This window comes from Nostoc sp. ChiVER01 (assembly GCF_034531155.1).
GTDB lineage: Bacteria > Cyanobacteriota > Cyanobacteriia > Cyanobacteriales > Nostocaceae > Nostoc.
This window is the reverse complement of sequence record NZ_JAVRBS010000002.1, coordinates 1-57,671: the sequence shown is the minus strand read 5'-3', so window position 1 is coordinate 57,671 and position 57,671 is coordinate 1. Positions and strand designations below refer to the sequence as shown.

General features: G+C 41.2%; 46 protein-coding genes and 1 tRNA gene (1 of these 47 running past the window's edge). 31 read left to right on the top strand and 16 right to left on the bottom strand.

Going from position 1 to position 57,671, the window contains the following annotated elements:
• From RMY00_RS02540 to RMY00_RS02505, 8 genes are all read right to left on the bottom strand, one after another.
• Positions 1 to 167 carry the 5' portion of a beta strand repeat-containing protein gene (locus tag RMY00_RS02540; RefSeq protein WP_322646071.1) on the bottom strand. 2,623 nt of this gene lie to the left of the window's left edge, so the window shows 167 of its 2,790 coding nt (coding positions 1-167); it begins with the start codon at positions 165 to 167; its stop codon lies beyond the left edge, outside the window.
• A gap of 99 nt (positions 168 to 266) precedes the next feature.
• Positions 267 to 2,402 carry a hypothetical protein gene (locus RMY00_RS02535; RefSeq protein ID WP_322646070.1) on the bottom strand — a complete coding sequence of 712 codons (2,136 nt, stop codon included), beginning with the start codon at positions 2,400 to 2,402 and terminating at the stop codon, positions 267 to 269.
• A 117-nt stretch (positions 2,403 to 2,519) separates the two neighbouring features.
• Positions 2,520 to 4,922 (bottom strand): hypothetical protein, encoded by a 2,403-nt coding sequence (locus tag RMY00_RS02530; protein WP_322646069.1) that lies wholly within the window; start codon positions 4,920 to 4,922, stop codon positions 2,520 to 2,522.
• A gap of 24 nt (positions 4,923 to 4,946) precedes the next feature.
• A complete protein-coding gene (locus RMY00_RS02525) occupies positions 4,947 to 5,093 on the bottom strand; it encodes a hypothetical protein (RefSeq protein ID WP_322646068.1) in 147 nt (48 codons plus the stop codon).
• Positions 5,094 to 5,183: 90 nt separating this feature from the next.
• On the bottom strand, positions 5,184 to 9,053 hold the full coding sequence (locus RMY00_RS02520; RefSeq protein WP_322646067.1) for a TonB-dependent receptor: 3,870 nt from the start codon (positions 9,051 to 9,053) through the stop codon (positions 5,184 to 5,186).
• Positions 9,050 to 10,600, bottom strand: coding sequence for a hypothetical protein (locus RMY00_RS02515; protein WP_322646066.1), 1,551 nt, complete (start codon positions 10,598 to 10,600; stop codon positions 9,050 to 9,052). Before RMY00_RS02515 ends, RMY00_RS02520 begins: the two co-directional genes overlap by 4 nt.
• A 156-nt stretch (positions 10,601 to 10,756) precedes the next feature.
• Positions 10,757 to 11,320: a hypothetical protein gene (locus RMY00_RS02510; protein ID WP_322646065.1), complete on the bottom strand. Its 564-nt coding sequence runs from the start codon at positions 11,318 to 11,320 to the stop codon at positions 10,757 to 10,759.
• A 171-nt stretch (positions 11,321 to 11,491) separates the two neighbouring features.
• The gene (locus RMY00_RS02505; RefSeq protein ID WP_322646064.1) at positions 11,492 to 14,029 is read right to left on the bottom strand and encodes a hypothetical protein; all 2,538 of its coding nucleotides are present in this window, start codon (positions 14,027 to 14,029) and stop codon (positions 11,492 to 11,494) included.
• 847 nt (positions 14,030 to 14,876) lie between these two features.
• Between RMY00_RS02505 and thrC (RMY00_RS02500) the strand changes: the two genes are divergently transcribed.
• Together thrC (RMY00_RS02500) and RMY00_RS02495 are read left to right on the top strand one after the other, a co-directional pair.
• Positions 14,877 to 16,187, top strand: a complete 1,311-nt coding sequence (thrC, locus tag RMY00_RS02500) for a threonine synthase (protein WP_322646063.1) — start codon at positions 14,877 to 14,879, stop codon at positions 16,185 to 16,187.
• A gap of 77 nt (positions 16,188 to 16,264) precedes the next feature.
• The gene (locus RMY00_RS02495; protein WP_109007243.1) at positions 16,265 to 16,540 is read left to right on the top strand and encodes a ubiquitin-like small modifier protein 1; all 276 of its coding nucleotides are present in this window, start codon (positions 16,265 to 16,267) and stop codon (positions 16,538 to 16,540) included.
• 453 nt (positions 16,541 to 16,993) lie between these two features.
• Here RMY00_RS02495 and RMY00_RS02490 read toward each other — a convergent pair whose 3' ends face one another.
• Entirely contained in the window at positions 16,994 to 18,643 is a 1,650-nt protein-coding gene (locus RMY00_RS02490) for an iron uptake porin (RefSeq protein ID WP_322646409.1), read from the bottom strand.
• Between the two features lie 248 nt (positions 18,644 to 18,891).
• Here RMY00_RS02490 and RMY00_RS02485 point away from each other — a divergent pair, with 248 nt between their 5' ends.
• Complete coding sequence (locus RMY00_RS02485; protein ID WP_322646062.1) at positions 18,892 to 21,312, top strand: hypothetical protein; 2,421 nt, start codon at positions 18,892 to 18,894, stop codon at positions 21,310 to 21,312.
• A 100-nt stretch (positions 21,313 to 21,412) separates the two neighbouring features.
• Here RMY00_RS02485 and RMY00_RS02480 read toward each other — a convergent pair whose 3' ends face one another.
• Positions 21,413 to 21,604 (bottom strand): hypothetical protein, encoded by a 192-nt coding sequence (locus tag RMY00_RS02480; RefSeq protein WP_322646061.1) that lies wholly within the window; start codon positions 21,602 to 21,604, stop codon positions 21,413 to 21,415.
• A gap of 859 nt (positions 21,605 to 22,463) precedes the next feature.
• On the opposite strand from RMY00_RS02480, the gene thrC (RMY00_RS02475) reads away from it, so the two are divergent.
• From thrC (RMY00_RS02475) to RMY00_RS02435, 9 genes are all read left to right on the top strand, one after another.
• Positions 22,464 to 23,555 carry a threonine synthase gene (gene thrC / locus RMY00_RS02475; protein WP_322646060.1) on the top strand — a complete coding sequence of 364 codons (1,092 nt, stop codon included), beginning with the start codon at positions 22,464 to 22,466 and terminating at the stop codon, positions 23,553 to 23,555.
• Positions 23,556 to 23,792: 237 nt separating this feature from the next.
• Positions 23,793 to 24,383 carry a chromophore lyase CpcT/CpeT gene (locus RMY00_RS02470; RefSeq protein WP_322646059.1) on the top strand — a complete coding sequence of 197 codons (591 nt, stop codon included), beginning with the start codon at positions 23,793 to 23,795 and terminating at the stop codon, positions 24,381 to 24,383.
• A gap of 301 nt (positions 24,384 to 24,684) precedes the next feature.
• Positions 24,685 to 24,755, top strand: a tRNA-Cys gene (locus tag RMY00_RS02465).
• 201 nt (positions 24,756 to 24,956) lie between these two features.
• The gene (locus RMY00_RS02460; protein WP_322646058.1) at positions 24,957 to 25,187 is read left to right on the top strand and encodes a hypothetical protein; all 231 of its coding nucleotides are present in this window, start codon (positions 24,957 to 24,959) and stop codon (positions 25,185 to 25,187) included.
• Between the two features lie 12 nt (positions 25,188 to 25,199).
• Positions 25,200 to 25,886, top strand: coding sequence for a hypothetical protein (locus RMY00_RS02455; RefSeq protein ID WP_322646057.1), 687 nt, complete (start codon positions 25,200 to 25,202; stop codon positions 25,884 to 25,886).
• Between the two features lie 228 nt (positions 25,887 to 26,114).
• Positions 26,115 to 26,348, top strand: a complete 234-nt coding sequence (locus RMY00_RS02450; RefSeq protein ID WP_322646056.1) for a hypothetical protein — start codon at positions 26,115 to 26,117, stop codon at positions 26,346 to 26,348.
• Positions 26,348 to 26,530 carry a plasmid mobilization protein gene (locus RMY00_RS02445; RefSeq protein WP_322646055.1) on the top strand — a complete coding sequence of 61 codons (183 nt, stop codon included), beginning with the start codon at positions 26,348 to 26,350 and terminating at the stop codon, positions 26,528 to 26,530. The genes RMY00_RS02450 and RMY00_RS02445 overlap by 1 nt, the downstream gene beginning before the upstream one ends.
• Positions 26,531 to 26,625: 95 nt before the next feature.
• Positions 26,626 to 26,775, top strand: coding sequence for a ribbon-helix-helix protein, CopG family (locus RMY00_RS02440; RefSeq protein WP_322646054.1), 150 nt, complete (start codon positions 26,626 to 26,628; stop codon positions 26,773 to 26,775).
• Positions 26,776 to 26,804: 29 nt separating this feature from the next.
• A complete protein-coding gene (locus RMY00_RS02435; protein WP_322646053.1) occupies positions 26,805 to 27,071 on the top strand; it encodes a hypothetical protein in 267 nt (88 codons plus the stop codon).
• Between the two features lie 451 nt (positions 27,072 to 27,522).
• Here RMY00_RS02435 and RMY00_RS02430 read toward each other — a convergent pair whose 3' ends face one another.
• A complete protein-coding gene (locus tag RMY00_RS02430; protein ID WP_322646052.1) occupies positions 27,523 to 27,723 on the bottom strand; it encodes a hypothetical protein in 201 nt (66 codons plus the stop codon).
• A gap of 374 nt (positions 27,724 to 28,097) precedes the next feature.
• Between RMY00_RS02430 and RMY00_RS02425 the strand changes: the two genes are divergently transcribed.
• The 4 genes from RMY00_RS02425 to RMY00_RS02410 all read left to right on the top strand — a co-directional run bounded on the left by RMY00_RS02425 (position 28,098) and on the right by RMY00_RS02410 (position 30,886).
• A complete protein-coding gene (locus RMY00_RS02425; RefSeq protein WP_322646051.1) occupies positions 28,098 to 28,976 on the top strand; it encodes a hypothetical protein in 879 nt (292 codons plus the stop codon).
• Positions 28,977 to 29,105: 129 nt separating this feature from the next.
• Positions 29,106 to 29,336 carry a hypothetical protein gene (locus tag RMY00_RS02420; protein ID WP_322646050.1) on the top strand — a complete coding sequence of 77 codons (231 nt, stop codon included), beginning with the start codon at positions 29,106 to 29,108 and terminating at the stop codon, positions 29,334 to 29,336.
• 234 nt (positions 29,337 to 29,570) lie between these two features.
• Positions 29,571 to 30,083 (top strand): hypothetical protein, encoded by a 513-nt coding sequence (locus RMY00_RS02415; RefSeq protein WP_322646049.1) that lies wholly within the window; start codon positions 29,571 to 29,573, stop codon positions 30,081 to 30,083.
• 230 nt (positions 30,084 to 30,313) lie between these two features.
• Positions 30,314 to 30,886: a hypothetical protein gene (locus RMY00_RS02410; RefSeq protein WP_322646048.1), complete on the top strand. Its 573-nt coding sequence runs from the start codon at positions 30,314 to 30,316 to the stop codon at positions 30,884 to 30,886.
• 55 nt (positions 30,887 to 30,941) lie between these two features.
• Here the strand turns inward: RMY00_RS02410 and RMY00_RS02405 are convergent, their stop codons facing one another.
• Complete coding sequence (locus tag RMY00_RS02405) at positions 30,942 to 32,144, bottom strand: site-specific integrase (RefSeq protein WP_322646047.1); 1,203 nt, start codon at positions 32,142 to 32,144, stop codon at positions 30,942 to 30,944.
• A gap of 393 nt (positions 32,145 to 32,537) precedes the next feature.
• Here RMY00_RS02405 and RMY00_RS02400 point away from each other — a divergent pair, with 393 nt between their 5' ends.
• The 12 genes from RMY00_RS02400 to RMY00_RS02345 all read left to right on the top strand — a co-directional run bounded on the left by RMY00_RS02400 (position 32,538) and on the right by RMY00_RS02345 (position 52,401).
• On the top strand, positions 32,538 to 32,786 hold the full coding sequence (locus RMY00_RS02400) for a hypothetical protein (RefSeq protein WP_322646046.1): 249 nt from the start codon (positions 32,538 to 32,540) through the stop codon (positions 32,784 to 32,786).
• A gap of 1,278 nt (positions 32,787 to 34,064) precedes the next feature.
• Positions 34,065 to 35,000 (top strand): LicD family protein, encoded by a 936-nt coding sequence (locus RMY00_RS02395; protein ID WP_322646045.1) that lies wholly within the window; start codon positions 34,065 to 34,067, stop codon positions 34,998 to 35,000.
• Positions 35,001 to 35,175: 175 nt separating this feature from the next.
• Positions 35,176 to 36,993 carry an aminotransferase class I/II-fold pyridoxal phosphate-dependent enzyme gene (locus RMY00_RS02390; RefSeq protein ID WP_322646044.1) on the top strand — a complete coding sequence of 606 codons (1,818 nt, stop codon included), beginning with the start codon at positions 35,176 to 35,178 and terminating at the stop codon, positions 36,991 to 36,993.
• A gap of 37 nt (positions 36,994 to 37,030) precedes the next feature.
• Positions 37,031 to 37,729, top strand: coding sequence for a class I SAM-dependent methyltransferase (locus RMY00_RS02385; RefSeq protein WP_322646043.1), 699 nt, complete (start codon positions 37,031 to 37,033; stop codon positions 37,727 to 37,729).
• Between the two features lie 642 nt (positions 37,730 to 38,371).
• Positions 38,372 to 38,536, top strand: coding sequence for a hypothetical protein (locus tag RMY00_RS02380; protein ID WP_322646042.1), 165 nt, complete (start codon positions 38,372 to 38,374; stop codon positions 38,534 to 38,536).
• A 939-nt stretch (positions 38,537 to 39,475) separates the two neighbouring features.
• A complete protein-coding gene (locus RMY00_RS02375) occupies positions 39,476 to 40,633 on the top strand; it encodes a glycosyltransferase (protein ID WP_322646041.1) in 1,158 nt (385 codons plus the stop codon).
• Between the two features lie 35 nt (positions 40,634 to 40,668).
• Positions 40,669 to 41,568, top strand: coding sequence for a glycosyltransferase family 2 protein (locus RMY00_RS02370; RefSeq protein ID WP_322646040.1), 900 nt, complete (start codon positions 40,669 to 40,671; stop codon positions 41,566 to 41,568).
• Between the two features lie 189 nt (positions 41,569 to 41,757).
• Complete coding sequence (locus RMY00_RS02365; RefSeq protein ID WP_322646039.1) at positions 41,758 to 42,615, top strand: hypothetical protein; 858 nt, start codon at positions 41,758 to 41,760, stop codon at positions 42,613 to 42,615.
• 84 nt (positions 42,616 to 42,699) lie between these two features.
• Entirely contained in the window at positions 42,700 to 44,022 is a 1,323-nt protein-coding gene (locus RMY00_RS02360) for a glycosyltransferase (RefSeq protein WP_322646038.1), read from the top strand.
• Between the two features lie 120 nt (positions 44,023 to 44,142).
• Complete coding sequence (locus RMY00_RS02355) at positions 44,143 to 45,924, top strand: glycosyltransferase (protein ID WP_322646037.1); 1,782 nt, start codon at positions 44,143 to 44,145, stop codon at positions 45,922 to 45,924.
• Positions 45,925 to 46,010: 86 nt separating this feature from the next.
• Positions 46,011 to 50,609, top strand: coding sequence for an NHLP family bacteriocin export ABC transporter peptidase/permease/ATPase subunit (locus RMY00_RS02350; protein ID WP_322646408.1), 4,599 nt, complete (start codon positions 46,011 to 46,013; stop codon positions 50,607 to 50,609).
• A 484-nt stretch (positions 50,610 to 51,093) separates the two neighbouring features.
• Positions 51,094 to 52,401 (top strand): NF041680 family putative transposase, encoded by a 1,308-nt coding sequence (locus tag RMY00_RS02345; protein WP_322646036.1) that lies wholly within the window; start codon positions 51,094 to 51,096, stop codon positions 52,399 to 52,401.
• Between the two features lie 114 nt (positions 52,402 to 52,515).
• Here RMY00_RS02345 and RMY00_RS02340 read toward each other — a convergent pair whose 3' ends face one another.
• Entirely contained in the window at positions 52,516 to 53,955 is a 1,440-nt protein-coding gene (locus tag RMY00_RS02340) for an NHLP bacteriocin system secretion protein (RefSeq protein WP_322646035.1), read from the bottom strand.
• A 331-nt stretch (positions 53,956 to 54,286) separates the two neighbouring features.
• Positions 54,287 to 54,454 carry a hypothetical protein gene (locus RMY00_RS02335; protein WP_322646034.1) on the bottom strand — a complete coding sequence of 56 codons (168 nt, stop codon included), beginning with the start codon at positions 54,452 to 54,454 and terminating at the stop codon, positions 54,287 to 54,289.
• Positions 54,455 to 54,582: 128 nt separating this feature from the next.
• Here RMY00_RS02335 and RMY00_RS02330 point away from each other — a divergent pair, with 128 nt between their 5' ends.
• Positions 54,583 to 54,738, top strand: a complete 156-nt coding sequence (locus tag RMY00_RS02330; protein WP_322646033.1) for a transposase — start codon at positions 54,583 to 54,585, stop codon at positions 54,736 to 54,738.
• Between the two features lie 63 nt (positions 54,739 to 54,801).
• Here the strand turns inward: RMY00_RS02330 and RMY00_RS02325 are convergent, their stop codons facing one another.
• Positions 54,802 to 56,196, bottom strand: coding sequence for a TldD/PmbA family protein (locus RMY00_RS02325; RefSeq protein ID WP_322646032.1), 1,395 nt, complete (start codon positions 56,194 to 56,196; stop codon positions 54,802 to 54,804).
• Positions 56,197 to 56,514: 318 nt separating this feature from the next.
• Here RMY00_RS02325 and RMY00_RS02320 point away from each other — a divergent pair, with 318 nt between their 5' ends.
• Entirely contained in the window at positions 56,515 to 56,832 is a 318-nt protein-coding gene (locus tag RMY00_RS02320; protein ID WP_322646031.1) for an RNA-binding protein, read from the top strand.
• A gap of 119 nt (positions 56,833 to 56,951) precedes the next feature.
• Complete coding sequence (rpsU, locus tag RMY00_RS02315) at positions 56,952 to 57,143, top strand: 30S ribosomal protein S21 (protein ID WP_322646030.1); 192 nt, start codon at positions 56,952 to 56,954, stop codon at positions 57,141 to 57,143.
• A gap of 130 nt (positions 57,144 to 57,273) precedes the next feature.
• Here rpsU and RMY00_RS02310 read toward each other — a convergent pair whose 3' ends face one another.
• The gene (locus RMY00_RS02310) at positions 57,274 to 57,420 is read right to left on the bottom strand and encodes a hypothetical protein (RefSeq protein ID WP_322646029.1); all 147 of its coding nucleotides are present in this window, start codon (positions 57,418 to 57,420) and stop codon (positions 57,274 to 57,276) included.
• Positions 57,421 to 57,671: the final 251 nt, after the last annotated feature.

Here is a 57,671-nt window from a genome sequence, read left to right as displayed (position 1 = left end):
ATTACAGTACCAGGTGTGGGACTAGCAGCCAATGTTGGTAAGACTTGTAGTAAAGTACCGCTTAAAAATAAATATAACAGTATAATTACGCAGAAGTAGGATTTACCCTTTCGGTCTTTTTGGCATTGATAATTAGACTTTTTCTGGATGAATTGATGTCTTAACATAAGTAGTTTTGCTTTTTCAATATTGAAAAATTTAAATTCTTCCCTAGATTGTAAAGACGTAGCACTGCTACGTCTCTACAATGTGAGGGTTAGTTAAAGTTAAGGCTTCACCTTCGTGACAAAGCGCAAGAAACCATAGGAATCATTAGGTGAACCCTGCGCTGTTGACCCTGGCATAGTAGTTAAAGCCGGTACTCCAGTATTACCAGTCACATCAATAACTAAAGTGCCGTTATTATTAGCTGCCTTGAGATAACAATTAGTGGGAACAGTACCACCAGCGCTTATCAATTGAGCGCGATCGCTTGTATCGTTAGCACTGGTTAAATCAAGTACTGTACTCGTTCCTAGCTGCAATTGCACATCTTTGCTAGTACCATAAGCATCGACTTTAAAATCTTGGTTGTCACTAATGCGATCGCACAGTCTTACAGTATTGGCATTACTACTACCCGCATTCAGGAAATAGACTGTATATTCAATCTCGTCCCCTGGCTTAACTTTGCCAGCATCAATTGCCCCCAGGAGATAACCAGACTTCCAGTTAGCATTGTTATCATCGGCTTGACGAGTCGAGGTGGTATCGTCAACGAAGGTATTTAACGCTGTGTTGTCATTGGGGTTTTTGGTGCGATCGCCATTAATTGCCGTAATCCGTTTGACTAATAAAACATTGGCAGGAGTGACAAAGGGTATCGTCGCTGTCGCAGGAGTCGCATCTTCTTTGCTTGCAGCATCAATCGCCGCATAGGTGAAACTAACGGTAATCGCTCCATCTTGAGGGTCAAGCTTCAATAACGTTGGGTTATAGCTACTAATTACCTGCCCCGCAGTCACGGCTACGTTATTATAAGTTAGCGTGCCATTGGTTGGTAAGGTGACAATTTTGAATTTACTACCACTGCCCAATGCGCCATCTTCGGGATCAGTTCCCGCTAAGGTTGGCACTTGGACTGTCGCTGTGCCACCCGGATTGGTTTGAGGCGCTGGATTTAAGTTGGTCGTATCCGGGAGTTGCTCAATCCCAAAATCTTGATTAGTGATGTTGGCCTTCGCCGTAGTGATGGCAATATCACCGGGCGTAATGGTTTCAGTAGTACCATTTTTGTTCTCACCAGTATTCACCCAGTTACTCGGCAAGCTAGGCGTTGTGGGAGCAGTTGCCCCAATTGCCACAGTGGAGTTGTTAGACAGCCGTAGCGTCACATTGGAACTTACTGGAACATTCGTCAGACTGTAAGTTCCATTAGCTGCGACTGTGGCTTTATCGACTACATTACCAGCAGTATTGATCGCATAAATAGTCAGGTTAGTTGATCCGGCATTGGTTCCCGCATCGCTGCCATCGATAGTAATGTTACCATTGGCATCCCTAAACACAGTTCCAGTCACTGTGACAACAGTATTGACTACTGTCACCGTCTGACTCGCACTGGCCTCTTGGCGATGATTTGTCGTATCGCCATTTATCGGTACCCCTGCTGATTCACCGGAAATGTTATCAGCGTTATCAACAGTATATAAATCCTTGCTTCCAGTTCCATTCGCACCCAAAATATATGGAGTGTTGCTATTGCTAGGCTGTCCAGTCGTATTACCTAGTGTCACACTCACAGTCTGGCTATCTGCTGCTGTCACGGTCACTGGAACCCGTACCACAATCGACGCACCGGCGGGAATCGAACCGTTGTTAGCAGAAGCGATCGCACCTAACAATGTCCCCGTATTTTGACCCCCACTCGGCACAGTAATGTTGTTGGAGGTCAAGTCAACTGGTGCTGCTGGGCCAGTACCGTCTGGGTCATAAGCAACAATTCTCACTGTCCCTGCTGTACCCCCACTAATCGCCGATGGGGTGTCGGGAATAAAGAACTGGGTTGGGTCATTACCGACGTTGCTTACTGTAAAGTCAAAGTTGCTAGTACCACCCGTTGAAGCGCTAGGTGTATTAGCGGATGTTATCGTAATACCTGCAACTTCTGCCACAGTTACTTTAACTGTATTAGATTCAATCTGCTTTTCAGTATTATCCGTAGAATCAATAAAACTACCAGTTGCTTGGTTATCAATTACAGTACCAGGTGTCGGACTAGCCGCTAATGCTGGTAAGACTTGTAGTAAAGTACTGTTTAAAAATAGATATAGCAGTATAATTACAGGGGAGTAAGATTTACCTTTTTGGTCTTTTTGGCGTTGATTATTAGACTTTTTCTGGATGAATTGATGTTTTAACATAAGTGGTTTTAGTTTTGTAATAGTGGAAAAATTGAAATTCTTTCCTGGATTGGAGAGATGCGAAGGCGTTGCGAGGCAAAGCCCAGTCCCATTTCGCGTCTTAGGGATTAGTAAAAGTTAGGGCTTCACCTTCGTGATAAAGCGCAAGAAACCATAGGAATTATTAGGTGAACCCTGCGCTGTTGACCCTGGCATAGTAGTTAAAGTCGGTACTCCAGTATTACCAGTCACATCAATAACTAAAGTGCCGTTATTATTAGCTGCCTTGAGATAACAATTAGTGGGAACAGTACCACCAGCGCTTATCAATTGAGCGCGATCGCTTGTATCGTTAGCACTGGTTAAATCAAGTACTGTACTCGTTCCTAGCTGCAATTGGATATCTTTGCTAATACCATAAGCACTCCCCTTAAAACTTTGGTTAGCACTAATGCGATCGCACACTCTCACAGTGTTGGCATTACTACTACCCGCATTCAGGAAATAGATTGTATATTCAATCTCGTCCCCTGGCTTGACTTTACCGCCATCAATTGCCCCCAGGAGATAACCAGACTTCCAGTTAGCATTGTTATCGTCGGCTTGACGAGTCGAGGTGGTATCGTCAACGAAGGCATTTAGCGGTGTGTTGTCATTAGGGTTTTTGGTGCGATCACCATTAATTGCTGTAATCCGTTTGACTAATAAAACATTGGCAGGAGTGACAAAGGGCATCGTCACTGTGGCAGGAGTCGGATCTTCTTTGCTTGCAGCATCGATCGCCGCATAGGTAAAACTAACGGTAATCGCTCCATCTTGAGGGTCAAGCTTTAATAACGTTGGGTTATAGCTACTAATGATCTGCCCCGCAGTCACGGCTACATTGTTGTAAGTCAATGTGCCATTGGTTGGTAAGGTGACAATCTTGAATTTCTTACCACTGCCTAATGCACCATCTTCGGGGTCAGTTCCCGCCAAAGTTGTTACTTGGACTGTCGCTGTGCCACCCGGATTCGTTTGAGATGCAGGATTTAAATCGGTTGTATTGGGGAGTTGCTCAATTCCAAAGTCTTTACTAGAGATGTTTGTGCCAGTATTAAAAGCAGCTGTTGTTAGTGGACTAGTGTTGATCCAGTTAGAAGGGAGCGATGCTGTAGGGGCAGTATTACCTACTGTGCCAGCAGTTGTACTTAAAAGAATTTGAACGTTGTTTTGATTCAGAGGAACATCAAGAAAAGTATAAGTACCATTTGCTGCAACAGTTGTTGTTTTTAATACTTTATTGTTAGAATCCACAAGAATAGCATTTAACAACCCACCTGCATTAGTGCCAGTTTCTGAACCAGTATTAATATTAGTAAAAGTCCCGTTAGCACTATTGTCGGCATCATTCCAAACCCTGCCACTGAGGAAATCATCATCATATATGGTATAGCTGGAAGCGTTTATAGGGGAAGCACCACAAGTTGTTGTTGAACTAGCGAAAAAACTAGTTGAAGTTTGTATGGTAAATACGATTGTCCTCACACCTTGAGGAACGTTATTATTGATGACAGTAAAAGGAATAGTAAAGACACTAGTAGCATCACTACCATCGTAGTTATTCGCAGGGATAGTGATATTAAAGGTGGATGTGTGTGATGTTGTATCGTAGTCTGTACCTAAAACTGCTGTACCACTCACGGAGATAGGAACGCTTATCCCTCCAGTTGGCACTAAACCAACGATTCTGAGTTTAGGTGGGTTACTTGTAGGGGTAGTTTCCGATTCTGCTGCACCACCTGAACTTGTTGTGAATTCCACCACCGGTTTACCAGCAAATTGCACCTCATCAAGGAAGTTGCCTACAGTATTGTTCCCACCTGCCGTGGAAACAGCCGCAAATCCTACAGGTTGATTCCCACTAGTACCAGTGTAAGGAACAGTGCCAGTGTATCGTACCCAGCCATTTCCTGCATTATTGTTAGTGACAGTGGGAATAGTTGCACCATTCTGTGCTACAGGTTGTGCCGTAACTGTTCCATTGCTAGTTGTTGAGAACCTGCCAAAAACAGTATTTGCTCCAATTAAAAAATTCGCTACATCAGCAACAGTTGCACTTGACCGCCCACGGTGTAAAAGAGAGAATGTGATCGTTTCATTTTGAATTAGGCATAAATTCTGATACAACTCAGAAGATTGTTCAGCATTTAACTCAGCAAATTGATTGCCTGCACTAGTTGGTGTCGTTGCTGTGCTAGCACCACTAAATCCTGAAGTCCAAATTTCAATCAGTGGTACTGTTCCTGGAGATGTATAACCAGTACAGTTACCTGTTCCCGCCTTGACTGAGCCATGAGTTGTTTCCCAACCAGGGATAAGACTTGGCGACACTTGAACGTAACATTGTTGACCCGCAGAACCAAAAACAGGTGACTCAAAACTGGGGTTTAGGAACGATCGCTGGATATATTGAGCTTGCGCTGACGTAGGTTGAAGTACTAATGTCGCACCGAGAAGTCCCCAGCTAAAAATATTAAAATTTTGCCATAAATTCTTCATTAGTAAATCACCATAAAATAGCCTTTAAAAAATGCTGATCACCTTAACCTTAATCATCAATGAGGGCTGATTAACCTCAAATAAATCTTCAGTCTTTAGCTTGCCCAAAATTATCGATAATCTACCATCTATATTCAGATTTACTGTGGCGATCGCTTTTAAATAGTTCAATAAAGATTTGATTGTAAATTTAATTAATCCTGGCTATAAATTGACCATTTGTAGAGACGTTGCAATGCTACGTCTCTACCAATAACCTTTTTATATTTCACGCTTTTGTATCGCCGTTGTTGCGGCTTTGAGTTTATTCACTAAAGTTTTTATTGCAGATTCCTGTGGCTGGCGTGGCGGAATCTTTTGTTGTCCAAACCCTTCAAACAATTCATTGAGCTTGACTGTTATACCCAAATATGCACCTCCCGCAGAACGTGTGCCAGAAAAATCCCGATCATCAACTTTACCAAACACATATCCAGCCGAAACGCGCAGGTTAGGCGTGAGATAGTAGCCTGTTTCGACAACAAACCCTGTTTCGCTGTAGCTAGGCTGACTAATTACACGAGCCTCACCTACCAAATCCCAGCTATATCCCAAACGATAGGTAGCTCGTAATTGGGCCAGATTTACTGTGCTAGTACCAGCTAAATCACTGGCTATGTAAGAAGTACTGTTACGCAAGGCATACTTACCATAGAATTCCCATCGCCAGTTAGGAGCATAAATAGCTTCTAAAGCAAAAGTATGGTCTTGAGAACCTGTACCACTTCCTAAGAGGATGGTGTCAGGAATAGTTGATGGATTTTGCCGATATTCATAACGCAATAAGGCATTAAATTTATCGCTATTGGGGTCGCGGTAAGCTAAACCTAGCTTTAAGTTAGCAGTATCTCCCAATCCTGAAAGCTTTTGATTGGAAGAACCAGCTTGTTGATAACGTACTAAAGCTGTCAGAGCCGGAGAAATTTTACCCGTAACACCTGCGCTAATTACTGTATTGCTACCACTAGAAGAAGAACGATGTTCATAACGGGCGCTGGCTTGAAACTGTGGATTATCAGAGTATTCTAGCCCCACGCTGTAACTATCCCCACCATCAAATCCGATCGCAGATGCTGATTGACCAAAAGCGAAGGGTTGAGCATATTGTTGGCCTGCTCCAGTCCGTCCGAAGAAGTTGCCAAATACGTGTTCGTAAGCTAAGTTCAGCCGCAATCCATGAGCAATAGTCCAACGATTATTTAGACCAATTGCTCCTTGAGTAGTCATTTCATTCGCACCACCCAAAATTGAGTAACGACCAGTCAAAGTAGTATCTGATCCGAGTTTGTGTTCACCGTTGACACTCAAGCTGGTGATGGAATTACCCGAATATTGACCACCACTGTAAAACTGTTGGGCCAGACTGATATTCACACCAGGAATTGCTGCCCAATTCAGCCCTAAAATGGTACGGTCTGGGTAAACAGTATCTTTTTGAGAAGATAAGCTGAGTTCATTTTGGGCTTGGAAAGTCAGGTTTTTAGCAATGGGAACAGAAAAACGCGATCGCAATTGATCAGAAGTACTACTTAGGGCGCTGTCAGGAATGCGGTCTTCTCGATGACGATGAATCCAATCGAGATCAATAGTAGCTTTACCCAAACGTTGTTGAATCCCGGCGGAAATCGTCGTTAGCGAATTATCAACTTTGCTCCCAGGTATCGCTTCAGAACGCGGTGTAAACAGTTCTTCAAAAGTATCTAGCGGTTGAGGAGCAATACCAAAATTGTCTTCGTGGTCATATTGCACTCTAACGTTAGTGGTTGAGGCCAGTTTAGCTGTAACCTGCGCTCCATAGCGGGTTTGTCCTGGGACAAAGCTGATAGTGGCATTATTGGCAAAACCTGTATCAGCAAAGCGATAATAAGCACGACCTTGAATCCCGTTAGTAATCTGTCCCTCAGCTTCTAGGCGGTAAGCGTCACCGCTAACCTTTCCCACAACATCAGAATCATTATTGGAATGGGCATATTCTGCGATTAAATTACCTTGATTACCCAAAGAAATTAGAGCATCTGCACCGTAGAGTTGAAAGTCACGCACTCCGTGATTTTCTTGAACGTAAGTTGCTCCAATCCAACTTTCGGAGTTCAGCTGACGAGAAAGGTTATACTGCAAACGACCAGCATAGATATTGCTATCAGAATCTTGGCTGTCGTATTGATAGGTAACAACAATCCGACGTACCAATACTTGTCCGACTTGATCTATATCGGTGCGGAGGATAGGTTCGCGGAATAATAAAGTACCGCGATCGTAGTCTATTTCGTAGTCTGGGCCTCGGTTAAGCTGTTTTCGTTCTAATACAGTCCCAGGACGATTAAGTTCTTCTAACTCAATAAAGACATTTTCACTACCTGGTTGTAGTATTCTGCGAGAGAGAAAGTAATAACCACTAGTGCCATCAGGAGCAATGGTATCCCGTTGAAACCCTTCTAAATGGTTGCCATACAAACCTGTTATTTGTAAGTTTCCTAAATTGTAGTTAGCCTTAAAACCGTGGAGTTGACGGGTGATAGAAGTAAATTGCTGCGATCGCCGCGCAAATTCTTCTGTATTGTAGTCACCCCACATGGCATAATCAGGTGAAGATCCAGGGATACCAGTAGAGCGCTCCAAACGCAGATATACGCTGTCAATGGAAGGAGCAACGACATCAACTTTCGAGCTATCGCCATAGACAGGATAGTTTTGCTCACTAGATTGGTAAGTTCTAAACAGACGATTATTACAGTCGCAATCTTCATTGAGGCTACGAGAACTGTTGTATGCGCCTGTAAATAACCACTCCCCGATCGCACCAGTGGCAAATACTGCTGAGTGGAAATCTAATTGCGTTCCATTGTTTTTGTCAGGAGGGAGGAAATCACGGAAACTGCCGTAATAATTTGTACCTCTAGCACCCAAACGTAAATCCACTACCCCTGTCACCAAACTTGGACGCAGTGCCGTTTCAAATTGTAGTTGGGTAAAGGCTTCTAAATTATTAGCGATCGCCCGAATTCTTACAGTTTCGGCCTTGAGTTGCGATCGCAACTTAGCTGTAAATTGTCCCCCTTTCGCCTCCACTTGAAATCCGGGTTCATCGGGTTTAAAGTCTTTCTCGACAAACTCCCCAGCAGTAGGTATCAAAGTGACAACAGCATCACGATTAGAGCGATTGCCATTTGCATCGATGAGTTGACCCCGAATTGTCGCTGTGGAACGTCCATCTGCCGGGATACGAGACTCAACAGTTTCTAAAGTTAGTTGCTGTGGCGCTCCCCGGACTGCGACTTGTACCGTTACAGGGGATTCTTTTCCTCCAACTACTTGTGCAGAGATGGTGTTTTTACCTTCTTTTAAGGAGACACCATACCATGTCTGCGTTAATAAGTTGGTGGTGGCATCACTTTCTGTCCGTCCCACTAAAGAAGCATCTACCAAAACGCCATTCACCCGCAATTCCACTTGACTTCCAACGGGAAATTGCACAGTGACCGTGGTAGCTTGTACATCTACAACGCTGTCTGCCGTCGGAGTCAGAATTTTAATTGCTGTGGAAATGGCGGGAGTGGGAGACAAAGGCAGGTTTTTATTCACCCCTTGCCCGTTCTCTACTCCTGCTATTTTGCGTAAACCTCTGGGTAAGCCTACGGAACTTGCTGGTTGAAATGGTTGTATTTGCGTTTCACTTAGCTGAACATCTAGAATTGAAGTATCGGTAGTTGGTGGGGAAAGAAATTTGTGAGATGCAAGCTGTTTGGAACTTTTCACATCATCTGGAAAAACCAAAGCGGAACCTAACCCTTTAGCGCCCTTCTCTTGTATAGAAAGAAGAGAATTTAAAGCCTCTCCCCTGCTCCCTGCTCCTCTTCGGGTTCGCAGTCGTTCATGGGGGAAACCCCCAAGACCGCGCTGTCTCACCTGCTCCCTTGCCTCTTCTTCAACACCCTTATCTATTTGCGAAGGAGAATCAGAGAAAAAGAGGTTTTTACTTACAGGTTCTGCTTTAACTATTGTAGGGTACAAAATAAAGCTGAGAGCTACTATCGGCATTGCTCCCATCAACCTTAAGTTAAATGTATTTACATGGTGCAGTCTAGGTTTCATTTCTTGACTGGCTCCTGGAAGGCGGGGGTAACTGCGAAATTCATGCGTACCAAACCACCAGGCTCTAAACGCACTAGACGAGATTGGCTATTCCGTTCGCGGAATTTGTTATTGGGAGCCAGAGTATAACCAGGAAGACTACTGAGGTCTAGTACACCGGTATGGTTTCCTGGTAAAGCATTTGCTAATGAAAACAAACCATTCGGATCTGTTGTAATGCGGTTTCCATCCTCCAGAAAAATCACCGCATTTGGGACTCCAGGCTCACCACGCTGTTGTTCACCGTCAAAGTTTTTATCAACAAACACGCGACCGATAATTGTGCCACAATCAGAAACGATTCCTGGACGAATTTTTAACTGGTGAGTTGCTGGGCCATCTTTAGTGCTAAAACCGTTGTCAGTTCGGCGAGCATTAACGATCGCACTATTACGACCAGTTCCCCGCAAAGCATCGGCTGTTAGTTGAGCCGCGTAAACAATATTTAAAACTTTATCTGTAAGAATTGTTACGTCTGTGCGGAATGTCAGCGTGTTTCCATTGTGTTCTGAGGTGATAGCGATCGCTTGACCATCCAACTCTCCCCGTACAGATTTAGGCAAGAACTGGAATCCTAAAGGTAAGGTGTCGGTGACAAATATATTATTCAAACCAGCATCAGCGAGATTTTTTACTGAAAGACGGTAGATCGCTGTATCTCCAGGTTCAGCAGTAGCGCGATCGCCTGTTTTGATAATCTGCACCTGATTGGGTTGACACAAATTTGTGGTGAAATCAAAAGCAAATAACTTCAGTGCTTGCGTCTCAGCATTGTTAACTAAAACAACCGTATCCTCGACCCTTGTCTCGCCTAGAATACTAATTGGCTGACCATCTAAAGAAGTAGCGACATACCGCACAAGATTATTACCTTCGATGCCAGTGCTAGCAATGATTTCTATCTTGATGCGTCGTTGTTTAAGGATGGAATTTGCTGGTGGATTGACTACAAAAATGTAGCTTCTACCTGGATTAGTTTGACCTTTGTTGGGATCGAGGAGGAAATTGTAGACACCCGCAGGGTTATTAGTAATAAAGTAGGGATTACTATTCTCGATATTTGGCGATTTACCACCAGGAACGTTGTTATTAGGAATATCAGGTAATTCTGTTCGAGTTAGAGGAACTAAATTTCCCAATTCTGTCCCTGTTGGATCGCTGGGATTAGGTTCGTATACTCCAACTGAAAAACCTGTATAGTCAGGTAAAAGTTGTCCAGCGCAACCTAAAATCCGCCCTAATGGGTCAACTAATGGGTTAGGACTAACATTAAGCTGACTAGAACTTCCTTGATATTTATAATTACTAGTAGAATCTGTATAAGTATAAGTAGCTTGATTTGTTAATGGCACAGACGCAATCAGATTGTTAGTCTGTTGCGCGATCGCTGGTATAGATATAGTAGTATGCAAAACACTTGCTAGAAGAGCAGTAGCCGTTAACCTTTGATACCAGCTACTGCTATTAGTAATTTGGTTTTGGCTTTGAAGACGGCTCACTGAACACATCTCCTCTGGAATGCCACTTTTTTTGTTAATAAAAGCATTTGTTTCTCTATCGAAGATCCTCCGATTCTCCTCATAAAGCAGGGCTGTTTTATTCTTTTTACCCCCTTATAAAGGGGGTCGCCACAGGCGGGGGGATCTCATGCGTATAGGTGTGAATCAGCGCACTTGGGTTTGATAAGTCGCCTTAACTGTTGTCTTTGCTGCAACTAACGGAACTTGCAAACGGATGTGGGTGTAAACATTCGCTGGTGCTGGTTTTGTTTCCACTTTGCCGTCAGGAAGAGTAACTTTTACAGTCGGATTTTCGACAAAGCTGCGCCCGCCATCAATGCTGTAAATAACTTTAGTACCATTAGCGGCAACAACTGATTTCAGTACGTACACCATTCCTTTAGGAATAGGTTGATTAAGAACCAAATTTTTCACTGGGCGATCGCTTTTGTTTTCACCGATTAAGGTATAACGCAACACATCTCCAGGTTGCACCACAGCTTGACCTTTTAAAGGTTGCCATGTCTTACTTTGCTTACCTTGTTGATCCTGTGCCACTACTTGCTTTTCTGCCTCTAAGCGCAATTGGATTTGCCCTTGAGGTTTGACATTTTGAGCGATGGCGCTTGTAGAATGCCATAGAGAAGCCATTCCCGGCACTTGACTGACAAATGGAACGGTAGCAATGAGTGCGAACGCTCCTAAACCTGCAAAAGAAAGACGCTTCATATAAATAACCTCAAAAAACTTTCACAATGTCGATTGCTAATTTATCTTTCCCTATTTTTCTTAGGGAATAATCAGTTTGTAGTTAGCGATTTAGGACTAAAGCGCTAACTACAAACATAGATGTGCTATCACACCCCTATTTGTTTACAAACAAGGGTGAAATCAAGCTATCTAGTTAACCTTGCGTTGGAAGGTAAATGTTCTTTGAACACCAGGTGCAATCTGTCCGGTGGGAGTATTTACATACTTTGTGACATCACTGTTTACCGTGGTTCCAGTTTGATCGATGCCAGCATTAGTAGCTGGAGCACCAGTGAAGAATTGGATAGTTGAAGCCCCAGAATCTTTAGCTGAACCAACAATGTTGCTAGTATCAATTTGAGTGTTAGTGTCGTTGTCTAGCGCCCAGTTGTTAGGGGTTTGTGTACCATCTTCAGTAATCACAACTTTGTTAGCATTCAAAATCACGTTACCAGTTCCAGCTTGAGCATCAGAAATATTTGTGTACCGAATTTGGTACTCAATAATGTTGCCTGGAGCAGGATTTCTAAGTACATCAGCAACTCCTGAATTCGGATCAATAACAGTGCCATTAGCATTGGTGTAAGCTGGTGTAGACTCAAAATCACCCTGACCTGCACCAACAACTGGCCCAGTTCCTTGTAAAACTCGTGACACTTTCACCAGTTTTAAGAAGCCAGTGTAAACACGATCAATGGAGATGTTGTAGGCTTCAGTAGTTTTATCCAATACACCATTATTGTCAGTGTCAATAAAGGCAGTAACAAGTACTGGGAAGCCCTTACCGGTATCAGTTGATAGTTTCGTACCAGCTGGTAGGTCAACTTCTAAACCATAATTAACACTCGCACCAGCAACAACACCAGAGACTTTAATTGGTGTATTACCTGTTGCTATGGTAAAAGCACCAGTAGTACTATTGTAGGTATAAACAGCAGATTGATTGTTATAGCTAACAGTCACGTTTGTACCATTTGGCAAATCTGTGAAAGTTGCTGGTGCGGTTGGCACTATTGTGATGTCGTTAGTGGTAGTACCGTCGTTCTTAATTGTGTTAGTGAAGCCAACTGATTGTGGGTCAAGTGTACTACCAGGTGCTGTGTTAGGAGGAACAAAGGCAGATTTGTTAGTGAAGTCGTCGTTGTTCCCCGTTAGCCCAGTTGCATCAGGTGCATTATTCGGCCCATTTAAAACTGAGTTTGCTGCGGCAACTGAAACAGTATAACGGTTGACATTTCCTGTAACAGAATTAGCACCTTGGTTGTTATTGCCCGTATCAATATTGGTGGGAGTAGTGGCATAATAGCCAGCGTCAGGTGTAGTAGGAAAGGCTCCAGTTGTGGGGTCAATATTATCTGGGTTTTGGTCACCTGAATCGTCGAAGAGTAGGGCGCTAGTTGGATCACCAGCAGTTTTACCGAACACTTGAGCGATGTTGTTAACATCTGTCGCTGTCGTTCCTGTGATTCCAGTGGTCGTTACTTGTACTGTAAAGCCTGTAACGGTTGTTCCAGTAGCAACTGAAGAGATAGAGCTAGGATTGTTAATAAAACCAACCCGTCTAACTACACCGCCTGTTACTTGAGTTTTGTCAGTTTTCCACAGAGCCTGATCAGCAGTTGTAGTTGCAGGATCTTCGCCAGCGTAAACCACTATCCACCCTGGAGGAGCGGTTGGAGTCCCATTAAGAGTTGTGGATGCTGGAAGTGCATCAGAAACTAAGATGCGAGTAACTGCACTACCATCTACATTGATACTTGTACCACCTAAAGCTGCGGGTGTTAGCCCCCGATTGGTTACATCGTTGCTCTCAACTCGCAAGCTTAAACCATAAGTCAGCACATCATCATTGAGTACGGAAGGAACACCAGCGTTGTAGCCTGTCCGAGTTTTGAGTATTGTGGCTAGAGCAACGGTTTTAACAGTGTTCCCCACTTGAGTTTGCTGGGTAATACTAGCTTCTCGTGTACCATTAATTGGCACGCCAGCAACTTCTCCAGGACTTCCGTCAGCGTTATCTACAGTATAAACGTCACCACCATCGGGACTCCGCAGTTGGTTTTGAGCATCACCAGGAGTGTTACCAAGGGTAACTTTAATTATGTCATTCGATTGAGCGCCAGTCTGTACAGTCACTGGCACACGCACCAACACAGTACCATTAACCGGAATTGACGGTGTATCTACACCACCGGCTGTTACGTTTGTCCAAGTTGTACCACCATCAGTACTGTATTGCAGTGTGCCACTAGCTGGTGTTGCCCCATTTTTATCAACAGGAAGTACACCAGAAACTGTACCAGGCCCAGTTGTTGTTGCTTGGTTGGGAATATGGAATTTGGTGGCGTCGTTACCTACGTTCGTTAGGGTGTAGGTGTAGGTTAGTAAATCACCAACTCCAGCAGTGCCACCATTGTTATCTGTAACACCCGACGCTGTGACAGTGATACCAGCGACCTCTGCTACAGTCACGGTAACAGTGTTAGAGGTAGAATTTATAGTTGTCCCTGGTGCATTAGGATCTTCGTAGCTTGCTGTCGCCGTGTTACTGATAGATTGACCAGCGGCTGTACCGTCAGCTAGTACAGGTGCAATAAATTGGAAAAGGCTACTAGTTAGCAATGCTGTTGCTATTAGAGATTGGTAACGCTGGCGCTGCTTGTTGACAGATTTCTTTCGGTTTACCATAGAAGTAGTTTGTTTATTTGCTGAACTTGTATCTTGGGTTTTGAGACAGGATAAAGTTCGGCAATTCCTTAAAGAATTACCGATTAGACCAACCAAAACCTTAATGTTTGGGATATGTCTATTTGAGGAGTTAACTTATTGGCTACTCCTAAAAAACTAGATTGAGGCAATAGACAGAAAAGTTATTGCCTACTTGTTTTACGCTTACCGTTGATTATCAAAGCTAGCGATCACAAATATGGGTAACTTAACTACTGTGTTTTGCTGAATCGTCGATGTATATAGAAATGTAGCTTTTGTCGCAAAAAAAGACTTCCGTATAAATAAGTAATTTCTTGAGCGATGAATTAGTGCATCAAAGCTGAAAAATCAACTTCATTTTGGCAACACACATAGCAATTTTAGGGATTTCATCAGACGCTCAAAAGATTAAAGCTTATATATAACAATGCTTTTTAGTTTTTACTGCCATTTATGTTTACTACCTGGTAGAGCCATTGAAATCAAAAATAGAAGGCTATTTTAAGTGATATGGATCACTCATAATTGGGTAGTAATTTTATTGTATGCAAATTCATCATAGATATGATGCAATTTCATAATATCATTCGTCAGTATTAAGACTGAGTATTTAGAGCTATTATCTAATTTTTTAACATGTATAATCTATGTGTAAATACTAAATCTAACGATTACAGATATAAAAATCTTACAGAAATCCTATTTTTCAATACTAGGAATACCCGATAATTTTAGTCGGGTATGTTTGACTGGTCTTTTTGCTCGTGTTACTATCAGGCGACAGCAGACAGATAAACGCAGAAAGACAAACAGGGAAAGCTAGTTTATGACTCAGGCAATCAAAACCCAAACCGAAAACGAAACCAGCACTGCCTACTTTAAAGCCTTGAAGTGTAAGGAATGTGGTGCGGAATATGAACTCAAAGCCAGTAATGTTTGTGAGTTATGTTTTGGCCCTTTAGAAGTCAAGTATGACTACAGCGCCCTCCGTCTGACTGTCACTCGTGAAAAAATTCAAGCCGGGCCCAATTCAATTTGGCGCTATCGTTCCTTTTTGCCTGTTGCAACTGACAATGTTATAGATGTGGGAACGGGTATGACTCCCTTGGTTCGTTCTCACCGCCTTGCCCGTCGCCTGGGTCTAAATAAGCTTTATATAAAAAATGATGCTGTTAATATGCCTACCCTTAGCTTTAAGGATCGGGTAGTTTCAGTTGCACTATCAAGAGCGCGAGAGTTGGGTTTCACTACCGTTTCTTGCGCTAGCACGGGTAACTTGGCAAATTCTACAGCTGCGATCGCAGCTCATGCCGGTTTAGACTGCTGTGTATTCATCCCCGCAGATTTAGAAGCTGGTAAAATTATCGGTAGCCTAATCTACAGTCCTACTCTAATGGCTGTCAAGGGCAACTACGATCAAGTGAATCGTCTTTGTTCAGAAGTTGCCAACACACATGGTTGGGGTTTTGTCAATATTAATCTGCGTCCTTATTACTCTGAAGGTTCCAAGACGCTAGGTTTTGAAGTTGCAGAACAACTAGGCTGGGAACTACCGGATCATGTTGTTGCTCCCTTGGCTTCTGGTTCACTATTTACAAAAATTTATAAAGGGTTTCAAGAATTTATCGAAGTTGGTTTGGTAGAAAACAAGAGCGTCCGTTTCAGTGGCGCTCAAGCTGAAGGTTGTTCACCTATCGCCCAAGCCTTCAAAGAAGAACGCGACTTTATTAAGCCAGTAAAACCGAATACAATTGCTAAATCATTAGCGATCGGTAATCCAGCAGACGGCATTTATGCTCTAGAGTTAGCTCAGAAAACTGGTGGTAACATTGAATCAGTCAATGATGCAGAAATTATTGATGGCATCAAGCTGCTGGCAGAAACCGAAGGCATCTTCACAGAAACGGCTGGCGGTACAACTGTGGCGGTGCTGAAAAAACTGGTAGAAGCTGGCAAAATAGATCCAGATGAAACCACTGTAGTTTACATCACCGGCAATGGTCTGAAAACTCAAGAAGCAATCCAAGGCTACGTTGGCGAACCCTTGACAATTGATGCTAAACTCGATAGTTTTGAACGTGCCCTAGAGCGATCGCGTACTCTGGATCGTTTGGAATGGCAACAAGTCCTCGTTTAATTAGGAGTTATGAGTTTTTTTTATTCCTAACTCCTCACTCCTCACTCCTCACTCCTCACTTTTGACTTTGTACTTCTATGGCTGTAACAGTTTTAGTTCCTACGACTCTTCAGAATTTGACTAATAATCAAGCTACTCTCGAATCTAGCGGTAGCACGATTGCTGAATTGTTAGACTCTTTAGAACAAAGCTTTCCTGGGATTAAATCGCGGTTGTGCGATGAAGAAGGAAAGCTACGTCGGTTTGTAAATTTTTACGTCGATAGCGAAGATATCCGCTATTTAGATGGTATAAACACAGCACTGAAAGATGGGGATGAAGTAAGTATTGTTCCTGCTGTCGCTGGTGGTTAACACTATTTATCTCGTCTTTTATTTGGCTTGCTAGTTGGAAAAATCGCTTTAATACAAGTTTTGAACGTAAAAATCCTTCTAGTTATTTTATTGAATTTAACATCTAATCAATCTGCCATAGCCTCTAGGCTATGGCAGATTGATTTTCTATTTTAGTATTCGGCTATACTAGGATAATTTCATATCAGGTTTCAGAATATTTGCACACATCCTATAGGAAGATGCCCCATGAATAAATAATGAGTAAATTGATTCGGGATGTTGTTATGTACTGGATTTATATAGAGGTTTGGTTCACTACCAAACCTTATTTTTATATTTATTTAAAATGCAGCAGGTGTATAAAAAATTAAGTATAGGGGATTGAAAAAGGAATTTCATTGGTTCTTGTGGTGAATTGACTATGAGTATTTGTTAATACTTAAGTTCAATAATATTTATGTGCAAGCGGAATTAAAAAGTAAAAGTACTCCGCAGAATGCCGATGGTAACTGAGTCACTATCTGGTGTATGACCAGGCTCCATGATATGAATTATTCCTGGTGTAATGCTAATGTTATCTGTTAGCTGAAAACGATAAAATGCCTCAATTTGAGTGGTTGTCCCTGGTTGTCCACCTGCACGTCCTAAACCAGTATTAATAAAATCAGGAACATTATTCCCTACAGGTAAGTTGCTACTGGTAATTTTAGGAGGTTGACCGACATAAATTCCCCCCAAATTTCCTTTAGCAAATAAATCAGGGAAATTCAGAAACACCATATAATTTGTCGTCTCTACATTTCCGGATTGCCCAGGAATATAAGATTTAGTATAACCACCCCATGCACCTGCGCTAATGCGAGGAGAAATTTGCCAAGTTACAGTCGCACCTACGGCGTTAGTTTGCAGTGGTGCTGATTTTCCGGTAGTGGTATTAACTGTAGTTAAGCATTCATCACCAACAAAGGTTAGCAAACAACCATCCGAAGAGTAATTGTTAACGTAATATAAACTTAAATCTAGAGTATTGGTTGGTGTCAGCAGCAATTGCACACCTGTAGTTGTGTTTCCATCAAATAAACCGCTACCTTTACCGGGATTTCCTGGTTGATAACTGGTATAAATTGCCTGCAAACTAGCACGTTTAGCAAATTGCCAATCAATAGCTATACCACCATGACCGTATCCCATATTTAAAATTGGGTTTCTTTGGGCAAAATAAGACAACGGCCCTGTTGCAGCACTTTCTACCCGATTGGGGCCTCGGAAAGCAGCTGGCATACTTACGCCTTCTGTTCCTACCATTACTGCTAATTTATCTGTCACTAGCCAATGAAAATTGAGGTCACTTACAATTAAGCCATCTGTAGGAAATTCGTAGCCAAGTAAAACATCATTCCGGGAAACGCTATTGGTAAATCTAGGTGTAGTTTTTCCTTTACCATCTAAAAGACCTGTAAATAAATAACTACGAGGAGTGATTTGACTAGTTAAATATAGTTGCGCCAGGGATATGACATTAGTATTTGTCCCCGCATCATCTGTTTCTTTTTGTCCATCTCTAGGATTTACATCACCACGATTGCTAGTTCGTCCTTGAACACCAACTATTAATAGTCCACTGAGTTTGGTTGTTGTTGAGAATTGGTTGGCTTCGATTTCAGCAGTTTTGGCTTCTAAACTATCGACACGACCGCGCAAAGTTGCTAATTCAGGGGTAAATTCTGACTGCAATTTTTGTAATATTGCTAAATCTTCGCGGGTGACTAAATCGCTGGTGGCAGTAGTGATTAATTCGTTGACTCTATCTAAACAAGCATTCACTCCGGCGGCGAATTCATACCGAGTTAAGGCGCGATTACCGCGATAGCTGCTATCTGGATAGCCAGCTATACAACCATAGCGTTCTACCAAAGACTGTAATGCTTGGAATGCCCAATCGTTGGGTTGTACATCCTTGAGTTGAGAAACCGATGTAACTTGCGCCATCGGATTTACTGAGGAGAGGGGAGAAGAATTTAAATTTATACTCTCCTGCGCCTGAGTAGTTCCTGTATACTCTTCTGCTAAAGCTTTTTGTGCAACTCCATTTACTCCCGCAATTAGTAACCATGCGAGCATCCAGGTTTTGCGATGACTGCGGCTAATAAGTATATTTTTCAACTTTTTACACTCTGCTCACATACTTAAGTGAAAAGTGTATTCGCAATCATCAAGCATTCACATGGGAAAATTTACGTATTTTGTCCCAAATTAGACTTAATCCTTCTGGGCAACTTCTGAAAGGACGAGTATAACAGGGTATTAGGTATTGGGGACTAGGAAAGAGTTTTCTCAATCCCTAATCCCCAGTTCCCAGTCCCTAATCTATGCAAAATCGCCCACGCAAGCTGACGCCAAAAATCTCTAAAGAAAATAAACCTCATGCAGGTATGGTGAAACGCGTCGTTAAAAAACGCCGGAAAAAGCTAAAACGGGGAAGTTGGTTGTCGTCAATGCTAGTGATGTCTACGACGGTCACTGAGCGCAGCCGTTCGCGGAGCGTCTCGCAGAGAAGTGTGGGCTACGCCTACGCAATTCTCTTCAGTAGTGCTAGTCTAATTATGGCTTTTGCCTGGATTAGTGTTCTCTTCATCTTCAATCCTGACCAGGTAAGCTGGCTAAATAAAATTTTACCTGCATGGATACAAATTCCCCTTGGTAATCACGAACGCCCCCAAACTCTCAAACAAATTCAACTTGACTTGAGTCGAAAAAACCAAATATTTGGGGAAACTCTGCCTTTAAATCAAAATGTGAAAAACTCCTTTTTATTACCAGTTTTTCAGCAGCGTGCTAATTGTCAATCTGATTGTGAAGAACTGGTAGAACTCAGGGTTTATGAACGCTCAGAAGAGTTAGAGTTTAAATCTCAGTCAGAAAATTACTACTATCTAGCAACTCAATTACCTGTAACTGGGCCAGATGAATCTTTTGTAATTTCTTCGCTTGATGGGACATCAGAACTCCAGGATATTAGCATTCCCCTACCTTTGACTGAAGTGCAACGCTTTGAAGGTGCGACACCATCACCAGGGGTTTGGTTTGATTTGCACGGTCAACGCCAACAAGGAACTGCTGCAATCCACTACGGTTACGTCGTCTACTATAATCCAGAACGCAAGAATTTATTACAAATGCTGTCTTGGACTAGTCCTAATGGACAGTTGCCCAAATGGCGGCAGGTAACTGGTGATGGTACAAAGGAGTTAGTTCTCGATCAAACTGTAGATTTAGAACCGCACTTTCAGGTTTACCAAGTCAAGTCTCTAAAGTTATTCCTCAAACCAATTCAATTGGAGGCAATTACCCTCGAATCACCAGCACTCAAGGATTCTGCATACCAAAATGCTTTGTCAATTGCCCGTAGTGGACTGTGGACACCAGCCTTTGAATGGTTAAAATTCATCAAGAAACAGCACAAAGGAGTTTTGTCAGAGGCGGCGCAAGCGCAAATGGATTTGATTCGTTTGCATTCTCAACTTACTAAAACCCAAGCCGAGAAAATTTGGGCAAGTCCTAGTCAAGAAGTGCTGGCAGATTTGATTGATGGTCGTTGGGGGAAAGCTTTACAGGTGTTTGAAGCATCGCCACATAACGCCCAAGAAATTGCTACCCTACTCAAAGTTGATAAAAAACGATTGTGGAATCGCACAGTGGCGGCGTTACGGGTCAACCCAGATAGACTAGAGGTGCAAGCTTGGTTCGCCTTGATTTTAAAAGTTCAGCAGGGAGAAGAACATGCTAATTCCTGGTTAAAGGCGCAACCAAAAATTACAAAAGATAATCTTGCTTATATTCAAGGTTTGTTAGCCAGACTTAATATTGAGGGTACATCGCAAATATCCTCTACTTACCCTAGTCAAATTGTTGGTACAGTCCAACCAATCACTCAAGTTACCAACACCGACTGGCTACAAGCAAATTCCCCAGCAGATTTGAAACTCACAGATAATCAAGTTTGGTATCAGGTTGAAGTGAGTGCATTTTATGACGGTAAACGCTGGCTAAATTCACCTTTTGATAATTTCAACCCACCCAAAACTGACACCGCCAAATTTTTATGGAAAACTTTGGGAATTAGTTCTGACCCAGAAATTCAAATTGTGGTCTGGTTGCCAAATGGAGAACAACAAATTACTATAGCCGCTATCAAAGCGGTGCAACTACGAGGTAAAGTTTTGCGCCTATTAGCTGCTGGTCGAAAAATCCCAGAGAATCAAAACGATGTTCTCCAACCCAAACCTTTAGCCTTGACAAATGCAGCACTGGAATGGGTACAACCATCTCCCATCACTCTACGAGAACTCTATCAACAAAATCCCCAAGGGGTGAAGGTAATATTGTCAAGTCTGTGGAAATCTTTACAGCAATTTGATGAAGTTCCGGGTGGTGCTATTCCTAGTTTTGAGCAGATGCAGGAAAAGTTGGGTGATTGGCCGGTTCAAGTGATTGATTTAACAAATAATGCTCGACCAGAAATAATACTGACTATTTCAGCAGGCGCAATAGCATCTTTGAATCAACTTACACCTGAAAGTCAGGGGGAAAATCCAGAACAACGCCGTGACCGAACTATAATTTTGTCTGATCGCAATGAAGTTATTTATACTGATTTTACAGGAAATGACTTACAAAGACTATCTGCGATCGCCAAGCTTTCAGGGGTGCAATCCTTAGCTTTATTAGTCGAAAATGCTCATAACTACAGTTTGAGGCGCTGGTCAGAGAAAAATCAGCGCTTTGAATAGCACGCCCCTTACTCAAATTCCCCCCTCACTTAAATCTAGATTAGAGAGGGGAAAAGCGTAGGCCTAGCCCGTCGTAGACATCGCTATCTCCAAAATTGAACTATTCTTTTTGGTTGGTTTCGGCTAGACGTTGCTGCTTCAAATTTTCTAAGTGCTGTAACAGAGAGTCTACCTCTGCTTGTAAATGCATCAACTTAGCTTGCTGATCGTCTTGATAATAAGACTTGGTTAACTTACTGACCCAGTTAGCGTGGGACTCGCGATCGGAAACACTAGGTAAACAAGTAGGCATCGCTAATTAAATCCAAAACTTAACTCACACCATTAGAAATATTATAATATTGCTTTTTTAAGCTTTATTAAAATATTGTGTATTTTCAATCAATTACTCTAATGGATTTCAGGTTCAATCATAAGAGACAGCGATAATAATGGCTGTGTTCCTGAGAAAACATTGCCCGAAGTGTGCAAAGCTTCTGTTCACTCAATGGTACTTAGCAATACTTAATTTAGATAGTCTGCTAATTATAGTTGTATTAATTATTCATTGCTGTTACTGAGCAATTTACGTAAAAAATTTTCTGTAAATTATATTAAATTATGCCAAATCAGGTAAAGCACTTGTTGTTCGTGTAAAGTCTTTGTACCAGTTGCCTACGGCACACTTTACGAATGTAGAAGCAAGCTAGCAAGAGTGGCTTTATCAGGAGAAGGATGAAATTACCGCAAGGGTAAGGCAGTTTTCTGCGTATTTTAACTAAAAAAATGGATAAATTAAAGTGCTAAAATATACATCATGTAATGGTTGATCGCCTGTCAAAAAATTGGCTTTTTGTAAAGTAGGAATAAGTGTTTCAGAGAGTTCTTACGTAAGTCCCACAGAATTTGTCTATCATTTTTCACTCCGTCAGCATCCCCAGTTCGTCATGGCGGTTATGATAAACTCACAGTCGAAATAAAATAAAAATGGCAAAATCAAACGCCTGCATCACAAAAAATAATATTCTTAAATAATATTCTTTTGGAATTAGGGGACTCTTAACTAGAAACTGGTAAAGAAAAATTTGTTTTCTTCCTCTTCCCGATTCAGCCTTTCCCTATGCCACCCTTTCTAAATATCCAATCCTTTACATTAAGAAATTTTAAATCCCGTGACTTTGAGCCTGTCTCTTGCTAAATCTCATCGCCAACCCTGGCCCGGACTGATAGAAGCCTATCGCGAATATTTGCCTGTCAGCGAAAAAACACCGATTGTCACTCTGTTGGAAGGTAACACACCCTTAATACCAGCGCCTGCGATCGCAGAACGCATTGGCAGACAAGTGCGGGTTTTTGTAAAATATGATGGTCTCAATCCCACCGGCAGCTTCAAAGACCGGGGGATGACTATGGCAATTTCCAAGGCTAAGGAAGCTGGCGCAAAAGCAGTAATTTGTGCCAGCACGGGTAACACCTCAGCCGCCGCCGCCGCTTATGCAAGGCGTGGGGGCATGAATGCCTTTGTGTTGATTCCCGACGGTTATGTGGCGCTGGGTAAATTAGCCCAAGCTTTACTGTACGGTGCAGAAGTATTGGCAATTAAAGGAAATTTTGACCAAGCCTTAGAAATTGTCCGCGAGATGGCTGAAAGCTATCCGGTGACTTTGGTAAATTCCGTCAATCCCTATCGCCTAGAAGGGCAAAAAACAGGAGCCTTTGAAATCGTCGATGCGCTGGGTGATGCGCCAGACTGGCTGTGTATTCCCGTGGGCAATGCGGGAAATATCACAGCATATTGGATGGGCTTTTGTCAATATCATCAAGATGGGAAGTGCAATCGCTTACCCCGAATGATGGGATTCCAAGCCGCAGGTGCAGCGCCCTTAGTGACCGGTCAGCCAGTAGCAAATCCCGAAACCCTAGCGACAGCAATTCGGATTGGCAACCCTGCAAGTTGGGAATTAGCTGTTGCAGCCCAAACCGCAAGTCAGGGAAATTTTCAAGCCGTTACCGATGCCGAAATTCTCGAAGCTTATCGACTTTTGGCAGCATCAGAAGGTATCTTCTGCGAACCTGCTAGCGCCGCTTCTGTAGCCGGATTGTTGCAGGTAAAAGACCAAGTTCCTACAGGGGCAACAGTGGTTTGTGTCCTTACCGGTAATGGTCTAAAAGACCCAGATACAGCCATTAAACACAATCAAAGTCAATTTAAACAGGGTATTGCAGCAAAATTGGGTGCAGTAGCTGAAGCGATGGGATTTTAAGCATGGAACTCAAAGCGATCGTAATAGCTAATTGAAAAATTGCGTAGCTAAACCCCATCAAAGGTATCATAAGCAGGATTTTTCAGTCTAAAGAGTGTCAAAATAATCCTAGATAATTTTCAAACACTAGTTGATCATCCTGTAATGACCAAAACATACTCATAATACAAGCCTTTAAATTTATTTATGAGGATTATTAATTTTGAATTTTGAATTTTGAATTCGGAGCAAAGCGACGTGACTCATTCTACTGATATTGCCACTTTAGCCCGGTGGATGGCAGCTGACTTTAGCAATCAAGAACAAGCTTTTGAAAATCCGCCTTTTTATGCGCACATTCGCGTGTGTATCCGTCCCCTTCCGTTGGAATTGTTCTCAGGAGTAAGTTTGTTTCTCGAACAAGCTTATGATTTTATGCTCAATCAACCGTACCGGATGCGGGTAATGAAGTTGATTCCGGCAGAAAACCACATTGTTATTGAACACTACACGGTTAAAGAAGAACAAAAATTTTACGGCGCATCTCGTGATCCCGAACGTTTAAAAGTTTTATCCATTGACCAATTGGAAAGAATGTCAGGTTGCAACATGGTTGTAGAGTGGACAGGTAACAGCTTTAAAGGTAAGGTTGAACCTGGAAAATGCTGCATTGTGTTTCGTGACGGCAAAAACACTTATCTGGATAACGAATTTGAGATTGACGCTAAAGAATTTTTCAGCCTTGATCGGGGAAGAGATTTAGACACTGATGAACATCTGTGGGGTTCTATCGCCGGCCCATTTCACTTTGTTAGATGGAGTAGTTTTGCCGATGAAGTCAAGGTGTAAGAAGTCAGGAGTTAGGAGTGAGGAGTTAAAACTCATAACTCATAACTTATGGTCAACCTGTAATCAGGACTCTTTAGTGATCACATAAAGACTACCATCCTATTATCTCTACCTCAAAAACTTTAGATTTGGTTGATGATGTCCATCTAGCGATCGCTTAATGACTACTAGAAACATCCAGTTAATCAACTATCTTTACCTCAGAATCCTATGCTATCATGGTTTAACTAGCGCCCTATGGCTACTGAATGGATACTAAGACATCTTAGGAACAGTAAAGTAGTTTAGGGAATCTTGCTGTGGCGGCATAGCCAAGTGGTAAGGCAGAGGTCTGCAAAACCTCCACCCCCGGTTCAAATCCGGGTGCCGCCTTAAGGCTTTCAGCCTTTTAGGACAGTCAAAAACCAAATAAAAAGCTTTATTGATATTCAAAGTGATATTCAAAACCTTCTGGTTAACCCCAGAGGGTTTTTTATTTGACTAACTTAGGATATCCAGACCAATATCTAACTTGACATTGTTATTTATATACGGAGCATTTTATGGCTAACAAAAAACTACCTATAACCCTCGATGAACATATATTTAACAAACTCAAGAAACTGGCTGACAAAAATAACATCTCTATGGCGGCCCAAATCCGATACCTTATCGCTCAGGCAACTTCGGAAGGACATTAAAGACCTCGGCGATCGCCAAGATAAGACCACGGAAGCCCTAGAACGCATTGAAGTACAACTGGTAGAAAATACCCAAGTCTTGAACTTCCTAACCCAGCATTTATTAAACTCTGAAAAATACTAAAGGATTACTAAAATGTTGTACAAAAATGATTTTGATCTTGATGCCCATTTAGCTAAACTAGCGGCGGAAGAAGAAGCTTTAGAACTTTCCAAAAACCAAGCTAAGGCGATTATTAAAGCTGAGGCAGACAAGGCACGCCAAGAGCAACTTAAGCGCCAAGTTAGCCAAGAACTTACTAGTAGAACAGCTAACTTATTAGTCCAGAAGTCCATCGAGTATAATAATCTGGACTCTGAGACTTACCGAAAGGTCTATGAGCGAACTTTTAACATCTATGGTCAACAGAAAGCCCAAGAACTCTTTGTTTCCTCTGTGATCTCATTGTTGACCCATAAGCATTATGGAGTTGAATCAAAGACAGCTAGATTTGGTAATGGCGGTCTGACTTGGAACGCCAAGTCCTTTAATAGTCCTCAAGAACTTTATCAGGCTGTACTTACTACCTTACATGGGGAAGAAGGCGCGGACTTTGACCCATTGGGCGGTTCTGAATGGTTTGATGTTGTCCTTGATTCCATCTTTGAAGACCCAACTTATTTACCCTGCGAGGCTACTTTGGCTGATAGATTTCCTCTGTATGTTCAGGGGCTTGTAGCTGTAAATAAGATGTCTCAGACTAACCCGGTAGAACTACCTGATGCGGCTGATTTAACAGTCGATGACCTGATTTATCTTCAGGGATTATTCGGAGCTTACTAGAACGCACAGAGCATTTTATATCCTTAAATATCCTCCCCAGTAGTCTTAGTTGAACACTGGGGATTCTTTTGTGGTTTCTAGGGGTGGATTAGGTCAGCATAAAATACCAGAATGATTGTACAAGGGTTAACCCTGTATGCCAGTTTATGCCTTAAATGTGCCAGTTATGGGTAGCCACAATAACTTACTGTAGTTATAATGGGAGTACACTAAAAAACAAAAAGAACAATGGAACTCCCAGTTTTTACCAGAGTAGTTTTAGGTTTAGATGAATACCTCATCGGGCTAGACAAGGCGGATTTAGAGAAGTTATCAGTTATTCCATCGGTCAAGTCAGCAGTCAAGACCTTATATACTTGCCAGGGGTCAAAGTTTATTGATTTATGGGATCTTTATGTCGATAGCCTACCTTCGATTGAGGGTGAAGAGGATATTTTCTTAGATGATATGGAGTGCGAATAATGACTAACCAGAGAACTAACCGGAAAGTTAAGTTACAGGTCTGGCTAACTGAGGAAGAACATGAACTACTGTCCCAGGCTGCCACTGAAACAGGCCAGGGGATGTCTAGTTATGTCCGGTCTACTGTACTGAAAGCGATTAAGGCAGATTTAGGAATATCTTTAGATTCTCTTAAGGTTTAACAGGGGAAATCAGAGATGCCCAGAGGCTAGAACCCTGATTCTACTGTTGAATATTGGATCTGACAGACTATAGGTAAGACAAGAGGAATACACCAATGAAAGTAAGAAGACAAGACGCACAGCAAACCCTCAGATTATCCACTGACACACAGACAAGGCTAATAGCTCTAGGGGATAAAAGACAGCAGCCCATCTCAGAGATTATTAGGGATGCGATCGCTCAATACCTTGAGAACAATAACTAGGATACTTAACCAACCAAAGGAACAGACAAATGGCTTATTCAGTAGCAGAAATGATCGAGATGACCAAGGCTTCAAATGAAGTATCGAAAGCAGACCCTACCTATGATGGGGCTGAGTTCTGGCAGGATCTTTCATTTGAGTTATCTGATGATGAGATGAAAGCCAAGTACCCACTGTACAACCCTGAAGATTGGGAGTGGTTCTATAAGTTTGAGGAGAAGGATTATGAACACCTCGAAGCATGGGAGCAACTATTCAAGACCCTAGATGAGGGGAAGCGCTTGTTGGGCAAATAGCTCACACAGACACCAAATAGGGCAACCAGTAACCAGCTAGTTGCCCCAAAGACCAAAGATTCAAAATAACAGATTTAAATAACCAAAGGATTCAAATAATGGCTTTCAAATAACCCAAGAAACTAAATAATGGCTCTTAATAACCCTAATCAGTCAAACTTCTATTCTATCCCCCTCTCTTTATTGGTGTCATACCAGATACCAACATTTTAGTATCAAGGTAGGGGTAATCTAGAATCCTTGTATTATCCCCCTCTCTATTCTGGTATCATACCAGATACCACTAATAATATCCAGATACCTTAAATACTTCTAAATACCTCTAAAATATCTAATAGTATCCTATCTCTCTCTTACTGGCGGTGTCATACCAGATACCATACGATATGATACCAAATAGAAAACCCAGGTATTACCTGGGAATAAGTGGGGATAGTATAAGTATTATTGGCTACTTTGATGTGGATAGTTGAGCCTCTATTTTATCTAGTCTGTCTAAAATGGTAAGCTGGGCGGCTGGATAGCCCCCTAGAGCCTCTTGAATAGCCTCTATGATTAACTGATGCTGAGACTTACCTGTAATAGCTTTGGCGGCTTCTAGTAACCCCTTAACATCTTCTGGAAGTCTGAGTAGTGTTGTGTACTTTTTCATAACCATTCAACTATATAACTATATATCATTATACCCTGATATCTTTAGAATGTCATTTTTTATCCTGCGGTATCATATCGTATGGTATCTGGTATTACACCACTAGTAAGAGAGAGATAGGACAAGTATCTCAGTAAACCCCCAATAAATCCATAAATAAAACTCTATAGTAACCATAGAATATTTCTATGATTTATTTCTTAGTGGTATCTGGTATGACACCAATAAAGAGAGAGGGGTAAAAGTAAAACCTAAGTACAGCAAGGGTTTCACAACTAACCTTAGCGATCACCCCAAATCTGACAGATTATATATAATATGGTATCATGGTATCGTACCAAGTAAAAGTGGGGGATAGGAAGAAAATGGCTAACATGACTCTTAGATTAACTGAAGAACTAGAACAACAGATCAAAGCAGTTATACAAACAACTGGCACAAGTAAACACCAGTTCATCATAGACGCGATTAAGGATTCATTATCTGGGAAGGTCTACCAGTCCTTAGATGCTGCACAGCAAGTCAAAGAACAACTAGAGGGTAACAGACCAATCACAGAGGCAGCCTTAGACATCAAAAACGCCCTTGATATGCTACAGGCTCAGATTCACAAACTTAGCGAAGAAAACAGAGCCATTAAGGAAGAACTAACCAAGAAAAAAGATGAGCCAGAGCATCAGTTTAAGCCAGGGTATGAGGTAACTAAACAATCAACTGTTAGGTTCTCAATACTAGTTGCCAGTAAGTATATTGAGCAATACTGGAGCAAAGATGGCGGTAAGCAAAAAGATAAGTACAGATACCACCCTGAGCTAGGTATCATAACCAGAGAAGGTAAGACAAAGACAGGCAGAATGTCCTTCTGGATCATCGCTACGGATCTAGAGGATTTAACACTTAGCCCAGAGGGTTACTTTATAAGTCCACTGGGTACAACCTATGGATATAACCAGGAAACCTGGGCTATAGAGGAAGAGGAAGTTAAGGCTAACGGAGGCCGAGGTAAAGATCCCTACAAATATAGGGTAAGCGAAGATGAGGAGTTTATAGAGGATTTTGACCCCGGCATTACCCCAGAACACTTACACGAAACCTTTGGCATAGACCACAAAGACCTAGTTACCAGAAGAATACTAGACATCTGTATCGAGGGAGTCTGGACGCACTTCATTAAAGATTCTAATAATATGTGGAGTAAAACAGGCTACTACCAAGCCATCGACTATGCATCAAAAGCTAAAGTAACTAACTAATCAGGACAGGGCTACCCATGTAGCCCCATGAGTCATCACAACGAAACCTGATAATCTTGATAGACTCAACCAGGGACTCAAAAGGAACTCAGCTAATCCGCATAAGTACCCTATTTATATTAACTAACTATGCCAACACTAAACCTAGATGGACATGAGGTATATGGTTATGAGATTGATTTTATCCTTTGCTACAAAGATGATAAGCAGACAGATAACTTCCTAGAGGCTGATGAGTTCACTGTTGTCCTAACTGATGAAGGAAGAGATCGCCTAGAGACTGCTGAGGTATATGTGACCAGAGATGAGCTAGATAGTAGCACCTATGAGTTGATTTTAGAGTGCATTCAACCTACTTAAACCAATACACCTTTTGGATGACTTAGGGGGATATCCAAAGGACTAAATGAGTATACAGACAACACCAAAGACCCAAGGATAACCAATGACCCCTAAACAACAAGCTATTTTAAAATCCCTAAATACTGCACAGAAAGCTTTATACAAGAAACTGACCCCAGAGCAAAGACAAAGGCTCCTAAATATCCTAGAGCGCAAGCAAGCTGCATCTAGGGTACAACGGAGGGGTAAATAATGGCTAATAAGAAATCCTGTGTAGTCGAGTTGCTACCAGATGACATCAGGGAAGCTGTAGACGCACAGCTAGCTAAAAGCATCCCAGCACCAGCGATCGCCAAATGGCTAGTAGCCAGAGGTCATAAGGTAACAGCTAGGCAGATTTATGGCTACAAGGATAAGACACTACCCAAGGCTACCCTAACTGCCCCAGTAGACCCTAACAGCTATGATGACTTATCGAACTCAGACAAGCTCAAGGGGCTACTGAAGACTACCTTATATACTGTGGATGTCCTGAGTGATTCCTTTAAGGACACTGGCGACTTAAGCACCGCCAGGGTACTACGAGAAATGATCGAGACTGCATCAGGGCTTCTGAAGTACCAACTACAGTACAACCAGCCTGACCCAGTGACTCATGTAACCTTCAATATTGGAAGCCTAGAGGACACACTGGGCACTCCTGAGTATACCGGGGACAACTGGGCACATTACGGGAATGATGAGGGAAATCTACCTCATGATTAGGTAAAACCCTCAGAACCCCCCAGATTACCCCAGATTACCCTAGATTACCCCTAGAATCCCTTAGAGATACAAATACCTCTAGGGGATTTTTGATACCCCCCGTAGCCCCCCTTTGAGCTATTTGACTATATAAGAATACATAAGCATTACCACATAATGCAAAACCCTATGAGTAGTTACCAGCTACCCACAGGGACATTAACTAATACTTAACTTTTTAAATAACTTCTATGTCCACTATAGCACACCTAGCACTCGATGGTGCTAGTAGAAACTCTGATTATTTTAGGGACTCATGGGAATCCCGGTTAGCCTGTGGTAACTCATGGGAATACAGCCTAACTGAGCATTTGAAGACTCAAGGTTTAGACAAAGTTTACCAAGTAGACCATCACATGACCCACAGGGCGGTTTATGGGAGTTACAAGGCTGACCCGGATAACTGGCGATCGCGGAGTCAGTCTAAGTTAGCCCAAGACTTGTACTCAAAGTACCAAAGGGACATCCGAGTTATCCACAGTGGTAAAGGTTACAACTTAGAGGTCAAGTCTAAATCAGGCATATTTGAAAACCCTAACATACTGGTAGGCGGTATTGCAACCAGATGGGCCAGATACAAGTTCCCTGTTCACTTCATAGTTGCCATCGATCGCACCACGGGGGAAGCCAGGGTAACAGAGGCGGATAGGCTAACCAGAGAGACTAGCTGGCTAAGAGTCAAGTCCCAGGAGTTATCCTACGCAGTCCCCAGGCACTTATTCAAACCTCTGGATAGTTGGCTAGATTTCATTAGAGAGTTGTAAACAACTAATAAACCCCCGGATCATTCCAGGGGTTCTTCATAGGTTAACCAGTTTACTAAAGTTCTGGTAGAGTCAAGGGCACTGTATTACCTGCATAGTGCTTCAGGATTATCTCAGGGCTGTTACCTACTAACTTAGCTACTGTTGAGACTGTTAACCCCTCAGCCAGCATTAGAGTAATAAAGGTGTGCCGGGTGTTATAAGGGCATCGGTAGCGCTCGATTTTACCAGCATCTAATAACCCTTGCAGAACCCCATTATAGTTTTTATTACTTGTCCTTCCCCCTTTCCAGACCTGAGTAGAGAATCGGGTATTGCTGATTATTCCCCCAGTGGGACTAGTGAACACCTGGGAATCTAGATTAATATCCTGGGGTCTAATGGATAACAACAGTTCCCTAACTTGGGCATTACAGGGAAACTTCCTAGCCTTACCCGTCTTAGTCCCCTTCCTAATATTTAACTGGCTATCATAGGACTCACAGAAGTTAATCTGTGTGCATTCAGGGTTTATATGTTTCCACTGTAGGGCGATCGCTTCGCCAGTTCGGCAACCAGTCCAGAATAGGAACTTTACAAAGGGGGCATAGTGGGGCCGGGTATCCTCAAATGCTTTGATAATGATGTTCATTTCTGCCTTACTGAAAGGGTCAATGGCATCTGAATCATGCTTTGGTAGCTTGATATCCTCTGACATCCCGGCAAATGGGTTATCCTTAGCCAGTCCTGACCCCATAGCCCATTTACAGCAGGCAGCTAGGTAAGTTAGTACTCTCTTGGCAGCATTAGGGGATAGTTGGGTTAACAGGTGATCTCTGATTGCGATCGCCTGGGTTAAGTCCTTTGTCGGTAGCCCCTTAATATGGTTAGTGTACTTTCTGGCATAATCGCGCCTATATGTGGTGGAGGCTAGCTGCGGTTTCATGTAGGCACAGTATTGCTCCCATAGCCCCATGATGTCTGTCTGAGGAGTCCTGGGGTTAACCAGGGTTAACTGAGGTTTCTTATAGCTCTCTAGTTTCTCTTTGTAGCGCTCAAGGGTTGGGTCAAGCTGCCCTGTGATTATCTCTTCCTCTATCCAGTTGGCTACTGAATCCACTCGCCGCCGATTAATATCATTTGAATCTAACCCAGTACTGATGAAGGCTTGTTTACCCTGTGGTGTTACTGACCGAGGTAGCCGGAGCCTTAACTTACCCCTGAACTCCTCAACACCTACATTACCCCTGGCTGTCCTAGTTGTCTTGGCTATACCCATCTGAATATCACTAACCTCTATCTCCCTATAATGATATTCATTTTGATATTCAAAGTCAAGCGATTATTGCTAGATTGTTGACTGCATGGGCACTTTTGGGGCTAAAGGGTAGACACTACCGGTCTGCAAAACCTCCACCCCCGGTTCAAATCCGGGTGCCGCCTTCAAAGAAATATAAGCATTACAGGGCTTAAAAGCCCTTTTTTTATGCGAGTTGTAGGGCTTGTTTCCAGAGCCTTCCGAGATTTTTGGGGTAATTTTGGGTAGTTTGGGCAAACAACTGGGGTAAATATGTAAGGCAAAGGTTTTTACCCCAATATGGCGTTGTTGCGTGAATAGGCAAAATGGTAAATTGTACCTATCGCCTATGTTCGCTTGCCGCCTAGCCCAACGATGAAGACCAAAGCCCAGTATAAAGTTAAAAATTGGAACGTTTATGATGCAGCACTAAAGCAACGAGGCAGAGTCTTGTTGTTAAAAAGTCTCAATATCTTACAGTTCCTCTCACCTGGAGTAATGTTACGAGATTCTGATCCACAGTTGCAACAATTGAAAGCGTTGGCGGTGCAGTACAGGCAGGTTATTAAAACTTACTTGAAGCTTTCTATTTCGGAGAAATATACTCCAATTGCGATCGCTTAGAAGTTACTGGATAAGGTGGGTCTAAAGTTGAATTATGTTGGTCGGTTCGGGGCAAGAGAAAATCGTGAGCGTGTTTACCAGTTTGTTGAAGCTGACGATGGGCGTGAGGTAATTTTTCAGGGGTGATTAAAGCGTGATGAAAATGCCGTGTCCACCACTGATAATAGAGAGATATATACAACTAGCTTGGACATAACATTGCAAGAAAGTTCCCAGACATGAACTGCATCTTTTTTTTGGTTGAACAAATTTCCGGCTGAAAGTCAACCTTTCTACCCAACCCAGTTTGATATTCAGATGTCATCACAGACATTGCTGGAAGACATTGCTGGAAGAAGTTTAGATTTTTATTTGAAACTATCAACGAATTCCCATCCTTCAGTTTTGACACAAAAGAGCGTAAGCAACACCAGTATGTGTAGAAATTATTGCAGAAACGAGATTTTAGAATTATTGAAAACTGGAGTTCCTTGAAGTGCTAGAAAACACACTTCTTTGATGAGGCGATGGAGTGACAGAAAATAATGCAGAGATATTCTTTGAAAGAGTGAAATTACCAAAATCTATCGATAAACAGAAGAATAGAATTTCTGTTCTAGGGGGTTGGAATTTTGAATCGAGAGTTAGCCAATTAATAGAGATAGTAATTATACTCAATATTTCTCTTAACAAGTGAATGATTGTATATTTGGTTACAGTTTTACTTATTTAGTAAAGTAGAAAAAGTGGGAAAAGTAGGATGTTTTATGCTAACCCTTGATTATGCTCTTAACTGCATACCTATTAAGTATGCAGTTAAGAGCTTGTATCTACATAGTTCTACATAATTTTTATGTTTGAAAAGATTAACAGTCTTCCAGCAACACAGTCAGCTGAAAATAATCAACTATCAAGGCTAGAGTAAGTCGAACAATGGGGAGAACTTGAAACTATCGAGGGACTATCAGAAGAGGAACTTTTTTTATAACAGGATGGTTAGATATATCAAAACCGGATGATGTATAAACGACACTCGGCTGGACTTTGTATACTCAGGCAACATTTATGCCCAGTTAATAATTATTTGTCGCATGTGACAAATTGTTGGAGAGAATTTTTTGGGAAGATGGGACTGGCAATACGGTAAAATGACCCAATATCAAATTCTGAACAACTTGTAATTTATCATCTTCATATTTTTATCCTGGGCATCAGTCCAATGATTTGGTGTAAGGTCGAAAAACTAGGGTATCACTAAGTTTTGATTTAATAAAGTTAAGAGAGTAAAAAAATAAAGTCATGGATAATACTGAAGCAACCTTAAATTTAATTGAAGCAAAAGAAATTTTAGATACTTTAGGAATTCATTTTTGGTTAACAGATGGTACGCTTTTGGGTTATTATCGGGAAAATGATTTTATCAAACACGATAAAGATATTGATATCGCATTGTTTGCCAAAGATTACACTGAAAAAATTGCTGAATCTTTTGCCATTCAAGGGTTTAAAGTTAAAACAAGGGGAACTCAAGCAGAAGGTTTACTATTGTCAGTTTATAAAAATGGAATTAATTTAGATTTATTTTTTGCTTATGAAGAGAAAGATTATATATGGTACGCCTGCTGGGCAAAGACACATGAATTGATCGAGAATTCCAATGAGCTAAAATATGAACTGGTTAAATTTGCTTATCCAAAGACAAAATTTAAAAAAATCATCTTTAAAGAAAATGAATTTAATATTCCTGATGATGTAGAAAAGTATTTAAGTTGGGTATATGGAAATTTTTGGAAAATTTCAGAGCCTGACTGGGATTGGACTTCACCAAAAAATATCATTGATGCCCCTTGGTTACAGCTACCAGAAATATCGCTAAAACGCAACTTGAAAATAATTTCTCATCTTTATATACAAGTTTTATATAGCTTAATTGAGCAATATAAACGAAACCCTTTAGATCCAGATATATTGTCTGCATTACAAAAGGCTAGAAAACAAAATGCTGATTTCTGGATGAGTATCCCACCTGAGGAAATTAAAACTACATACTCAGGGCTTATGAAAAAATCTCATCAAATTTTAAGGGAAAGTCGTATTCAGAACGGAACTACTGCTCGGAGTGAGCTGAATATTATATTTAAGATGCTAAACCAAGCTCAAGAGCGTAAGTTAGAGCAGAGCCAATATTTACTCGCAGCTTTGCTTTACATTCGTCCCGGTCAATTGCAATTGTAGAAGGATACCGATACGGTGCAGGTAACGCTTGCTCGTCCCAATCCTTGAAAATTTGCACTTTTTATTTACTTACTTCACTAAACCCGGTAGTCTTAAATAGGTAAGGATGAATTGTATTAATGCGATCGCAGGTAGAAAAACTCAATTTTTAATTGACAAATACTGATATCATCAAATGAAGGCAGACCAGAGTCAATTCAAAGTAATCATTTTGGCGGCTGGATATGGCAGGAGAATGCGCCCCCTCACCTACCAAACTCACAAAACCCTATTGCAAATTGGCGAGAAAACAGTTCTGCAAAGAATTATTGACGGGATACTTGAGTATCATCTCACTGATATTACCATTGTGACAGGTTATCGAGTTGCAGAGATAAAACAGCATATCGAGCAAAATTATCCCGATTTAGCTATTAACTACGTACATAACGAAAGATATGGGGAAACAAACAATATTTACTCCTTATCTTTAGCTTTACAAAATTTGTGTATAGATAAGGATATTATCCTGATTGAATGTGACTTAATCTTTGAACCAGCTATTCTTGAGCGTTTACTGAAATCGTCGTATAAAAATGTTGCTTTGGTTGATCGCTACAGAAGTGGTATGGATGGGACTGTAGTTACTATATCGAAACGAAAAATCATCACGAATGTTATCCCTCCCCATCTCCAAGACGTTGACTTTGATTTTTGTGACAAATATAAAACTTTAAATATTTATCGTTTTTCTCAGGAATTTTGCAATAGTTCTTTTGGAAAAATACTCCAATACTACGCTCAAACTATTGATGATAATTGCTACTATGAACTGATTGTGGGATTAATTATTTACTTACAAAAAGAAGATATTTTTGTTGAAATTGTAGGTGAGTCAGAAAAATGGGCTGAGATTGACGATCCTAACGATCTAAGAATTGCTCATTTTATCTTTGATAAATCTAAGCAGAAGACTATTTTAGATAGTTCCTACGGAGGCTATTGGAACTATAATATTCTTGATTATTGCTTTATCCGCAATATGTATTTTCCTACCAGTTCTGTTTTATCTGAAATGAAAAACAACCTGGTATCTCTAGTTCAAAACTATGGTTCTACCCAAACTATTCTCAACCGTAAACTTGCTACCTATCTTTATTGTCAGGAGGAGAAGGTTACTGTTCTAAATGGTGTTTCCCAAGTTTATCCGATTGTAGAACAATACTTAGCTGAATTTAGAGGCTTGCTTCCTAGTCCTACATTCGGTGAGTATAGTAGAATTTTTCCTAAAGCTATTACATACTCAGATCGAATAGGAATAGATACTACAGAAATTCTTGAAAAAGCTCAAAACTGTGATTTTATTGTATTTGTCAACCCTAATAACCCCAGTGGTTCTTTACTGGAAACAAAATGGATCTATAATTTTGCTGCTACTCATCCTGATAAAATAGTGATTTTAGACGAATCATTTATTAATTTCTCCGACCAAGAAAGCATTCTACCTTTACTCGAAAACGCTCCACTATCTAATGTAATTCTACTAGTAAGCTTAAGTAAAATACTAGGAGTTCCAGGTATTCGCTTGGGTTATGTTTACACTGACAACAAAGCTTTTAATGCTTATCTCCGTAGCCACATACCCATTTGGAATATAAATTCCCTAGCTGAATACTTCTTAGAAATTATCCTGAAACATCGAGAGACGATAAAAGCATCTTTCCAAAAAACTAAAGAAGACCGCGAAGAATTTGCTAAGGAACTTAAGTCACTTCCTGGCGTTAAACAAGTTTACTCTAGTGGCGGAAATTTTTTACTGCTTTGTCTTGACTACGATCTAAACTTTAAAAATAACTTGACTCAAAAATTATTGTCCGCACATGGTATATACGTTAAAGATGTATCCAGTCGCTTTAGTAGTAAAAAATTCTATTTAAGACTAGCTGTTAGAAGTATTACTGACAATGATATTTTTCTCAAAGCTTTTCGAGAGGTTGTAGCTAGTTTAAAATAAAATACAAGTATTTTTGTAAATTAGCAGGTAAATAATTATGATAAACAATTGGCAAAAAATTTGGAATAATAGACAAATATCTTCAGCAGATAAACCTATCTTAGAACAGTTAATTGCCATTGATGGTTTTAGTTCACCATTTGGTCAGCTAAGTCAAACCGAAGCATGGATGGAGTATTTTGAAGGCATAGTTACTAAGTTAAAAATTGAATCACAAGATTCTATCTTTGAAGTCGGCTGTGGTTCAGGTGCTTTTCTTTATCCCTTTTACCAAAAAGGACACAAAGTAGCAGGAATTGATTATGCAGAAAATTTAGTTAAAATTGCTTTATCTGCTATGCCTCAAGCTGATATTAAAGCTTGTGAAGCTATTGATATTCATAGAGAAGAACAATTTGATCTTGTAATTGCTAATGGCGTATTTTTGTATTTTCACGATTATGATTATACTGCCAAAGTTATTAAAATAATGCTTAAATTAGCGAGAAAAAGCATTGGAATATTGGATATTCCCAACCTTTCTAGAAAAGAAGAAGATATGGACAGAAGACGAGAAGCAATTGGAGAAGAAGAATATAACAAGCAATATCAGTTTTTAGAACATTTATACTACGATAAAAATTATTTTCACCAACTTTTAGTTAATGAACCTGTTAACATAGAAATTGAAAATCAATATATTGCCAATTATGGAAATAATGCATATCGCTTTAATGTATTTATTTTCAAAAAGTAGCATAAATTTATATTTACATTCACGTAAAATATTGGACGTGAACATCCCAATTTTGCAAAAATAAAAGAAGAAATATTATTTCTGAGAAATAGCCGCGAATAATATTTTGACTTAATCGTGTGCTTCTTGTTCCTCTTGCTCAGTTTTAGAACTAATATCGAGTAAGCAATCATCAAAAGTATGAATGATTTTCTGTTACTTAATAATATCTTGGCGAATGGAGAAAGTGAAGATCGCAGGGATACTTGGAGAAAACCCAGGTTTTGAGTATTTGCAAGAATGCTGGAATGATGACCTTGCAAAGCAGGATTCTCATTAATAAACTATTGCTGAAGTTTCCGCAGTAGGGGGATTGCGATTGTGGATGGAGAGTTGCTTAATCCGAATGGGTAGTGTTTACTCTTAGTATACTTGCTCTTTACAATCAAATTGTTTAGCAAATACTGTTAGTAAAGGTGAAAACTAGAGTTTTTTCATATTTATTAATGTAATCAATAGTTAATAAAATTATGTTTTTAATTAGTAAAAGTGGGAAAAGTAGGATGTTTTGTATAAAACCTTGACTATACTGTTAATAAGTGGTAGGTTAATACATGGTAAAATAACAAATTAATAAACAACATCGGAAAAGGAGAAACAAAAATGGAACCTTTACAAGAACAACCCATCAACGAAGAAATTCTGGATGGTGAACTTCTAGATGGTGAACTATCAGAGGAAGAATTGAAAATAATAGCAGCCGGATTAGCGGACGTGAATTTCGATTTAGGTGGATGCGGCGGAGTACACACCCGTATTCATTTATAAGGCAGATAAACCGGGTTTAAATGCAAAGTCTCAATGAATTTAATCTCTGTTTTGTCACTTTTGGAAAACAACAATCTCAGCTAATTCCTGAGAGTTTGATTTAATCCAGATTTGAGACTTTATTTTCTAATAGAAGCTAAAGTTTATATACAAAAGCTGGAAACCAAAGCCCCATAACATTTCAGGCTATTGGATTTTCCACAAGTGACAAAATAGGGTTCATATAAATTATCTGTGAAGCTGCACATTATATATTTTGGTCTCTTTTAACCCAATATTTCTCAGTTAAGGGAAAAAGGGAAAAGGGAGAGAAAGGACGTGATATGACTGTTGCTTCTTAACACGAGAATAATATGTGCCGATTGTGTAAGTCCTGATATTATTGAAACGGTCGGGCATTTTATTACTTGTAGATGCCTTATTGAGAATGCGTAACAGAGTATTGAGAGTTTAGGGGTTGGTGAGCGCTTTCTCACAAATGTTACAAAAGCTCCAAGTAATGGATTGCAACCTTCAAGAAAGTGTAGATGATAGTTCTTTTGATGCATCTTGATATGAAAACGGTATAACTAAGAAAATTTTTAAGCGATCGCTAATTATGTCAGGCGATCGTCAAAAGCTTAAAACTCTTGCTTTCGGAGAAAATTTCAGAATTATTATTCGAAAAGTTCTGAAAGAATCAACCAGGCGATTGCGAATGCGAGTGTGTGCGCTTTGTGCATCTTAAGCATCAGCCAAGCTAAACTTAGCTGTCCAGTGTTAAAAGCTTAGGGGGAGGACTGTCTCTCGCACGGCTTTTCGGGAATACCGCTCGTTTCAAAATAGTGCATTGATAGGTTGTTTTTGTTGCCCCTTGCAAAATTTCTCGTCAAGCCTATATCCGCATGATTCATTTAAACCCAATCCCCGCTCGCCAATCCCCTTTACCACTACCTAGACATGAGTACTATAGTCATCACAAGTAACGGTACATTAGGAGACAACTTGCCTTATATCGCACTTGGAAAAGCCCTGAAAACTAGAGGGCATAAAATACGGACAGTGGTAAATGAGGCGGTACATTCCTATGTTTTAAAAGCTGGACTGGAAGCTGCTACGGGGCACCCAAGGATTGGTGCTGAAGAAGTGCGACGTAATGCACAAGTATGGAACCAATTACCTTCATTGAGGGCACAGTCGCCAAACAAAACCAAATCTGTGAAACACAAGCATAACATTTTGCACGCTTGGAACCGTCTGTTTGAGGCATGTGATGATGCAGATATATTAATTTCTGATTTTGAGCAGGATACACTTGCAGGTGTAATAGCGGATACTTATGATCTTTGCTGGGTTCGAGCTTGTGTGACTCCATGTTATCAGTGCTATTCTAGCCCACAAATTAAAGATAAATCTTATTACCATAATTGGTGGCTAGATAACAAAAAATCAAACCGCTTTCTTTTGGCTGCCAGTCCTCATTTTAGCCAATTATCTCCAGAATATTCTCAAGTAAATCAAACAGGTTTCTGGTTTTATGAAGATTCCGATTGGAGAGATGAAGAACCTAGCAAAGAGATTAGGGAATTTGTTGAGCAGGAACCTAAACCTTTAGTGCTTTCATACAGTAGTCAGCCTCTGGAAAATCCCCAAGAAATTGTGTCAGTTCACGTCCGGGCTGCGGCTAAATTGGGTCGGCGAATTTTGATTCACCAAGGCTGGGCAGACTTTAATCAAAGTCATTTACCATCAGACATCGACTGGGATAACGTCATGTTTGCAAATGGTTTTGTAGCGCACGATTGGTTGTTTTCCCGTGCCGCCGCCGTGATTACTCATGGCGGAGTCGGGACGATCGCGCGTTCGCTGCGTAATGGCTGTCCGCTGCTGGTGGAACCCTTTGCCTTCGATCAATTTTTTAATGCCCTACAGGTGCAGAAATTAGGAGTCGGAGCGGCTATGGACTCACAGAAGCTGACAGCGGATAGAGTTGCTAATGTTTTAGAAAAAAAAGTATTGACACCTGATTATAAAAGACGGACTGTTGAAGTTGGTGAGAAAATTAACGCTGAACAGGGTTTAATCACAGCTTGTGACTTAATCGAGAACTGGTTGTGAAGGTAATGTTAAGAGGGTAATTAGGTAATTAATCCATGCCAAATGTCAGCATCATTATTCCCACTTACCAACGGGCCGATCTAGTTTCAGAAACTATTGAGAGTGTGTTAGCACAAACATACACAGACTATGAAATTATCGTTGTCAATGATGGTTCCACAGACAATACTAGAGAAGTCTTAGCCCAATTCAAGGATAAGATTACTGTTATCCATCAAGAAAATAAAGGATTACCTGCCGCTCGAAATACAGGGATTATAGCTTCGCGGGGACGATATATTGCCTTCGTTGATGATGATGACCTATGGATACCATATAAGCTGGAAAAACAGGTTGCCTGTTTTGAATCCAATCCAAATATTGGTTTAGTCTATTCAAATATAGTATTTTTTAAAGATAATCGTCTGCTTTCTTCCGATTTATGGCCAAAAAGAAGTCATCCACCCGGTGTCCTAAAGGATTCGATGTTATTTGTACTTAATTTTATACCAATACTTTCTGTATTGGTTCGTCGAGAATGTCTAGATGAGGTGGGTTTGTTTGACCAAACGTTGAAATATTGTGAAGATTACGACTTGTGGCTGCGAATTATTGAAAAATTTTCTGTTCATTTCTTGAATGAGCCTTTGGGTTTGTATCACTGGACTACAAACAGTTTGTCAAAAAATCAAGAGCAGATATTACTTAATGAAATACGTGTCAAAGAAAAAGCTTTCAGCCGGAACCCAAATATCAAGAAGTTACCCCTCAAGCTACTTGACCAAGGCTTTTATAGTAAATACTTAACCCTCGCTCATTTTTATATTGATCATTATCAAGGTGATAAAGCACGGCTTGTTTTAAATAAATATCGGCAAGTCCGCAATATTAACAGTGTCTACAAGTGGTTGTGGCAGCTTAGTTTCCCTGCGCTCAACTCATCACCTCATCAGTGATACAGAGGATTGCAAATTTACAAGGTAGTAGCAATGAGCAAATCAGTTTCCCAGATGTTTGGGATTGACTAAACCCTGATTTTTTATGGCATCAAGAAAAAGTTTGTTTGACACAGAGCGATCGCATAATTTGATTTTTCAGATTTTGATTTTTCCTTTGACCGACAATAGAGAACAAGGAGAGTTAATATGTTAACACTTGAGCAAAAGCAGCAATTTGTCGAAAAGGGCTATGTTTTAATTGAGGGAGGCATCAAAAATCTCGACTTGCTTGCTAAAATGCGGGAGCAGACCTGGGAGCGTATCGGCTACGATCCTCATAACCAAGAAACATGGATTAACCCATACGTTGAGTTCGAGGGGACTGAAGCTCACTATTTTCCTGATATGGCACCGAGAGTGTGCAAGGCAATAGGGGAACTTGTCGGTGGACTAGATCGCGTTGACATCAAGTCAATACAGTATTTGTGGAACCGTTTCGCTGTCAAGTACTTATACTACCCGGATTCGGATGAGGGGCAATGGCAACTACCTGAGACTATGTGGCACCGAGACGGAGGTTATTTCTTGAACTTCCTAGATAGCCCAGAAACAGTGCTTGTGCCTCTGGTACTTGGCTGTGATATAGAATCGCACGGCGGCGCAACAATAATCTTACCTGAGAGCGTGTCGCTGATTGCACGCTTTCTGGCACAGCACCCTGAAGGCGTATATGGGTGGCAGCACCTTCGTCCTCATTATCCTATATACGAGATAGCAGCCTCATGTAAGGAGTACGTTGAGTTGATCGGCAAGATGGGCGATGTCTATTTGATGCATGGGTTTATGGTTCACGCTGGTGGCTACAACTACTCCGGAAAACCTGTGTATGTGATGAACTCGCAGGTCTCTCTAAAGGAACCGCTGAACTTAAGTTCAAAAAACCCATCACTGCTGGAGCAGGCTACCCTGAGAGCGCTGGGTGTCTCCTCCTTCGATTTCAAGCCTACAGCACCCCGCAAGAGATTTCCGCTCCCCAAGAGCGATTCTTTAAAAAGTGTATCTTAGCAACGAGATTGCTGCTGGGTCATTGTTTGACTTTCTTTATTTCAACCCATGTGAATTTGATGAACTTCTCCCCAACCCCTCTCCATGTCGGAGAGAGGCAGAAATCTTTGGAGTTTTGAACGAAAAAATCAAGGTTTCAAAACCTCTCACACCGTGGTGGAAAGGTTTGGAGATGGTTTTTTTATATCCGTCGAACTCACGTTAAATCCGATCGCCAATCCCCTTCAACACTACCTAGACATGAGTACTATAGTCATCACAACTTACGGTACATTAGGAGACAACTTGCCTTATATTGAACTTGCAAAAGTCCTGAAAACTAGAGGGCATAAAATACGCATGGTGGTCAATGAGGCGGTACATTCCTATGTTTTAAAAGCTGGACTAGAAGCTGTTACTAGCGGTCGCTTAAAGATGGGCCCTGAAGAACTGCGACGTGATGCACAGCTATGGAACCAATTGCCTTCATTGAAAGTACAGTCTCCAGACAAAACCAAATCTGTGAAACATAAAAATGACGCAACGGATGCCATGTACCGTCTGTTAGAAGTATGTGATGATGCAGATATGTTAATTTCTTGTTTTGTCGAGGATTCACTTGCATCTAAAATAGCAGATACTTATGATCTTTGTTGGGTTCGAGCTTGTGTGACTCCATTTTATCAGTGCTATTCTAACCCAAAAATTAAAGATAAATCTTATTACCATAGTTCGTGGCTAGATAACAAAAAATCAAACCGCTTTCTTTTGGCTGCCAGTCCTCATTTTAGCCAATTATCTCCAGAATATTCTCAAGTAAATCAAACAGGTTTCTGGTTTTATGAAGATTCCGATTGGAGAGATGAAGAACCTAGCAAAGAGATTAGGGAATTTGTTGAGCAGGAACCTAAACCTTTAGTGCTTTCATACAGTAGTCAGCCTCTGGAAAATCCCCAAGAAATTGTGTCAGTTCACGTCCGGGCTGCGGCTAAATTGGGTCGGCGAATTTTGATTCACCAAGGCTGGGCAGACTTTAATCAAAGTCATTTACCATCAGACATCGACTGGGATAACGTCATGTTTGCAAATGGTTTTGTAGCGCACGATTGGTTGTTTTCCCGTGCCGCCGCCGTGATTACTCATGGCGGAGTCGGGACGATCGCGCGTTCGCTGCGTAATGGCTGTCCGCTGCTGGTGGAACCCTTTGCCTTCGATCAATTTTTTAATGCCCTACAGGTGCAGAAATTAGGAGTCGGAGCGGCTATGGACTCACAGAAGCTGACAGCGGATAGAGTTGCTAATGTTTTAGAAAAAAAAGTATTGACACCTGATTATAAAAGACGGACTGTTGAAGTTGGTGAGAAAATTAACGCTGAACAGGGTTTAATCACAGCTTGTGACTTAATCGAGAACTGGCTGTCAAGGTAGTGTTAAGCTGACTTTTTACGGGAAGTTCTTAAACCACGAAACAGTACAGCGTTGCTTTTTTGACAGCCTTATTCGCAATAGAATTCATTCCCTTAGCCAAGTATTATGGAAACTAACCAGATGAAACAATCTGTTTTAGTGATTACCGGAATGCATCGTTCTGGTACATCTTTTACTGCATCTTTACTTCAAAGTGCGGGGTTAAATATTGGTCAAAGACTGTTAGAAGCAAGACCGGATAATGTTAAAGGCTTCTTTGAAAATATTGACTTTCTTGAATTTCATCAAATGGTTTTGAAGTCACAAACACTAAAGGATAAACAGTGGACTATAGACAAACAAATTAATGTAGATGAACGGGATATAGAAAAAGCAAAAGAAATCATTGCCAAAAATTCACAGGCTCCAATTTGGGGATGGAAAGACCCGCGGACTACGCTTTTCTTAGATTTTTGGGAATCTTTACTCCCAGAGGCTAATTTTTTACTAATTTACCGCTCACCGTGGGAGGTGGTAGATTCCCTCTACCGTCGAGGTGAGGACATATATTTTAAATATCCACATATACCAGTAAAAACGTGGATACAGTATAATCAAAAGCTAATAGAGTTTTATGATAAATTTCCTAATCGTTGCCTTTTAGCTAGTGTTTATAGCATTGCTGAGAATACTCAAGATTTTATAGATGCAATCAATGCAAAATTCCAACTGAATTTAGGAACTCCCAGTTCAAATATTTATGACGAATCTTTACTTAATAATCAAGTATTAGATACTTATAGACCCACCCTAGTTAGTTCTTGCTTTCCTGAGACATTATATATTTATAGGAAACTTAATATAAGAGAAGTACCACTTGGGAAATATCCTAATTATTCATGGCTTGAAAAGATAAAACCTTTTGACATGAGCGGAGCTTTTCAAGATTGGATAAATATTCGTACTTTAGAACAAAAAATTAAAAAACTAGAAGTTGAATTAGAGCGAACACAAATTCAGACTATGCCAAATGTTAGCGTCATTATTCCCACTTACCAACGGGCCGATCTAGTTTCAGAAACTATTGAGAGTGTGTTAGCACAAACATACACAGACTATGAAATTATCGTTGTCAATGATGGTTCCACAGACAATACTAGAGAAGTCTTAGCCCAATTCAAGGATAAGATTACTGTTATCCATCAAGAAAATAAAGGATTACCTGCCGCTCGAAATACAGGGATTATAGCTTCGCGGGGACGATATATTGCCTTCGTTGATGATGATGACCTATGGATACCATATAAGCTGGAAAAACAGGTTGCCTGTTTTGAATCCAATCCAAATATTGGTTTAGTCTATTCAAATATGATCTATTTTAAGGATAATCGTGTGTTTTCTTCCAAAATGTGGCCAAAAGGAAGTCACCCATCTGGTGTCCTACAGGATTGGATGTTATTTATGATTGATTATATACCAGTGCCTACTGTGGTAGTCCGTCGAGAATGTTTCGATGAGGTGGGTTTGTTCGATGAAACATTAACTTCTTGCGAAGATTACGACTTGTGGCTGCGAATTATTGAAAAATTTCCTGTTCATTTCTTGAATGAGCCTGTAGCTTTTTATCGCCTGTCTACAAACAGTATGTCAAAAAATAAAGAGCGGATGTTAGTTAATGAGATACGTGTCCAAGAAAAGGCTTTCAGCCGCAACCCAAATTTAAAGAAGTTAGACATCAAGCTACTTGACCAAAATTTTTATAGTAAATATTTAACCCTCGCTCATTTTTATATTGATCGTTATCAAGGTGAGAAAGCACGGCTTGTTTTAGAGAAATATCGGCAAGCCCGTGGTATTAATAGTATCTACGAATGGTTGTGGATAATTAGTTTCCCGGCTCTCAACTCATCACTTCATCTGTGATGAGTAAGCGAGCGGGCAATCCAAGAGCGATCGCTTATCCGTTGCAATCCGCTTTTAAAATCCTGGAGTGGCATTAACTAGATATGATGTGGTGGCAAAATCTCCAAAGGATAATAGGGCGTAAAAGCAAGCGCTGTCATACTCCGACTGTACTGCAAATGGAGGTAGCAGAATGTGGCGCTGCTGCCTTGGGAATTATTTTGGCATACTACGGTCGCATTGTCCCGCTGATAGAACTTAGGCAAGCTTGTGGAGTATCACGCGATGGTGTTAATGCTTTTAACGTTGTCAAGGCAGCCAAAAGCTATGGACTCAACGCTAAGGGCTACAAGAAAGACTTAACTGCACTGTGGCATCTCAAACTTCCTTGCATTGTATTTTGGAACTTTAACCACTTGTTAGTTGTAGAAGGTTTAAGCAAGGAACGAGTTTATCTCAACGATCCTGCTACTGGACGGCGTAGTGTCTCTTGGAAAGAATTTAATGGCTCCTACACAGGAGTTGTGCTTGCTTTAGAGCCTGGTTTAGGTTTCCAAACAGGGGGACAAAAACCTAGCACTATCTTGAGTTTATGGTCACGTCTGCAAGGATCTGTTGGTGCTATAGTTTACTGTGTGCTAGCAGGTTTTTTGCAAGTCATTCCGGGATTAGCTCTGCCTGTATTTTCTCAAGTTTTTGTAGATAGTGTGTTAATTGGCGGTAAAAATGAGTGGTTGCGTCCGCTAATTTTAGGGATGATTTTAACAGCTGCCCTCAATGGATTTTTAACGTTATTAAAGTTGCAGTTTCTGCGTCAGTTAAAAGTCAAGCTGTCCGCCAGCATGAAAAGTCAATTCCTCTGGCATATCTTACGCCTGAGCATCAGTTTTTACGATCAGCGATTTGCAGGAGAAATCAGTAGTCGTATACAACTTAACGATAGTATAGCAGATTTGCTTTCTGGGAAGTTAGCTACTAGTGCGATCGCAGCAGCTTCTATATTTCTATATGTAATAGTAATGTTGCAATACGATGTATTGCTGACTTTAATTGCGATCGCCTTTGTCGCTATAAACCTACTTACTTTGCAATGGGTAAGAAGGCATCGCACAGATACGAATACTAAACTAATACAAGAGTATGGAAAAGTCCAAGGCATAGAAATTTCTGCTCTTCAAAGTATAGAGACGCTCAAAGCATCTGGATTAGAGTCATATTTTTTCTCTCGCTGGGCTGGTAACTACACCAAAGCGATCAATATACGTCAACAATTGGAAGTAACAAACCAAGCACTAGGAATTTTACCAACATTTCTGTCAGCTAGTGCATCTCTGCTCATATTAGCTTTCGGCGGTTTGCGAGTCATGGATGGAGCCATGAGCATCGGCATGTTAGTTGCTTTCCAAGGCATGATGCAAAGGTTTCTTGAGCCTGTCAATAATCTGGTTGACTTAGGAACTGACTTGCAAGAGATGGAAGGCAATCTTAAGCGCCTTGACGATGTTTTACATAACCCAATTGACCCGCAGTTAGAACCGAAAAGAGCCAGGGGAGAGGAATTGGGGCAGGGGGCAGGGGGCAGGGGGAAAGATTCTCTCTCTTACTCCCTGCCCCCTGCTCCTCTGCTTAAACTAAGAGGGGATGTTGAATTACGGAATGTCACCTTTGGCTACAGCCAAATAGCTCCACCGATAATAGAAAATTTTAATCTCTGTGTCAAAAAAGGGCAGCGAGTTGCTTTAGTAGGTGCTAGTGGTTGTGGTAAGTCTACTATTGCCAAACTTTTGTGTGGACTTTACGAACCCTGGCAAGGAGAAATTTACTTCGATGGCGAACCTAGAGAACAAATTGAGCGCCAGGTATTAGTTAATTCTATTTCTGTGGTAGACCAAGAAATCTTTTTCTTTGCTGGCAGTGTCAAGGATAACTTAACACTTTGGGACAGTACTATACTCAACAAAGACTTAGTTCAAGCTTGTCAAGATGCTCAGATTCATGATGTGATTGTTTCTCTACCAGGAGGATATAATGCAGACCTGTTAGAGGGTGCTGCTAATCTCAGCGGTGGTCAGCGACAACGCTTAGAAATTGCGCGTGCCTTGGTTAATCATCCTAGCATTCTGATTTTAGATGAAGCTACCAGTGCCTTAGATGCCGAAACTGAAAACCAAGTCAGTAATAATTTGCAAGCGCGTGGTTGCACTTGCATCATTGTCGCACACCGACTTTCCACTATTCGAGATTGCGATGAAATTATTGTTCTCGAACACGGAAAGATAGTTCAACAAGGAACTCATGAGCAATTACAGAAAATTGAAGGCCCATACTTGCAATTTATTCGTAGCGAACAAAACCTTGAGTTTGAATCTAGTATTGTCTCAATAGCAGCAACTAATTTTACTGACGATTTCTGTATTTCTTGCACTTCTTCAACCGAGATAGATGCTATCAAAAATCCTACACAAGAGATAGATGCAGAATTACTCAGATTAGAGTCAAAGGAACGCCTTGATCGTGAGTTAATGACACAAACCTTGACAGAACTAGCATCTGTACTGCAACCAAGGTCAGATAAAGTAACTAATCGCTCAACGTTGAATACAAATTTCTATTTAACTGACAGCCAGCAAGCTTTATTAGTCGCGGCTGGTGCTGTAGGCAGAGCTTTAGGAATTGAAATTCGTCCCCCAGCAATTTCCGAAGATTCCCAGGAAATTAAAGACTCTGTAGAGGCTCTTGCTCGCGCTTCGTGTATCCGAGTGCGGCAAATTAAGTTGCCAGACAACTGGTGGCGACAGGATTACGGCCCGATATTGGCATATACCGAAAAGACCAAGTTGCCAGTGGCATTGTTACCAACGTCTAATACCCGTTATCAACTCTATGCGCCTGGCGAACAAACCTCTGTCCCTGTAGATGCTCGTACAGCAGCAACACTAATTCCAAATGCTTACATATTTTATCGACCTTTAAGCCAGAAACATCTCAAAGTTCTAGATTTACTTCAGTTTGCTTTCCAACGCCATTATAGAGAGTTGATTGTAATTTTCTTGACGGGAATTACAGTTACTTCATTAGGAATGCTCACGCCTCAAGCTACAGCTATTTTGATTGACAAAGCTATCCCTGATGGAAATCGCGCTTTACTGGGTCAAGTTGCTTTTGGATTAGTGGCTGCTAATGTAGGCGCAACGTTGTTTCAATTAACTCAAGGGCTGGCTACGATTAGGCTAGAAACTTTTGCAACTTCCTCTACTCAAGTAGCAGTTTGGGATCGATTACTCAATCTCAAGCTTTCTTTTTTCCGCTCTTTTTCAGTTGGTGACTTAAATTCTAGAGTCACAGCTATTAATCAAATTCACAAAAGATTGGGTAATACAATCTTAAAATCAATCCTTTCTAGCTTGTTTTCGTTGCTCAATCTCGGATTATTGTTCTACTACAATTTTTCCTTAGCTCTATTAGCTTGTGCAGTCGCACTGATAAATACTGCTGTGACTATCAGCTTCGGTATTGCGATCGTCCGTCAAGCTCGCTCGGGATTAAAGTATGAAGGTGAAATTTTTGGCATGGTTATACAGTTGATTAATGGAGTAGCTAAACTCAGAATCGCCAAAGCTGAAACTCGTGCCTTTGCTTATTGGGGTCAACAGTATACTCAGCAACTAAAACTAATGCTTAGTACGCAAGGTATTAAAGATAGTCTTGCTGTGATCAATAAAGTACTACCTACCTTAACGACTGCGGCTCTGTTTTGGTCTGCTACTGGCTTAATTGCACAATCCCAGGCGTTGGGCGAATCTCGCTTATCTATTGGTACTTTTCTAGCAATTAATGTTGCTTTCGGCACTTTTATCAATGGAGTAACTAGCCTCAGCAGTGCAGTCGTAGAAGTTTTGCAAATCTTGCCTTTGTGGCAACGAGCTAAACCAATTCTAATTGCAGAACCGGAAATTAACTTTAACCAAGCAGATCCCAGAAAACTTTCAGGCTCATTAGCTCTAGAGCGTGTTAGCTTTCGTTATGCTAATAATCTTCCTTTGGTATTAGATAATATTAGTATTCATGCTCAAGCTGGAGAATTTATTGCGATTGTTGGTCCTTCTGGCAGCGGTAAATCAACTTTATTAAGACTACTTTTAGGGTTTGAATCCTCCCAATTAGGCAAGGTTTACTACGACGGACAAGATTTAGCCTCTGTGGATATTCATGCTGTGCGCCGTCAATTAGGTGTTGTACTGCAAAATAGTCGGCTGATGTCAGCTTCTATTTTTAATAATATTACCAGTGGTGCAGGCCTTACGATTGACCAAGCTTGGGAAGCGGCTCAAATGGCGGGTTTAGCAGATGATATTGCTGTCATGCCAATGGGGATGCATACAGTCGTAAGTGAAGGCGGTACTAATCTCTCTGGTGGACAACGACAACGGCTATTGATTGCACGAGCATTAGCACTCAAACCTAAGATTTTACTGTTTGATGAAGCTACTAGTGCGCTCGATAACACAACCCAAGCCGTAGTTAGTCAAAGCTTGGATAAATTGAAAGTCACTAGAATCGTTATTGCTCATCGGCTTAGTACCATCTGCAACGCTCATCGCATTTATGTACTTCAAGCAGGCCGGGTTATACAACAAGGAACTTTTCAAGAGTTGGCAACTAGGGAAGGATTGTTTGCCCAGTTGATGGTTCGACAGATGATGTGATTTATACCATAAAATGTCCAAAAAAGTCAAAATATGGGTTCTTGGCAAAGGGGACACTTGAGGAGGAGTATCGCAAATATGAATCAAAACCTGTCTCAAGAATTAGATCGAGAAAGCTTAAGCCAGTTGTCGAAAGAAGAACTGTAGAGATAATTATTGAGCAGAACAAGAGGCTACCGGGAATTACAGAAAATAATCGTAGAGCTACATCTCTAATTACTGGAGTTTAGACTAAAAGCCATATGAGAGAGTGCAAATCAAATAGAACTACAGATTAAAAATATTATCTTTTCAGCCTCAAAACATCCGCGACTTTCGATAAATATGTAATATGTATGTGTGAAATTTAAATACAATAATGATAATCATTATCTTAAATCTGAAACTAGATGGAGAATGAGCAAGAAAAAAGGGGTGTCTGATTGAATACAGTCCCCCTTTTGGCGGAAGGTGAGAAAAGAACTACCATTACTCACCTACCAACATGAAAAATGCCAGACTTGAAGAGTTTCGTCAAGTAGCCTACAAATATTTAGGTAGAGCGAAGGACGCAACTTTTGAATTGACAGATGCCATATTGCTGACTCGCAATGTTTATTCATTAGCAGACTTATCTTTATCACCAGTATTCAGACGCAAGTGGTCAAGTATTTATGAAGCGCTACAAGATAGCAGACCGCAGCGACAGAAACTGATGCAGTTATACATCAAACAGATACCCCTCAAGGGACGACTGTTGTTAGCAGGAGATCATACAAACTGGTCACGCCCAGATGCAGTAACGTTGCAAGAGCGAACTTATGAGCATAGTGGCACATCCATAGCCGGAAATAAACCAATTACCCTTGGTCAAGGATACAGTACAATTGCTTGGATACCAGAAGATTCAGGTAGTTGGGCATTACCCTTGAGACATGAGCGCATAGCTAGTTGGGAAAGCCCAATAGAGAAAGCAATTTGGCAGCTAAAACAGGTATGTGAGCATTTACCCACCAGACCGATTTCAGTTTGGGACAGTCAGTATGGATGTGCGCCTTTTGTCTTAAAGACAGCTAACATTGCAGTCGATATTCTAGTCCGGTTGCGTTCAAATTTGTGTTTATGGGGTGAACCAGGAGCTTATTCTGGCAAGGGCTGTCCCAGAAAACATGGTGATAAATTCAAGTTGAATGAACCAACAACATGGGGTGAAGCAGCATCTGTCTTCGAGGTAGACGATCCCAAACTAAAACGGGTATGCGTTAGCCTGTGGAAAAATCTGCATTTCCGTAAAGCAGTGACACGCCCGATGTCACTTTTAAGAGTTGAACGTATTGACGAACAAGGTAATCAACGAGTATCAAAACCTCTGTGGTTAGCTTGGGTAGGAGAAGAAATGCCTCCAATAGAAGAAGTTTGGCGACTTTACTTGCGCCGCTTTACAATTGATCACTGGTATCGCTTTCTAAAGCAACGTTTACATTGGACTGTGCCCAAGTTTAGTACTCCTAAGCAGTGTGAACGGTGGAGTGACCTGATGCCCCTCATGACTTGGGAATTGTGGTTAGCCCGTGATATCGTGACTGATAATCCTTTACCTTGGCAGAAATCCTCCGATAAATTGACCCCTGGGCGAGTTGCTCAAGCTATGGGAGGAGTTTTTGCGGTGATTGGTACTCCAACAAGCGCACCCAAACCTCGCGGAAAGTCCCCTGGCTGGCAAACAGGAAAAAAGCGTCACCGTAAAAACCGATGCCCAATTGTTAAAAAAACAGTAACTCCACCACGTAAAGAACCATCAGTTGCGGTTTAATACTCAAGATTATTCATAATATCATTCCGTCTCTCATTAACTCAGCACTGCTGGGTATTTTTGGATGGCTTAGTCTAAACTCCAGTAATTACCCTAGCTTCCTGATTCTCAGTATCAATTAATGCCACTCCAAGAGCGGAACAACGGTAGGACAAACGTAATCGGGGCCCTCTCTTCTACAGTGACTTGTACAGTAGTAGTAGTTCCAGGAGTTACTTTCAACTCAGGCCCTTGAGAAGAAGACCATTTGTACTGGCTGAAGGTGTTAGCGTCTGGTTGTAGTCGGGCAGTAACCTGAATTTGTGGCCCCTGTGCCATAAACCCTTGGACGATCTCGGAATTGCCTACTACACTTAATACACTCTCTTTAGTCACTGGATAAGCTGAAATATCGGTAACAGAGCCAATTATTCCACCAAAACGTTCTCGTTGCACTGTGCTAGGCGTGATTTGTATCTTCATTCCTGGTTGAATTTTCTTACCATCACCAACAGGGAAAAATGCTACGCTTACGGGTTGATCTGATGCTTGTTGAGCAGCGATCGCTCCAATTGGTGTACCTTGTAATACAACCTGCCCTGGTGTTGCAGATATTTCTAAAATTCTTCCAGTGTAACTGCTTTTAATCTGGCTGTTCTCTACTAATTGCACTGTTAATTGAGCAATATTTCGTTGGACTTCCTGAATTTCTTGTTTACGGTTAGTGTCAGCTTCTAAGTCCTGTTGTTCTGATGTCACCTCTTTGCTATCTAGTTGTTTTAACTGCGCTTGCAAATCTTTAATTGAGTTCAAGTTTTCTAGATATTGTCTTTCGGCATCTGCTTCTTTGACATCCAGTTGCTTGAGTTGCGATCGCGCTTCATTAATTTGTTTAACTGTGTTTAAGTAGTCTTGCTGCGCCTGGAGTACTGTATCACCAGAAATTGCTCCCTGTTGGAATAGTTGCTGGCGTTTATCTAATCTTTGTTTAAAAGTCGGTAGCAATTGCTCTGTAGCTTGCAAGCTTTGTATTTGGCTAATCCGATCTTGTTGAATTGAGTCTAGTCCTTTCTCCTTTAAAATTGATGTTAGCTTCTTTGTTGAGAGCAAGTTTTGCTGCAAGCTTTGGCGTTGCTGTTCAATTGCCTGCTTGTCTACACCTTGCCGCCGTTGTTGTAAGGAGTTAACATCACGTCCCTGTTGTTGCAGTTGCGTCAGTTTGTCTCGTACTAGTTGTAGCTGCTTAAGCAGTTCGCTTTGATCTAACGTTGCTAGTACATCTCCTCTGTTAACAAAGTCGCCAACTTTGACATTTACTGTTCGCAACCTACCTGCGATTGGCGATTGGAAAGACGCAACCTTACTAGGGTAAACGATTATTCCAGTACCCGTGACTGTAATTGGGATTCTTCCTAAAATACTCCAAAAAAAACCCGCTGCCACTAACAAACCAACTGCGAATAGAGGTAGCCACTTTTGAGGACTGACTACCTGCATGATTTGGTCTAATTCTTCTGGAGAAGAAGCGCGTTCTAAAGCCTCTTTGCGGAACAAATTATTTTTAGGATTATTCACTAAATATTATTTAGTATATAATTGACTGTTTTGCCGTTATTAATACCAATCCATTACAGTTAAAGAAATAATTAGCTTCATGTGAATGCTGACTTTAAAGGATCTTAAATTATCTATCGTTTATCAACTTACAGCTTATCAACAGCATAATCAAGCGTTACTTCAAAACATCCTACTAAACTCAATTTTCTCACTTGACTAACTAAGTAATACTATAGCTAAATATACAATTGTCTCTTCACTAAGAAAAATACTGAATTTAATTAGCACCTTGGATAATGTCTACTCCTAAAGGAATTTCCAGCATCACATCAGGCTTTTCTATATTTTGCTAAATGGCTTTTTTACAGTCTTTCAGTTCCATCACCGACATTTCTGTTAGGGCTTGGCGGTAAGCTGTCCATAGTTCTTCTATCATCTGTCGCCAAATACTGCTCTTATTACCAAGATTAAAAGATAATCTTCCTTGTGCAATGCGATCACGCCAACGATTTGACAACTCAGGGCTGGCGCGATCGCTAAATTAGAAGCTAGGGCTGAGAGGATATTTGAAAAGTAGGGAATGTAGTAAAAAAGCTCTCTCAGTATAAGCTGTGAATAGATAATAGACAGCACCAAGAGAGCAACATGAGTAAAGCATACCCCAGCAACCTCACCCGCGCTCAATATGAATTTCTGAGTGACCTAATTCCAGAACCAAAACCTGCTGGTCGCAAGCGTGAAGTCGATATATGGGAAGTTATGAACGCAATTTTCTATGTCCTGGTAGAAGGAGTCAGCTAGTTCTTTAGTGCTTACTACAAACTTATATAATACAGACCTAATGCTACAACGGTTGGGTAAGGTTTACGTTTCCCCACCAACCACTACATCTTGAATTCGCAGACTAGGGCCACCACAACCTACTGACAAACCATTTTGCCCTCCCTTACCGCAACCGCCAGATTCATCCCAGTAAAAATCATTACCAATTGCCTCAATATCCGTTAGAGTTTGGAATACATTTCCTGAAAGCGTTACATCCCGCACTGGTTCAGCAATTTTGCCGTTCCTAATCATCCACGCTTCCCCAGCACTGAAGGTGAACATTTCTCCATTCGTCATCCCACCCAACCAATTCCGGGCATACACTCCTTCTTTGATATCGGTGAATAAGTCTTTGACTGATGTGTTACCCCGTTCAATCCAGGTATTTGTCATCCGCACAATTGGAGTAAAGTGATAGTTGAGACAGCGTGCGTTCCCCGTAGGCGCTTCCTCCAATTTGCCTGCGGTTTCACGAGAATGTAAACGTCCAACTAAAACTCCATCTTTAATTAGTTGAGTAGTAGTAGCAGGCGTGCCTTCATCATCATAAAAATAGCTACCACGATGTCCCTCTGGGGCAGCACCATCAAAAATTTGGAGTTCTTCTGGGCCAAACCGCCGTCCGATGGTCATGACTTCCAACAGATCGGGGTTTTCGTAAGCCATATCGGCCTCAGAAAGATGTCCAAAAGCTTCGTGAACAAACAAACCCGTAAGAATAGGATCAATGACTACGGTGTAAGTGTTGCCTTTTACCGATGGCAGAGATAAAGCTGCGATCGCTCTTTGAGCCGAACTTTTTACCTGTTCATCCAAATCAGTTAAATCTTCATAAGCTTTGCGAGAGCCAGTAGTTTCCCGTCCAGTTTGTACGGTTTCGCCATTTCTGGCAGTAGCAGCAAAGCGCATTTCCATATCCACCCAAGATTGCTCGATCAAAGTGCCTTCTGAGGTCGCTATGATCACTTTTTGGGCGCTGTCACCGTAACGCACCGAGGTAGTGGTAATCCGGGGATCAACACTTTTGAGCAATTCAGTATAGTGATCGCATAATTGTTTTTTCTGCGAGAGTGGGATTTGTCGGGGATCAGTGCCTTTTAGGGGTAGAACGCATACTGCTTGCACCGGGTCAATAGGTGCAAGTAAAGTTTCTTCATCACCAACCATCCGCGCCGCAGCGATCGCTTCTTCTATGCGATCTTCGATTGTCGCCAGTTGGTTAAAGCAGCTCAAACCCCATCCACCTTTATAACAAGCGCGAATATGTCCACCAATGGAGATGCCTTCGCTTAGGGTTTCTACCTTGTCGCCACGCAACAAGATATCAGTCCCTTCTGCTTCTTCAAGGCGAATCATCAGATAATCTACACGCTCAGAGTAGCGGGCGATCAGGTCAGAAAGTAAATTTTGTGCGTCAGCAAGTGTAGTCGGCATTTTCAATTAGTAACAATGACTAACTGCATTTATTTTGCAATTAATTGGGGAATCTCTGCTACTCAATATTAGGAGTTGCTCATTAAGGGGTAAGAGAAGATCAGAGAGACAAGGAGAAGAACCAATGCCCCATACCTAATCTTTAGTACTTCTAAGTTACGGTGGGTAAGAACTCAATGATGTGCTAAGGTAATTAGGTGAGAATAAAATTCGGTTACAGCGTTTGTTTTTAGTATTGACAGGCTTTTCCCTTTTGGTCTTAACAAGCTTGTCTCCGAAATCTAAATCTCTACACACCTATGATTTTGGAGATAACGCATGTCAATTTATGTAGGTAATCTATCCTACGAGGTCACACAAGAAGACCTCACATCTGTTTTTGCTGAACATGGTTCTGTAAAACGGGTTCAGTTGCCTACTGACCGTGAAACAGGCCGTCCACGCGGCTTTGCTTTTGTAGAGATGGGTACAGAAGCTGAAGAAACAGCTGCTATTGAAGCTCTTGATGGTGCTGAATGGATGGGACGCGATCTCAAAGTGAACAAGGCTAAACCCAAGGAAGACAGAAGTGGTTCCTTTGGTGGTGGGGATCGTCGCGGCGGCGGCGGTGGTGGATACAACCGAGGACGCTACTAAGCTTTAAGATTAAAAACTAAGTTTTAACGTCTTAAGGGCAGATTCATTATCTGCCCTTTTTGCGCTTCGGTCTATTGGATAGCTAAAAATGCCCAGTACCAATTAAGTAGGAGATGAAAATGACCCGAGTATTTGTGGGCGAAAATGAAGGAATTGAGTCAGCCTTACGTCGATTTAAGAGAGAAGTTTCTAAAGCAGGTATTTTTCCAGACATGAGAAAGCATCGTCACTTTGAAACGCCTTTAGAAAAACACAAACGTAAAGAAGTTGCAAGGCACAAACAACGTAAGAGAAATTTCCGTACCAATTGAAATAAGCGATACTTATACTAAGGTACACTAACACACTTTCTCATTAGATTATTAACTGTCTGTCGAAGAGGCGATCGCTATACTGCTAGATGTAAATTTAAAGGGTAGGTTTTGGCAAAGGCATTACTGATTATAGGATGGGCATGTAAATAACAGTGTGTCCCCGAACTGTAATCAACACAGCGAGGACGACACGCTGAATTTTCTGGTGGAATAGAAGCTCGATAGCAATTCCCATTGTTCCATAAGTCAAGTCACTTGGGTATGATTTAGACATGGCTCTAGTCACGCTGTCGCATTTTTATCTACTGACAGATTATCGTTACTAAAGCTTTTTTTGACTTTCCAAACATCCTCTCAGTAATGCTCAATAAAGAATCCTCGCTCATCTAATTTCAGAAGCGAAAAGGGTGGTCATCCCCTGCACCACTGATATGCATGTGAGAACATTTGTAACGCACTATATTTCAGGAAAAACAAAAGCCATCTCAAAGTTATTTGAGAAGGCTTTAGTTTAAGAATAGAACC

Bases quoted from the DNA above. Each gene is read 5' to 3' on its own strand.
- RMY00_RS02535 (WP_322646070.1), bottom strand. From the start codon at position 2,402: ATGTTAAAACATCAATTCATCCAGAAAAAGTCTAATAATCAACGCCAA.
- RMY00_RS02530 (WP_322646069.1), bottom strand. From the start codon at position 4,922: ATGAAGAATTTATGGCAAAATTTTAATATTTTTAGCTGGGGACTTCTC.
- RMY00_RS02520 (WP_322646067.1), bottom strand. From the start codon at position 9,053: ATGAAACCTAGACTGCACCATGTAAATACATTTAACTTAAGGTTGATG.
- RMY00_RS02515 (WP_322646066.1), bottom strand. From the start codon at position 10,600: ATGTGTTCAGTGAGCCGTCTTCAAAGCCAAAACCAAATTACTAATAGC.
- RMY00_RS02510 (WP_322646065.1), bottom strand. From the start codon at position 11,320: ATGAAGCGTCTTTCTTTTGCAGGTTTAGGAGCGTTCGCACTCATTGCT.
- RMY00_RS02505 (WP_322646064.1), bottom strand. From the start codon at position 14,029: ATGGTAAACCGAAAGAAATCTGTCAACAAGCAGCGCCAGCGTTACCAA.
- thrC (WP_322646063.1), top strand. From the start codon at position 14,877: ATGACTCAGGCAATCAAAACCCAAACCGAAAACGAAACCAGCACTGCC.
- RMY00_RS02495 (WP_109007243.1), top strand. From the start codon at position 16,265: ATGGCTGTAACAGTTTTAGTTCCTACGACTCTTCAGAATTTGACTAAT.
- RMY00_RS02490 (WP_322646409.1), bottom strand. From the start codon at position 18,643: ATGCTCGCATGGTTACTAATTGCGGGAGTAAATGGAGTTGCACAAAAA.
- RMY00_RS02485 (WP_322646062.1), top strand. From the start codon at position 18,892: ATGCAAAATCGCCCACGCAAGCTGACGCCAAAAATCTCTAAAGAAAAT.
- RMY00_RS02480 (WP_322646061.1), bottom strand. From the start codon at position 21,604: ATGCCTACTTGTTTACCTAGTGTTTCCGATCGCGAGTCCCACGCTAAC.
- RMY00_RS02460 (WP_322646058.1), top strand. From the start codon at position 24,957: ATGAACATATATTTAACAAACTCAAGAAACTGGCTGACAAAAATAACA.
- RMY00_RS02455 (WP_322646057.1), top strand. From the start codon at position 25,200: ATGTTGTACAAAAATGATTTTGATCTTGATGCCCATTTAGCTAAACTA.
- RMY00_RS02450 (WP_322646056.1), top strand. From the start codon at position 26,115: ATGGAACTCCCAGTTTTTACCAGAGTAGTTTTAGGTTTAGATGAATAC.
- RMY00_RS02445 (WP_322646055.1), top strand. From the start codon at position 26,348: ATGACTAACCAGAGAACTAACCGGAAAGTTAAGTTACAGGTCTGGCTA.
- RMY00_RS02440 (WP_322646054.1), top strand. From the start codon at position 26,626: ATGAAAGTAAGAAGACAAGACGCACAGCAAACCCTCAGATTATCCACT.
- RMY00_RS02435 (WP_322646053.1), top strand. From the start codon at position 26,805: ATGGCTTATTCAGTAGCAGAAATGATCGAGATGACCAAGGCTTCAAAT.
- RMY00_RS02430 (WP_322646052.1), bottom strand. From the start codon at position 27,723: ATGAAAAAGTACACAACACTACTCAGACTTCCAGAAGATGTTAAGGGG.
- RMY00_RS02425 (WP_322646051.1), top strand. From the start codon at position 28,098: ATGACTCTTAGATTAACTGAAGAACTAGAACAACAGATCAAAGCAGTT.
- RMY00_RS02420 (WP_322646050.1), top strand. From the start codon at position 29,106: ATGCCAACACTAAACCTAGATGGACATGAGGTATATGGTTATGAGATT.
- RMY00_RS02415 (WP_322646049.1), top strand. From the start codon at position 29,571: ATGGCTAATAAGAAATCCTGTGTAGTCGAGTTGCTACCAGATGACATC.
- RMY00_RS02410 (WP_322646048.1), top strand. From the start codon at position 30,314: ATGTCCACTATAGCACACCTAGCACTCGATGGTGCTAGTAGAAACTCT.
- RMY00_RS02405 (WP_322646047.1), bottom strand. From the start codon at position 32,144: ATGGGTATAGCCAAGACAACTAGGACAGCCAGGGGTAATGTAGGTGTT.
- RMY00_RS02400 (WP_322646046.1), top strand. From the start codon at position 32,538: ATGAAGACCAAAGCCCAGTATAAAGTTAAAAATTGGAACGTTTATGAT.
- RMY00_RS02395 (WP_322646045.1), top strand. From the start codon at position 34,065: ATGGATAATACTGAAGCAACCTTAAATTTAATTGAAGCAAAAGAAATT.
- RMY00_RS02390 (WP_322646044.1), top strand. From the start codon at position 35,176: ATGAAGGCAGACCAGAGTCAATTCAAAGTAATCATTTTGGCGGCTGGA.
- RMY00_RS02385 (WP_322646043.1), top strand. From the start codon at position 37,031: ATGATAAACAATTGGCAAAAAATTTGGAATAATAGACAAATATCTTCA.
- RMY00_RS02380 (WP_322646042.1), top strand. From the start codon at position 38,372: ATGGAACCTTTACAAGAACAACCCATCAACGAAGAAATTCTGGATGGT.
- RMY00_RS02375 (WP_322646041.1), top strand. From the start codon at position 39,476: ATGAGTACTATAGTCATCACAAGTAACGGTACATTAGGAGACAACTTG.
- RMY00_RS02370 (WP_322646040.1), top strand. From the start codon at position 40,669: ATGCCAAATGTCAGCATCATTATTCCCACTTACCAACGGGCCGATCTA.
- RMY00_RS02365 (WP_322646039.1), top strand. From the start codon at position 41,758: ATGTTAACACTTGAGCAAAAGCAGCAATTTGTCGAAAAGGGCTATGTT.
- RMY00_RS02360 (WP_322646038.1), top strand. From the start codon at position 42,700: ATGTCGGAGAGAGGCAGAAATCTTTGGAGTTTTGAACGAAAAAATCAA.
- RMY00_RS02355 (WP_322646037.1), top strand. From the start codon at position 44,143: ATGAAACAATCTGTTTTAGTGATTACCGGAATGCATCGTTCTGGTACA.
- RMY00_RS02350 (WP_322646408.1), top strand. From the start codon at position 46,011: ATGTGGTGGCAAAATCTCCAAAGGATAATAGGGCGTAAAAGCAAGCGC.
- RMY00_RS02345 (WP_322646036.1), top strand. From the start codon at position 51,094: ATGAAAAATGCCAGACTTGAAGAGTTTCGTCAAGTAGCCTACAAATAT.
- RMY00_RS02330 (WP_322646033.1), top strand. From the start codon at position 54,583: ATGAGTAAAGCATACCCCAGCAACCTCACCCGCGCTCAATATGAATTT.
- RMY00_RS02325 (WP_322646032.1), bottom strand. From the start codon at position 56,196: ATGCCGACTACACTTGCTGACGCACAAAATTTACTTTCTGACCTGATC.
- RMY00_RS02320 (WP_322646031.1), top strand. From the start codon at position 56,515: ATGTCAATTTATGTAGGTAATCTATCCTACGAGGTCACACAAGAAGAC.
- rpsU (WP_322646030.1), top strand. From the start codon at position 56,952: ATGACCCGAGTATTTGTGGGCGAAAATGAAGGAATTGAGTCAGCCTTA.
- RMY00_RS02310 (WP_322646029.1), bottom strand. From the start codon at position 57,420: ATGTCTAAATCATACCCAAGTGACTTGACTTATGGAACAATGGGAATT.